The sequence below is a fragment of the Prauserella endophytica genome (genome assembly GCF_005146945.1).
Lineage (GTDB): Bacteria > Actinomycetota > Actinomycetes > Mycobacteriales > Pseudonocardiaceae > Prauserella_A > Prauserella_A endophytica.
In genome coordinates this window covers 1-51,828 of sequence record NZ_SWMS01000035.1, presented here as the reverse complement: position 1 = coordinate 51,828, position 51,828 = coordinate 1, and the positions used below count along the sequence as shown (strand labels likewise).

Below are 51,828 nucleotides of genomic sequence, written 5' to 3'. Positions count from 1 at the left end.
GTGACCGCTGGCCGGTGACCGAGACCTACTAATCGACACCGCCGGAAACACCGTTCGCGTTACGGACCCGACTGGCTCCGGTGCGGCTGTTGGTCATGTGGTGTGGGCTGTGGTCCGGTCGATGCGGGCTGCGAGTGTGGATTGGCCAGGGCCGGTGAGTTCCGGTGTCACGCCGCGGCGGCCTGCCATGGCCATGAGCAGTGCTTCGCCGGTACCGATAACTTCGGGACCTTGTCCGGTGGACCAGTCGAGGTCGGTGGCCCGCAGCCGCAAGCCGCGGATGCGTCGGCGGGCGCCGAGTCGGGGATTGGTCGGTACAGAGTCGAGGACTCGTTGTAGGCGTTCGGGTGGGATGTCGCGGGGTATGCCGAGTGGGCGGCGGATGTCCTGGTGGTGGATGGTCCCGTCGACCAGTGCGATCAGGCCGCCGAAGCCCGCGGTCAGGCCACGGGGCCGCAGGTGGTGGTTCAACAGGTCGAGGAGCTGTTCGGGGCCCAGAGGGCGGTATTCGTCGAGGCCGATTTCGTTGGCTCGGAAGAATCGGCCCTTGGCGAACCGCTTGATCAACCCGAACGTGGTGAGCTCTTCATAGCTGAGCATGTGCGCGACCACGTCCTTGACGGACCATCCCGTGCACAGCGTGGGCGCTTGCCATTGCTCGGGTGTCAGCGTCGCCAGAAACGTGGCGAGGTCCCGGCGTTCAGCTTGGGCCATGTCCATAAGGTTCATGCGGTCAGGCTTCGCTCTTCAGGAGTTCGGCGTAGCGCTGCAGGTACAGCGGCCAGCCGCCCTCGCTGTCGACACCGGCGTGGATGCCCTGCCAGCCGTCGCCGTGGCGTTCGATGTCACGGTGTTCGAGTTCGACCCTGGTGCGGTCGGCGCTTTCGGCGATGAACCGCACGTCGACCACGCTGGTCTTGTCATGATCGGTTTCCACCTGCCACTGGGTGTTGAGGTCCCAGCTGAACATGACCCGATGCGGGGGTTCGTAGGCCAGTACGCGGGCCCAACGGCATTCCGTGCCATCAATCGCGCGGTCGATGATGTGGCCACCGACGCGTGGTTCGAACACCGTCTCGGCGAGCTCGGCGGCGAGGATGTTGTGCTCGGCCGGTTTGAAGTCGCCGAAGCGCTCGGTGAACACCGTGAAAGCACGTTCGATCGGCGCCGATACGACGATCTGCTTACGCACCCTCGCTTGTTCCGATGTCGTGCTCACGGGATCTCCTGCCTTGTCGAGTTCGACGGACTGTTGGAAGGCCGCCAGCGTGTTCGTCCAGAAACTGTCCAGTTGGGCGCGCAGGGCGGCCACACCAGCCGGGTCGACCTGGTAGATGCGCCGGTTTCCTGCCGTTCGGTCCACCACCAGCCCGGCGTCCTTGAGCACTTTGAGGTGCTGGGACACCGCCGGGCGGCTGACCGAGAACCCCGCAGCGAGCTCACCCACCGACTGCGGACGGTCGGCGAGGCGCTCGAAGATCGTGCGACGTGTGCGATCACCGAGGACAGCCCAACCATCGAGTTCGTAAGTTTCCACTAACGGTCAGTTTCTACTTACCGAGATTGGGTGTCAAGCCCTGGAGTCCTAGCCGGATTCATTGAGAGCCCGCTCCCGTGAGCCCTGAGCACGCAAGGTGCTCCGAGACCGCCGCCGCTGCTGACCGACTTGGGAGACTTCTCGGCGTTCGGCGGACGCGCTGATGGCCAGTTCGCCAGCATGGCCGTGACGATCTCGGCGCCACCGCTGCTTCCGCGGCACTCCGTCGGACCCTGACTCGCCAAGCGCTCGCATACATGGGTCAGGCGTTCGGCTTCACTGATGCGCCTCTACAGGTCCGTCTAGGCCGTTTGGGGGTGCTGTCGGCGAGCTTCTCCAGGTCAGAGGTGCCATCGGCGTAGGGTCCACCGGGTGAAGAGCGTCGTCGGGAGCGCGTCCGAGGAGGACGGTTCAGAAGGTGACCACCCCGACATGACCGTCGCGCCGTTGACGAGCCCGGCCGAGGCTGCTCGACTGGCAGCTCAGCACGACAACCAGGTCAGCCGTCTCTTGGCAAGTGAGTCAAGAGGTCAGCATGCACCCGGAAGATGCGCATGGGATCTCGTGGCGATGGTCGGCTTCTCAGCCGACCGCCGCAGCGCAGTCGCGTGGATCATCGCAGAGGCGATCATGAAGTTTCGATGCGGAAACTCACGAGCGTTCGCTTGTTGGCGCGCAGCTGCCTTGTCCGCGAATGCTGTTACTGAAGACGATCGAGAGCTTGTCCTATCGTTTGTCATCTCCGTCTTTGGTCGACCTGGCGCTGTTGAATCCGACGACGCTAAGGCTAAGCAGGGCAAAAGCAATCATCTAGAGGGATTCGTCGCCGAGTGGCTGTGGCATCTCATCATGAAAGAACAGAAAGCCGCACATCGCGAGCGTAAATACCTCAGCGAACCGAGCTACTCCGTGACAGAGCAAGGCGAGGATGGGTTCGCAGTCTATGCACCACCAGGCGCGAATGTCTCACTCTTTTTCAGGCTGTGGGAAATAAAGAAGCACAACACAGAAAACTCGGTAGTCACCACGACTGTGCAACGTGCTTCTGACCAACTCAACACCAGGGGCCTGCAGTATCTGGCCAAGCTCACCAGTGCTCATCGCCAGACAGACGGTGATCTCGGAATTCTCTTTGCCGAGCTGGGTGATCTATGGATCAACGCAGACCCGCGAGCAGGAGCCGGGGTCGGAGTTGCCACCAGCACTGTCAGCCCTCCCGAGGCGTGCTTCTCCCCACTGGAAAGCACCCTCGGCCAGTTCACCAACGCAGGGCAACTGGAAGGGCTGCTCTGCGTTATCGAAAACTTCACTGAGTTCGCCGTCGAAGTCAGGAGGATGGTATGGAGCGCGCTCTGAACCTGCCAGACCTCGTCGAGGCGCTTGGTGTCCACGAACCGGGCGTCCTGCCCTCACCACAAGAGTTGGCGAGCCTGATCGCTGACGTCGAAATACGGGCCTTCCGCGGAGACTTCGCCGTTGACGAAACCCTCGAACGTGCCGCGTGGTACCTCCACGCCGTCGCATCGGCCTCCGAAGCCGCAGAGTTGTACACACCAGCACGACAGCGTCGGGCTTTCGCGGTAAGCGCTCACGTCTTCGACTTGACCTTGGCGGACCCCCGCCATGATGCACGCCAACGCCTGAACCTCGCTTTCGGTGCGCAAGTCGGCTACCGGCGGGCTGATCTTGATCCGAACGCGACAGCCGTATATCGCCGTGTCTCGGATCTATTGGTCGACAACACCCCACTTGTCGACCACGCTGAAACCTTGGCAGTCGAGGCTGGCGTCGCCTTCCTCGGTCTCGACACGAGGTTCCTGTTCCCTCTACTTCGCAGTTGGCGACGCCAGCTCACCGAACTTGCCGCGACGGTCGAACTCGATGATCTCCAGTCGACGATGTTCGGTCCAGCACAACAGATAGTACGCGCCGTGTGGTCGCTGCTTCGCTTCTTGGCGTTCGGTACCGGCCGCCAGCTGCCAGTAGCGCGAGCCGCTTTGCTGTCCGTTCTGGACGGTACCGCGGGAACTGGAGACCTCGACGCTCGCTGGGTAGCCGCGCACTTGTTGGCGATCGCCGATGGCCTCGAATCCGGCAGCCTCTACTCGATCCTTCCCCCTGGAACTCCGAATGCCGTGGCACAGGCGTTCTGTCTGGCTGACCCGCCAGTCCTAACCCTGTGGCCACCCCAAAGAGAACTGCTTGCGCGGCCAGGAATGAACCCTTTGGATCCAGCGACGCGCCGCTTGCTCTTGTCAGTACCCACCAGCGCCGGGAAAACGTTGCTCGCGCAGCTGATCATCTGCACGCACGTCGCGACACAGCCAGGTGGAGTCTGTTACGTCACCCCCTTGCGCAGTCTTGGGCGAGAGATGCGGAAGGCGCTGTCGGGGCGACTCCGAGTGCTCAACCGTGAGTTGAGTGAAGACAGCGACCTCTTCGACATACTGTCCTTCTCGCAAGACTCCACTGACGTTGAGGTCACGACACCCGAACGACTGATGCACCTGCTGCGTCACGACGCCGACGCTGTGATGCAACGCTTCTCCTTGTTCGTCATCGACGAAGCACACCTACTGGCGCAACCGGGCAGAGGATTCACCGTCGAAGGACTGCTTGCCTACCTCATGGCGGAGGCCGACAACCCGCGGATCGTGCTTCTCTCCGGTGTACTCGGGAATGCTGCCTCGCTCGCGTCCTGGCTCGACGCGGAGCGCCCGGAAGTACTGTTCACGTCCGCATGGCGGGGGCCGCGCCGTCTCCATGCCCTACTCAACACTCAGCCGGTCTGGGAAGCCGCAGTGCGGAGTCCTCGCAAGTCGGCGCAGTGGCCAACGCGAGTTACCGTGCCGCAGGTGGCACAGTTGCGACTACGTCCCGCCGAGGCGGGGCCAGTTACAAAACTGACGACGCGTCCTGAAGAGCCACTCGGAAATTTGGTCCTTAAGGAAGATTCCGGCGGCAAGCTCACCAAGGACAGCGGAGGCACGCCGGCTTACAAGATCTTCGCCGCCGCAGCGTCGATACTGACGCATGCGGGCAGTCTGTTGATGATCGTCTCGTCGCGGACTATGGCCCGTGACGCCGCCAAAGCATTGGCAGGCTACCTACCGCCACGTGAACCCACGCGCGAGCTTGTCGAGTTCCTTCGCGAGCGGCTGGGTGACCAGCATCCGCTCATTGCCTGCGCCGAGCACGGCGTCGCGTACCACCATGCCGGCCTGCCTGTAGACGTCCTTGACGCGATCGAGGAAGCAGTCCGGACTGAGATCGTGCTGGCGATCGTTTCTACAAGCACGCTGACCGACGGGGTAAACCTGCCGGTTCGAACGGTCGTGATCGCCGAAACCCGATTCGAAGGTCAGTACCCTGGAGCCCAACTCGGAGCCGCACGGCTCATGAACGCCATCGGGCGAGCTGGACGAGCCGGCCGTGAGTCCGAAGGCTGGATCGTGCTTGCGCTGCAAAAGCAGTCCGAGCTCAAGGACTTCGACGAGCTCCGCCCGAATGACGAGGCGCTCGAAGCCCGCTCCACTCTCTTGGCAGAGGAGTCGCTGACAGCTCTGGCTGACGCCGAAGAGCTCATCGCCACTACGGCTGACGCCGTCTTTCAGCTTGCGCCGGACACGGTCGTGTCTGACTTCGTGTCGTATACGTGGTTTGTCCTGACGACGCTGCAGCCATTGTGGACGCTCTTCGACGACCCCATACAGATGGACATCGTCCTCGGTAAACTACTTGCATTTCAGCAGATGGACCCGGCGCTTCGGCAACGTTGGCTGCGGCTGGCCGAGCAGGTTCGAGCCACCTATGAACGTACAAGCCCGGCACAGCGGCGGCGTTGGACAGCTGCCGGGACTTCGCTCGGTACAGCGGCACGGCTAGATGCGATTGCCGGTCAGGTAGTTGATGCCGTTGCCACGCGGGAAGGCGAGCTTCGCCAACTAGGTGCGGCTATCCCTGATGAAGCTTGGTACTGGCCGCTCAACGACACCATTCTTCTTCTAGCGGAACAACAAGTACTCGCGCGACTGCTGGCGCAACCGGAGGCCGACAACTGCTGGAAGTTCTGGTCGACGAGAGCTAAGGGAGACAAGAACCTAATCGACGTGTCCATTGTGGATGGATTGACAGGGTGGATAAACGGCCTTGACGTTCCCGCTCTTGCCGAACGGATTCTTCCCGGCCTGGCCGTCGAGTGGCAGTTGGAGCAGACTGTTGACGCCATCAGCTCAACATTTGAACATTACCTGGCTTGGACTGTCGGGGTGCTCATTGAGCAGGCCAACGCTGGCCTTGAGGAGGCTGGCCTCGTAAGCCGCCTTCGACCAGACACTGCGTGGTGTATCCGACACGGCGTCAACACGCCGCATGCCCTGGCGTTGCTCAATGAAGGAGTCCGTTCTCGTCGACTGGCACATGTCATTGGGAGCGAGGCGCAGCGCCAAGGTGTCGAGGTAGAAGATGTCCGGTCCTGGCTCGCAGGCATGCACATCCGAGGCTGGCGGAGCACATTTGACGCCGTGGCGCGCGAGGTGCTCGATCTCTTGCAGTTCATCCGAGCTCGCCGGAACAATGTGCTGCGATCTCTGCTGGAGACAGGACGCGCCCAGGTCACGCTTCGCAGTGAGCTTACAATTTCCCACCAGACGCCAGAGATCGTCTACATTTCGACAACGACTGACGCGCCCTCCGAACTACAGATCGTCAGCGAGTCTGGCCTAGCTGTCGCAGTTGTCGATGTCGATCTACATGCAGATGTCGACGCTGTCCTGGCAAGCGGGCTCGACATCGTCATAACCATGCAAGGCCACGACCTAAACTTTACGGCTCCTGAGATCGTCGCACCCGACTAGCGGGTGAGGAGGCCGATCGTTGACTCTCGCGTCGAACATCATCCCTGGCGGGGGACATCCGGCGTGTCACCCGCAAATTGGCTTGGGACGCTGGTCCGTTCGTGGCATCCTGACCGGCTCGCGTCTGACAGGTCCTCGGCGGGCAGGACGTGACGGGTTGGGATCAGGTTGATGCAGTCATGTCAGAGGCCGCCGGTTCGAGCGGCTGTGGCCTCAGTGCTTGTGGCCGCGCTCGGCGACCTCGCGGAACGCGACGGTGCCCCGAAGGTCGACAAGATGCCCGATCTTCGGAACTGGTGGCGCTACGGCCAAGAGTCCTTTGTCGCGTTACGACCCACTGCCTGGTACATGCCCGAGCGCGTCACCAAGGTCAACTGGTTGGACACGTTCGCTGAGATGGTCGCCGTCCGCGAAGCGATCGACGCTGACCCGATCCTGGGCACCCGCGTCGACACGATGGTCGGGGTTGAGTTCTCGCTCCAACAGCGCAGACTGGACTGGCTACTGATCGAGCACCTGCTCGAACCGATGATCGTCACCACTCGTACCTACGAGTTCGACGAGGCGGCATTCGATCTGCACTACAACCGGCTCGAAGCCGGCCTGCTGGCCGACACTGTCCGACTCGTCGAGTTCATCCCGCTCAACGGCTTTGTGTCGAGCATGGACGAAATCGCCCTGCCCGGCGGCGTGGTCCTGCGCCCGATGACTGACCGGCAGATGAGCCGGGCCATCCAGGTGCTCGCAGCGCCGGCCGAGTTCAGCGGCGGCCCCAACAGCGTGCAGGTCTCACGTTTCCACCAGTGGGCCGTGACCAGGGAACAGAGCTACCCGGTCACGTCGTACAAACAGGGGATGCCCGAACATCCGCGGCCCCCTGCCTTTCCCAGCCTGGAGGAGCCTGTTCAGAGGCTGGTCACCGCGCTGCATGTGGTGTGTGGAGGATCGGTGGTGGCCACGCGTCCGATCCTCCTGCAGCACGACGACGACTTCCCTCGGGACATCGAGGGCAGCGCTACTCTCCCCGCAGTCGGTCTCGCCGACGTCAACCGGCCGACCTTGCTCCTGACCGAGGAACACGTCGACGCTGTGCGCAGGGTGTACGAGGCGCTCGCAGCCCCAGCGGTCGCGCGGGATCGCTCGTTGCAGGTCTCCCTCCGGCGGTTCGTCTTCGCCGGCTCGAAGTCCCTGCCCGAGGATCGACTCATCGACCTCAACATCTGCTCCGAGGCACTGTTCATCAAGCGCGGCAAGATCAAAGGAGGACAGAAGGGAGCACCCGCGGCGGAGGCGGCCGGACAGCTGCTGGCCGGTGACCCGGTGCTCGGGGTCGAGCGAACGGAGATCGAGAGGTTCTTCAAGGAGGCGTACCGGTTGCGGAATGCGGAGATCCACGGTGACCACCCTGTCCAGAAGAGGATGACGCTCCTCGGCGGAGCGAAGAGCGAAGACCTCGCCCGCTTCATTGAGGACCTTGCTCGCCTGCTGGGCCGTGCGATTCAGCTCGTGCTCGCCGAGCTCACTCGGCCACAGCCAGACCGCAACATGCTGATCACGCCTCGGTAACTGACGGTAACAGTACGTGGTCTGCGGCGACACGTCTGTCAAATGACCATCGACGCTGATCGCCGATCTATCCTCGATGTTCGCCTTCGGTCAGCGGCCACCGAGGAGCGGATGCCTCAAGTTGCCGCGTCGGACGGAGCGGGCGATGTGGGCGGACAACGAAACCGAGGTTGATCTTCTCGGCTTCGACTTCCTGGTGGACACCCTGTTCGTGGCGCTCACCGAGCCGCGGCTGCTCCCACTGACGGTGGGCCTGCTCGGGGACTGGGGCTCCGGGAAGAGCAGCCTGATGCGGATCACCCGGCAGGAGCTGCTGAAGATCCGGGACGACGACGAGTCACCGTCACGGTACGTGTGCGTCGAGTTCAGCCCTTGGCAGTACGAGGACTACGACGACGTCAAGGTCGCGCTGATGACGACCGTGCTCGACGCGATCGGCGCACGAGCCGGTCGTGATCAGCAGGAACAGGTGACCAGGCTCCGCAGGTTCGCCCAGGGCCTCGGCCGATGGGGGCGCAGGGGCGGACGGGTCGCAGTGTCTACCGCCCAGGCCGCGGCACCTCTCGCGCTTCTGGCGATAGATCCGAGCATGGCTCCGCAGGTCCTGGACGTGACGAAGGCGGGGGTGAATGCGGCTGCGAGCGAGGCGAACAAGCTGCTGGAAGACCCCAAGGCCAAGCAGGCCGTCTCGGGCAACGGCACGGCTGAGGCAATCACGGACGCTGGGCGGTTCCGGGCGGAGTTCGCGAAGGTCGTCTCGACGTTGGAAGCCGTAGACGCCGTGGTGGTGTTCATCGACGACCTCGACCGGTGCCTGCCCGAGACCGTGGTGGACACCTTCGAGGCGATCCGGCTGTTCCTCAACACGCCCAAGACCGCCTACGTCCTGGCAGCCAACCAGGCGGTCGTGGAGTCCGCGATCGACTCGCGCTACCCGCAGCTGCGGCGCCCCGACGGCGCCGGGATCGGTGCCGACTACCTGGAGAAGATGCTGCAGCTCAAGGTAGCCATCCCGCCGCTGTCCGCGCCGGAGGCCGACACCTACGTCAACCTGCTGCTGGCTGAACTGCGCCTCGACGACGAGCAGTTCGCCAAGGTCCTCGCCGAGACCCGCCGTCGCCGCGAAGCGGGCAATCTGCAGGTGGCGTTCAACGTCGGTATGGCCGGAGCGGTCCTCGGCAACGTGCCGCCCGACCTGGTGCGCGACCTGAACTGGGCGGCGAGCATCGCCGAGGTACTCGGGGGCGGACTGCGCGGGAACCCGAGGCAGCTCAAGCGGTTCCTCAACAACCTGCTGCTCAAGCACCGCAGCGCGCTGCGCCGGAAGATCACCCTCGACCTGCCTGTGCTGGCCAAACTCATGGTCCTGGAGGAACAACACTTCAGCGACTTCCAGCGCCTGTTCGACTGGCAACTCACCGCGCCTGGCCCCATCTCGGAACTCGCGGCTGCGGAGTCTATCGCGCGGGGTGGATCGACCACCGCCGAACCGGACGGCGATGGGGACATATCGCGGCCAGATGAGGGCGAGACCGCCGACGAGTCTTCGGGTGCTCGCCGTTCACCCGCCTCCAAGCGGGGGCGGACGGCTGCCCAACAGCCGCAGGTAACCGAAGAGGTGCGGGCGTGGGTGGACAAACCGCACGTGCGTGCGTGGCTGCGGTTGGAGCCTCCGCTCGGCGAGGTAGACCTGGGGCCGTACTTCACCTACTCCCGTGACAAGCTCGCCTTCGGCGTCGCGGTCACGCGGCTGCCTCCGCACCTGCAGGAGCTGTTCACCAGGGCGCAGGCTGAGGTCGCTGGTGTGCGGCGGCTTGCGTGTGACGAGATCGGAAAGCTGCCTGGCGACGAGCGTGTCCAGCTCGTGGAGGCGTTGGTGGAAGTGCTGACGCGTCGACCGGGCGGCCCGGCCTTCCTCGCAGCGCTCGAACTCGCCGAACGAGCGCCCGACACCCTGTCAGCCATCTGCGACGCCTTGATGCGGATCCCACCCGAGGCCATCCCGCGGGGGCAGGCCGGGAACGCCGTCCGTCGCCTCCCTGCCGACAACCCGACGGTCTCCGCCCTGCTCGACCGGTGGGAAAACAGCGACGCCCCCGGCCTGAAGAGTGTGATCAACACCGCGCGTCAAGCTCAACGACGCAGCGGCCGGCACTGATGGGTACCTCGGCTGATCGAACCGCGGGCAGCGGCGGAGCGTGGACTCCGCTTAAACACGCGACCGCGTCCTATGTGCGCGGGCTTACCTCCGGATCTCCGAGCACCCGCACGTATGCCCAGCGGGTGCTCGCTCGCCACGTTCCCGTGTTGGGTGGAGCTGGCGGCGCTGCGGCCGGTGCCCGTGCCGGACGTAGCGGCGTCCAGCGCCTCGGCGCCTTGCTCGCTGGAGTCGGCGGAACCGGGCTTGAAAACACGCTGACCTCGCTGGGACTGGCTACTCTCGTCGGCCGGACCCGGTTCGACGTGCTCGACGAACTGATCACCTTCATCGCCGGAGACGGCGATGACCTGGACTCCCAAGCCGCCCGCGACGCCGCGTGCGACGTGCTGGACGAGGTCTTCGGCGACGCCGATACGTGGACCGAGTTGACCGACACCGCCGAGATGGCCGTCTCGCGGGAGAACCTGCCCACCCTGCTGGAAACGTTCCTCGCCCAGTACGTCTACAACAGGGTTCCCGTCATCGCCGAACGTCTCAGCCGCATCACCGACCCGCACGCCGTGCGCCAAGCCGACGAGGAAATGCGCCAAATCATCCAGGTCCTGGTCTCACTACGCATCCCCGACGACCCCTTCACGGTCGACTGGGCCGGCCCGGAGGGACGCCAGATCGCCGAGGACACCGTCCGCATGACCTACGAGGCCCTGCAGGGGCTGGACGGAGACGCACAGTGACCACCTACCTGGTGCGCACGGATCTCACCGCCCCGGTGACCGAACCCGACGACGTCCGGCTGCTGGATTGGGCTCCTGGGCGGATTGCGGCCACCATCCAAACTGGCGACGCTGGCCCCGAGTTCTTCACGGGCTGGCGACCACCGCGTGCCGCCGCCGACCTCCTGCTGCTGGGCGCGGCCGTGTACTGCGCCGACAAAACCACCCGACGACGCGGCACGCCGGACTCCTGGACCAGGGACATCACCCTCCGGCTCCCCGTCGAGGCCACCGCTGTCTGGCGAAACGCCGATTTCGACGCCGCCCTGCGGTTTCTGACCGGCGATCACTGGGAGACCCAGCCCTACAACTCCAGCCGGCATCCCCTCGCCGGTGTGGCCAGCGTCCCCCTCGCCGAGCGGCCGATCGGACTCGGCGTCGACGGCGTGTGCCTGTTCTCCGGCGGCCTCGACTCACTGTGCGGCGTCATCGATCTCCTCGAAGAGGACCCCGAACGACGGCTGTGCCTGCTGTCCCACCACGAAGGCGGACAAGCATCCACCGCGCAACAACTTCTGCTCGACGAACTCGGCGAACACTACGGCGCCGAACGCATCCGCTCCCGGCGCCTCTACCTACGTCCCGCACCCCCGAACAACCACCAGGCCCGACCTCTGCCCCGGCCACGCGAGAACACCACCCGGTCCCGATCCCTGCTCTTCCTGTCCGCTGCCTTGGCCCTCGCCGCCGCCGAAGGACCGGCCGTGCCGGTATATGTGCCCGAAAACGGCTTCATCGGGATCAACGTGCCGCTCACCCGAGCTCGTGTCGGCAGCGCGAGCACCCGCACGACACACCCACACTTCATGCACCTACTCGCCACGGCCAGCGCCGCAATCGGCGTATCGAACCGCGTGATCAACCCGTACCGCCTGCGCACCAAGGGCGAGATGCTCGCCGAATCCCGCAACGCCGCTCTCCTGCGGCGCCTAGCCCCGCTGAGCGTCTCCTGCTCCCACCCCGAGACCGCCCGCTACGTCGGCCGCAAGCAAGGCAACTGCGGATACTGCTTCCCCTGCCTGATCCGCCGCGCTTCGCTGGCACACGTCGGATGGGACGACGACGAGTACGCCTACAACGTGTTCGCCGAGGACGACTCCACGATCCTCCTCAACCGCCGCAGCCGCCGCGGAGCCGATCTGCGCGCCGTAATCGCCGGAGCGTTCGCGGATCGACCGGATCGCGACGTCCTACGCAACGGCCCGCTTCCACAAGGCGAACGCGCCGCCTTCACCGGGGTCTGGCGACGTGGACTCGCCGAGCTCCGTACCTGGCTCGCCAGCGGAGCCCGCGGCCCACTGGCCGAGCTGGTGGAGTCTCGATCGTGACCACCGCGGTGCTGACCGACACCCACTGCCATATCGACGCCTACGACAACCCGCTCGCCGTACTGGATGACGCCCGCGCCGCAGGCGTGCACGTGATCGCGGTGACCGAGGACCCCGGCAAGTACCGCCTGCTGCGCACCCGTCTCGGCCGACGCGACGGCGTCGATGTCGCACTGGGCTTCCACCCTCTTCGCGCAGGAGCAGCATCCCCTCACGATCTAGCCCGATTTCTCCGGCTCCTGCCGCAGGCCACGTGGATCGGCGAGATCGGACTCGACTTCTCTCGCGCCGGAGTCGCAACCCGCAAGCAACAGCTTCGCGTGTTCGAGGCCATCTTGGCGGACCCACAGGTGCGAACTCGACCTGTCACCGTCCACAGCCGGGGCGCCGAGCGGGAGACCATCGCCCGACTCGCGCAAGCGCACGTGCCAGCAATCCTGCACTGGTACACCGGACCACTGGCCGCCGTCGACGATGCACTCAATGCAGGGCTCTGGTTCTCGATCAACCCGGCGATGGTCCGGTCGAAGAAAGCCGTGCCGCTGCTCCAACGGCTTCCGCCGGAACGCGTACTGCTGGAAACCGACGGCCCCTTCGCCCGCTCCGGAAGCCGCCCAGCCGTTCCTTCCGATCTGCTCGGAACGCTCGATCACCTGGCACAGCTTTGGGCCATGACGACCGGTGAGGCGCGGAAGGCGGTCGCGAACAACGAACAGCGACTTCGCTGCACCGCCAGCGAGCCGCCGCCAGCCTGACTGACGACCTACTCACCGCCTGCAGCCGACGCCCAGGAGGCACCATCGCCATGACGAGCCGCATCACCGACGTCACCCGGCGACGCCTCATCGAGGGTCTCGCCACCACGGCCTGGTACGGCGTGCTCAACGAAGTCGAGTTCCTCGGGCGCCTCTACGACCTCGACACGCTGCCCACCACAGATTCCCGGTCCACGCAGTTCCCCACGGCGCGCGAGGACATCATCCAGCACTGCATCGCCAACCTGGACTGGCCCGACGACTGGATCTTTTACGACGAGCGGTTCGGCTTAGCGGACAACGACGATGCGCTCCTGCGATTCCTGGCCGAAATGCTGCACCCAGCGGTCCGGACGAACCTGACCGAAGTCGAGCAGCTACACGACTTCCTCAACCAGACACTGGTTCACGACGGCTACGAGATCGTCCAGATCGACGCCATCAGCGGTGCACCCGTCTTCGCCGGCCGCAGGATCGGCGCTGGTGTGCCCGGCTCGATGAAGAACCTGATCTTCGCCGCCGACGGTCCCAAACCGGAGATCGTGTTCACCGATGCGCTCAACAACGACGTCCTGGTGATCAAGAACGAACAGTTCTGCCTCATCTACGACCGGCCGCTGGCGGCGCATGGCCTCACCTGGGCCGACCTGACCAGCTGGTGGGCTGAGCACGAAGGGCTGACAGCGGAACCTGTACGGGAAGTCTCGCGCAGCCTGTACCGGCGGCTCGACCGCTCACTTGGCGACAACGACGCGGAGCGGCGGATCCTGCGCACGTACGCTGAGCGCTACGTCCGGCTTGGCGATGACATCCCGGCCCTGCTCCCACAGGTGTACCTCCACTACGACCCGTACACCCGAGCACACCACGTTCCAGGTGCGGCGCCCTTGCCCCGCCAGCGCATGGACTTCCTGCTGCTCCTGCCGCATCGAATCCGCATCGTGATCGAGTGCGACGGGCGGCAGCACTACGCCGACGAGGCTGGGCGCGCTGACTCCCAGCGGTACGCTGAGATGGTCGCCGAGGACCGTGAGCTACGACTGCGCGGCTACGAGGTCTACCGCTTCGGCGGCGCCGAGCTCATTGATGGCTCGGCCACGGACAAACGGCTTGCCGCGTTCTTCGACCGGCTCGCCGAGCGTTACTCCACCTGACACGTCCCTTTTGGCCGGGATGACAACCTCGCCGCACCGCCACGCGAGCCTCGGATGATGCCGTACAAGCCGTACGGCTTGTAGTCGCAATCCTTCGATCTTAGTCATCGCTCGCACAAGGTGGGGGCCCTGACTGAGTCGTGTCGTACGGGACGTGCATCCTGCCGTACGTGGGCATTCTGCTGCTGATCCTCACCTTGTCTGGAAGAGCCACCGGTCTAGCTCTTCCCGCAGCAGCTCCTTCAGGGCAGCGGGCTCGTCTGTGTGATGAGCACCGATTCGGATGGTATGCACGCCACAGCGATCCCAGTGCCTGTCACGGTCGGCGTCGTCGGCCTTCCGCGTGGTGCCGTAGTGGTGCGGTCCATCGACCTCGATCACTACAGCGCGGCCGTTGCCTAGAACGATGAAGTCCGGGGTGCGCACGCCGGCGTCGCGCAGCTTGGCCGCTGGCAGCGGCATCATGGCGATGGCTCGGTGCCGGGAGCACGCCCGTTGAAGTTCGACGAGCAACTCATAGACCACGATCTCGGCTCGACTACCGAACGTTAACCCGTCAGACACCGGGTAGCCGCCATTCGCTCGCTCCCGCCGGGCCTGGTTGCCTGGCAGCGCAACCGGTGGCTGCTCGGCTTGTGCCCGCCAATCAGCGGCCACCTCCGGCAGCGGCGGTACCGTCGGTTCAACGACGACTCCGAACACATCCTGTCGGCCGTGTTGTCGCAGCACTGGCTCCAGTTTGCTCCAGATACGGTCGACAATCTCGCTGGTGAACTCCGGAACCAACGACGGTGCCACTTCGAACACGGCCTCGTAGGTATCCGACCGCCAGTTGTCGCCGGGCGTCGGGTGGAAGTACCCGCCGTCACGACGCAGAGTCAGCTTGGCCCCCTGCACGAGGCGCTGTGCCAACTCGTCACCAGCCTCACCAAGTAGGTGATGCGTCTGCCCGAGCACCAGGTCGAGTTCCTCAACCGCGTCGTCATCAAGACTCACGCTCTTCAGCCTTTCACTCAGGCACGTCGACCGGAGACAGCAGGTCAGGATTGGCAGCCGCACCCGCAGCGCCGCAGCAGGCGTTGACGCCGCAGCGCACACGTCGGCCGCGTCGCTGTCCGCGGCAGCCGCGAGCCATTTCGGCACCGCCCTGACCTCGTTCAACGCCGCGACCGCTCACGATGTCGTAAACGTGTACGTCAGGCGGCAACAGGCTCCCCCGCTCTGCGTCTTGCGGAACGCTGCTCAGGCGCTGATCGCCCTCGATCCGCGCCTGAAACTCGGAACGCACGGCCTTGACCAGCCGCCGCGCCTGAGTCGCACCTATGCCCAACTGAACACGAAGCGTGTCCGCCGAAATTGGCTTCTGGTGCGCGGCACGATGCGCAGCGTCTGCTTCCCGAGCCAACGACAAGAGCTTCTCCGGCGAACGCTTCTGCCGCGTCAGGCCGGGCCCATCCCGGTCAGCTACCTCGTCCTCGTTGCTATCGCTGCCAGCCGGGCTGGCTCCAGGTTTCTCCCGCACGAGTACCTCCGGCTGCTCTTCAGCAACCGCACCGCGTGTGGCCGTCGAAGCACTGCATTCACCGATTGCCTGTAGGAAGCTCGGGCCTACTTCAGCCCAGCCGATCAAGAGGAGCGGCCCGACGGCGTCGAAGGCTGCTTTTCCGTACTCACCTGCCACTACTGGGTCGGCCACGTTCAACGCCAACGTGACCACGCTCGCGAAGATCAGGAGTCGACGAGCCGGCCGCAGTACCTCCGCCGACGCGCCAGCGAGTGCCAGATGCCGGGTACCCAGCAGCAGACCAAGGATCGACAGATCGACCGCGGGTGCGACGAGCGGCGCGACCCAGACTGGGACTCCGAGCCGGAGGGCGAGGTTGAGGACGTTGCCGAAGCCGAAGAGGAAGGTGAGACCGACGACGACGCCCATGATCACGGTGACGGCCTTCACGACGGTGGCCGCGTCCGAACCTGATCGAACTGACATAGCTGCGGGCCGGGTCATCGAAGATCACCTGCTTCGACGCGCGGACGTCCATGGCTGTCTCTCGTGGGGATGCCGCGTTCACGCAGCTTGTTCAGCACGGTGGTGTGGTTGACGCCCAGGTGTTCGCCGACTCGTGCCAGGGACCAGCCGAGGTTGTAGAGGTGGATGGCGTGGTCGACCTGGTCGGGGGACAGTCCGCGGCGGCGCATCGGTACGCCGTGCCGGTGGAGGATGTTGCTGACCGTTCGTCGTTCGATGCCGAACCGGTCACCGAGTTCGTACACTGTCGCGCCGGACTGATAGCCCGCGATCAACTCCACGACTTGATCGGCACCGAGTTGTCGGGCACGCCGGGGCCGATCGCGCTCGATCGACGGCGGCTCGGGCGTATCGAGGCTGGGAAGCTTCTCACGGAGCTCTTCCAGGGCTCTGACCTGGTCTTTTATGTTCGAGTAAGGTCCCCTAACCTCCACGCAGGTCAAAGGCCCTTTCCCGGGATGCTGGGAGGGGCCTTTTGCTTGAGTACAGCAGCAAAGTACAGCAGTAGGCATCCTTAGTCATGCAAACTGTCTCCCAGCCGCTTCAGTGCGTCCCGGGTCCGCCCAGAGGAAGCTTGCGCTTAGATCTCCATCACTGGGCCTGCCGCAGGATGCGCATGACCTGGCGCGGGTGGATGTCGAGATCGACCAGCAGCGTGGCGCACGTCCGGCGACCGTCGTGAACCGTGATCTTCCGGACCCCGGTTTTAGCGATACGAGCGTCCCAGGAACGGTTGAAGTTGCGGAGGTTCGAAGGGTGTGCCGAACTTCGTCGTAAACACCAGGCCGTCGCCTTGCCATGCTTCCCCAGCCTGATGGGCATCCGACTCCTGTTGCTTCTGCCGCGCCTGTAGAGCAGCGATACAGACATCCACCAGGGGCAACGTATCCTCGGACGCCTCAGTCTTGGTCTCGCGGTGCAGCAACTCCCGCTGTACACGTTGAAGCTGACGGCCAACCACAAGTTCGCCCGCGTCAGTGGTCACATCCTCCCAGGTCAACCCCAAGACCTCGCCCTTGCGCAGACCCAAGACCAAGATCAGGACATAGGCCGCGATCGACACTGCCGACCCGGTGATCTTCCTGGAGCCGAAGAAGTACTACTTCACGCCGGACGAGGTCGACCCGGACGCGCCCGTACCGCCGATCGGCCGCGCCGTCGTCCGCAGGCCCGGCCGGGACGCCACGCTGGTTACCTACGGTCCCGGCGTGCCGGTGGCCCTCGCCGCCGAGGTGGCCGCGGCCGAGGGACCGGACCTGGGTGTCGTGGACCTGCGGTCCATCGTGCCGTTCGACGCCGACACCGTGATGGCCGAGGTGCGCCGCACCGGCCGCGCGGTGGTGGTGGCGGAGGCGGCCGGGTTCGCCTCAGCCGCTGCGGAGATCGCCGCCCGGATAGGCGAGCAGTGCTTCCACTATCTGGCGGCGCCGGTGCGGCGGGTCACCGGGTTCGACATCCCGCATCGGCCGCCGAAACTCGAGCACCACCACCTGCCCTCGCCGGAGCGCGTCCTCGACGCGGTCGACGACCTTCAGTGGGACGAGTCACGAGCCGCCGCACGTTCACCCTGCCCGGCCTCGGCGAGGGCTCACCGAGGCCAAGCTGGTCCGCTGCCTCGTCGCCACCGGCGACCGGATCGGCGTCGACGCTCCGGTGGCCGAGGTGGAGACCGCCAAGACGATGGTCGAGGTGCCCTCACCCCATGCCGGTGTGGTCGCCGAGTTGCACGCGGCCGATGGCTCGGACGTCGCCGTCGGCGCGGCACTGATCACAGTGGACACCGGGGAGCGCACCGAGCGCGCCGACTCCGCCGCGTCGGCGTACGTCACGGAGGAGCGGGCGGGGTCCGGCAACGTGCTCGTCGGATACGGCACCGCGGCACCCGGCACCGGCAGGCGGTGGCGCCGGGGTCGCCCGCCCGGCGCCACCGCGCTCCGGCGCGACGCGGCCGCCGGGCTGCCCCGCCACCCGTGCTGAACTCCACAGTGGACACCGAGGCGGGCGAGATCCGGATCTTCGACGGGGTCCAACAACTACGGGTCCTTCGGCGTCGACGGCAGTGCGGCGATCATCAACCATCCGGAGGTCGCGATCCTCGGCATGGGCCGGATCCTGAAAGCCCCTGGGTGGTCGGCGAAAAGATCCGGCCGCGGCGGATCACGCAGCTGTCGCTGGTGTTCGATCACCGGGTCTGCGACGGCGGCACGGCGGCCGGGTTCCTGCGTTTCGTCGCCGACGCCATCGAGCGGCCCACGGCGGTCCTCGCCGACCTCTGACGGGACGGGACAGCGCCGATCTCGCCGATCGGCCCGGAGTGGCGGGATACTCGTGCGGTGAATCCGAGCAAGGTGCCCGGCCGCATCGGCCTCCGGGAGGTGGCCGCGTTCGCGCGTGGCTGCGCGGTGCTCGGCTGCGGCGGGGGCGGCGGTGTGACGCTGGCCGAACGACTGGCGCGGGACGCCGTGGCGCGTTTCGGCCCGGTGCGCGTGGTGGATTTCGACGACCTCGCCCCCGACGCGTTCGTGATGCCCTGCGGCATGCTCGGTTCCCCGTTGATCTTCGAGGAACGTTTGCCCACCGGGGACGAACCGGCCGAGCTGCTCGCGGCGGTGCAGGCGGCGCACGGACGGCGGGTCGACGCGTTGATGCCGTTCCAGCTCGCCGGCGCCAACGGGCTGGTCCCGCTCGCCTGGGCGGCCACCGTCGGGCTGCCGCTGGTCGACGCCGACGGCACCGGACGCCCGATGCCGAACATGGCGACCGTGATGGGCCTGTCGGGAGTGCCGCCGACACCCGCGTTCGTGGTCGACGGCGAGGGACAGCGCATCACCATCCGGGCCGCCACCCGGGATCGGTTCGTGACCACCGCGTTCGGGGTGCTGGCCGGGGTCGGTGGTCTCGGCGCGTTCGCGTTCGAGCTGATGGACGCGTCCGTCGGCAGGCGGGCGGCCATCCGGGGAACGGTGTCCCGGGCGCTGGCGATCGGCCGTGCCGTGCTCACCCGCCGCGGCGCGGTCGAGGCCGCGCTCCCCGGTGGTCGCGTGCTCGCCCGCGGCCGTATTCGCCACTTGCGGCACGACACGCCCGACCGGGGAAAGGGCGGGTCCCTGCTCGTCGAGGACACGGACGGGCACCGATTACTGCGCGTGGAGTTCCAGGACGAGTTCCTGCTCGCGCTCGACGGCGGCCGCGTGGTGGCCGCGACACCGGACACGATCGTGCTGTTCGACGCGGAAACCCGGCGGCCGCTGCTGATCGACGAGCTGCGCGAGGACCGGTTCGTGACGGTCGTCGCCGGGGACGGCCCCGCGGCGTGGCGGACACCGGAGGGGCTCGCCCTGGCGGGGCCCGCCGCGTTCGGGCTCGACCTGCCGGACGGCGTGGCGTGACGACCGAGGCGGTGCGGCTGGCCGTCGTCGCCGGGCATCGGCGGACCGAGGCAGCGGTGGTCCGCCCGGACGGGCATCCGATCGCGGCCGTCGAGTTCGCCTCGACGGGCTCGGCGGTGGCGGACGTCGATGCGGCCTTGACGCAGCTGCTGGACCGCCACCCGGCCGAGACCGCCGCCGCGCGGGCCGTCGTGGTCGCCTGCGGCTGGTCCGCCGCGGCCCTCCACCGGCTGCATGACCTGAACCCCGTGCTGGCCGTGCGGCTGGCGGCCACACCGCGATCGGCGGTGCCGCCGTTGAATGGATGGCCGTCGGCACTGCGGACCGCGGTGTCCGCGGGCGAGGTGGTGGTGTCCGGCGGCTGCGGGGTCGACGGCAGCGCGCCGGTACCGCTGGACCGCGCGGGGCTGCGTGCCGCACTGGCTCGCCTCGGCCCGTCGGCGTCGGCGGTCGCGGTCACCGGCACGTTCGCCGGGGTCTCACCCGACGACGAACGTGCCGCCGAGCGGATCGCCGAGACCGAACTCCCCGGCCGCCCGGTCGTGCTGAGCCACGACTTCGGGGTCCTGGGACTGCTGGAACGGGAGAACGCCGCGATCCTGAACGCCGCGCTGACCGGGGTGGGGCGCGCGGTGACGGACGCGCTGGTCGCCGCGCTCGCCGAGCACGGCCTGACCGCCCCGTGTTACGTGGTGCGCAACGACGGGACGCTCATGCTGGCCGAGCACGCCGCCCGGTTTCCGGTGCTGACCTACGCCGGACCGGAGGCGGCGTGGCTGCGCGGCGGTGCCGTGCTGGCCGGCCTGGACGACGCGCTCGTGTGCCGGGCGGAACACACGGAGGTGACGATCGGGGTGGCGCACGCGGGCCGGCCGCGGGTGGCGCCCGGGCGCCGGATGCTCGCCGGCGTGCCGACCACCGTCGGCCTGCCGCACCTCGCCACGGTGCGGCGCACCGCCCGCGGCGCCGATGCCGTCCGGGCCGGTTCCCGGTCGCACCTGTCCAGGACGATCGAGCGGATGCGCGACGGCGGCGCACCCGAGCAGGTGGTCCTGGTGGGCGCCGCCGGCGAGCTGCCCGGCGTCGCCGAGGTGCTGCGGCCCCGGCAGGCCCGGTTCGCCGCCGCGGTCGGCGCGGCGCTCGCCCCGGTCGGTGCGACGGCCGAGACGATCCTGCCGCGGAGCATGCCGGCGGATCGGCGGCGCGACCTGCTCGTCGAGCGGGCCGTCGAGCTCGCGGTACGGCACGGCGCCGATCTGGGCGCGATCTACGTCGCCGAGCTGACCGAACTGCCGTTGCCGTACCTGCCGGACAGCCCGGTCCACGCCCGGGCCCGCGTCGAGGGGCCGCCTCAGCTGCGGGCCCGGCCGTCCTGAAGCATCCGGACCCGGCAGGCCAGCTGGAGCATCATCCACTGGTCCGGGTCGTCGAGGTCGACGTTCAGCATCGCCAGGATCCGTTTGAGGCGGTACGCCAGCGAGTTGCGATGCAGGTGCAGGGCCTCGGCCGCGTGCAGCAGCGACCCGTGGTGGTCGAGGTAGGCCGCCAGGGTGCGCACCGCCGTCGCGCGCCGCTGCGGACCCAGCGCGTCCAACGGCGCCAGCAGGCCGCGGGTGATCTCGCTGCCGCTGGCCGAGGCCGACCATTCGGCCAGGAACCGGTTGGTGCCCAGCGAATCGAACGACACGACCGGGGCGTCGCGCGCGGCCAGCGCGCCGCGTGCCTCGGCGACCGAACGGCGCAGCCCGTCCGGGCCGGGATGGGCACTGCCCACCCCGGCGCGCGCGGCGACGCCCAATTCGGTCGCACGCGCCACGATGTCCCGCGCGACCGCGGTGGCGGCGGTGACCGCGTCCAGCCCGGGATCGGTGGGGTCGATCCGCACGACGAGCTGCGCCGCGCCGCTGCGGGCGCGCTGCCAGGTACCCCCGGCGTCGCGGGCGACCTCCAACGCGACGCGCCGGACCTCCACGGCGCGGTCGAAGCGGGCACCCTCGTCCAGGTCGTGGTCGTCCGGGTCGTCGGTCTGCAGCAGCAGGGCCGTGTGCCAGCCGTCGATGTCGATGCCGACGGCGCGGGCGCGGTCGAGCAGCCGTTCGGCGTGGTGCCGCTCCGCGGACAGCAGTTCGGTCAGCAGGTCGGCACGACGCTGTTCGGGCGCCTCCTCGGCGCGCCGGGTGCGCCGGATGGTCTCGCCGACGGCCGCGGCGCACAACGCGAGCACCAGCTCCGTGGCCATCACGTCGGCCCGGTCACCGTCACCGTCGGCGGCCAGCCTTCCCTCCTCCCGGCCGTCGACCAGCACCGGAGCCGTCGGCTCGCCCGGGCGCGGGGACCGGAACGCGACTGGGCCCACCACCGCCTCGGCCGCCGCGAGCAGCCGGCCGACCGGCGCGCCGTCCGCCAGCAACGCCGACAGCCGGGTCAGGCCACGGTGCGCCCGTTCCAATGCGGCGGCGGCACCGGCGGTGAGCGTGCGGTCCACCGCCACCACCAGCTCGGCGAGCGGGGTGCGGGCGTCGGCGTGCAGCACCGCGACCGGCCCGGACCGCGCTATCGCCTGTGCCGAGGGCTCGATCACCGGCGGCGGCTCGGCCGGCAGCACGAGCGCGGCGACGCCGTGCTCGACGGCCACGCGCAGCGCCACGTCGAGCCGGTAACCGGACAGGTCCGCCGACGCCCGCGCGGTCAGCACCACCACCGCGCCGGGTTCGGCGCGGGCGATCTCGGTGACGCTCTCGGCGACCAGCACCCCGCTGACGCGGGGACCCGCGAGGTCGCCGCCGGGAGCAAGCCGCGTCACCAACCCCGCGAGGGCGGGATCCCGCAGCAGCTCACCGATCGTCGTCATCGCTCCATCATGCCCGAGACGCACCGCGCGCAGCTGTGCGATGTGCACGAAAGCGCCGGGAATACCGTGCGTGCGAGCCGAAGACGGGCCGTTCCCGGCTTCCCATACTTGGCGAAACCTCAGACGAAGGGAGTCGCGATGCCCGCATCCGGCAAGACACCCCGAACCCGCGTGGCCGTCGACGTCGGCGGCACGTTCATCGATTTCGTGATGCTGGACGAGGCCAGCGGCGAGCTCGTGATCGAGAAGCAACCGTCGACCTCCGCCAAGCTGGTGGAGGAGTTCCTCGCGGGTCTCGGGCGGCTGCCCGTCGACATCGGCGAGATCGAGCGGATCTTCCACGGCACCACGGTCGCGATCAACACCATCCTGCAGGAGCGCGGGGTCGCCGTCGGCCTGATCACCACCGACGGCTTCCGCGACGTTCTCGCGCTGGCGCGGGGCGGACGCCCGGAGATCTACAACCTGTTCTACGAGCCGGTGCGGTCGCTGGTGCCCCGGGAGATGCGCGCCGAGGTTCGCGAGCGGGTGGCCGGGGACGGCACCGTGGTGGAGCCGCTGGACGAAGCCGGTGTGCTGGCCGCCGCCGACCTGCTCGTGCGGCGCGGCGCGGAGGCGATCGCGATCGGCTTTCTCCATTCCTACGCCAACCAGGCGCACGAGCAGCGCGCGGCCGAGCTGGTGCGCGCGGCGCACCCGGGCATCGCGGTCACCGCGTCGAGCGAGCTGATCACCGAGTGGCGGGAGTACGAGCGCACCTCCACGACGGTGCTCAACACGTATGTCCAACCGGGATTCCAGCGCTACATCGGTGACCTCGTCCGGAATCTCCGCGCGCACGGCTACGACCGGCCGGTCGCGCTCATGCAGTCCAACGGCGGCGTGATCGCCGAGCACGCCGCCGCGCGCAAGCCGATCAGGACCCTGGAGTCCGGTCCCGCCGGTGGGGTGATCGGCGCGGCGGCGCTGGCCGCGCGGCTCGGGCACCCCGACGTGATCTGCGCGGACGTCGGGGGCACCAGCTACGACGTCGCGCTGATCGAGGGCGGGCAGATCCTCGAGCGGTCCGAAACCGCGGTCGCCGGTCGGCCGATCCTCGGCCCGACCATCGACATCGTGTCGATCGGCGCCGGTGGCGGCTCCATCGCGTGGATCGACCACCGCGGTGTGCTGCAGGTGGGGCCGCGCAGCGCCGGGGCGCATCCGGGACCGGCCGCCTTCGGGCTGGGCGGCGCCGAACCCACCGTCACCGACGCCCACCTGCTGCTCGGCAGGCTCGACCCGCAGCGCTTCCTCGGATCCCGCATGCAGCTCTCGCTGGACGCCGCCGCCGCGGCGATGCGGTCCAGGATCGCCGAGCCGCTCGGCCTGTCGGTGGAGGAGGCCGCGGCGGGAACGCTCGCCATCGCGGAGACGAGCATGACCTACGCCATCCGCGCCGTCACCGTCGAACGCGGACTGGACCCGCGTGACTTCGTGATGTACTCCTACGGCGGGGGTGGTGGCCTGTTCGCCGCGGCGGTCGCCGGACACTGCGAGGTCGGCAAGGTCGTCATTCCCCGGGCGCCGGCGAACTTCTCGGCCTGGGGCATCCTCAGCTCCGACTACCGCGAGGACGCGGTGCTGACGCGGGTGATGGCGCTGGAGGAGTCTCGGCGCGCGGAGATCGTCACGATCCTCACCTCGCTCGCCGGCCAGGCCGCCGACCAGGTGGCCCAGTACGGCTTCACCGGTGATTCGCTGATCACCACCTATCAGCTCGACGTGCGCTACGCGGGTCAGGACGCCACCATCCCGGTGCCGGTCGAGCCGGGCTGGCTGGACTCGGGTGCGGGCCTGCTGTCGCGCGTCCGCGAGGGGTTCGTGCATGCCCACCGGCAGCTCTACGGACACGGCGCGATGGACGCGGATCTCGAACTCGTGCACTGCCGGGCGCGGTTGGTGGGTCCGGTGACCGCACCGGACTGGCCACTGTGGACCAACGAGGTGACGGCGCAACCGCGAGAGATCCGCAAGGTCTACTTCGGACAAGGTCCGGTCGACACCGCGATCTACGAACGGGACGCGCTCGCCGTCGGGCAGAGCGTGCCGGGGCCGGCCGTCGTCGAGGAATGGACCACCACTACCGTCGTGCCGCCCGGATGGCTGCTGGAGGTCGACGAGCTCGGCAACATGATCATCACGCGATCGGAGGAGCAGCCGTGAACGGGCCGGACAAGATCGATGTCGTGACCGCTGAGATCGTCCGCAACGGGATGACGTCGGCGGCGCTGGAGATGGCGCGCACCCTGCGCCTGACCGCGTACAACCCGCTGCTGTTTGAATCGCAGGACTTCGGACTCGGCATCGTCTCCCCGGGTGGCGAGATGTGGGGTGAGGCACCCGGGGTCGCGGCCTTCATCGGCTGCCTCGGGGACACGATCCGCACCGGTGTCGCCGAACTCGGCCTCGAGGCGTTCCACGAGGACGACGTGCTGATCGTCAACGATCCCTATCTCAGCGGAACCCACATTTCCGACACCACCATCTACCGCCCCATCTTCCACGCCGGACGGCTCGTCGCGTTCTCCTCGGCCACCGCCCACTGGGCCGACATCGGCGGCAAGGAACCCGGTGGATGGTGCCGCGACTCGACGAGCATCTACCAGGAAGGCGTCTGTTTCAACCACCTGAAGCTGGTGTCGCGCGGCGAACGCAACACCGAGCTGTTCAAGCTGATCGCCGCCAACGTCCGGTTCCCCGGCCTGGTCATGGGGGACCTGGAGGCCAAGCTCGCCTCGACCCGTCAGGGCGTGCTGCGCGTCCAGGCGCTGTGCGCGAAGTACGGTGCCGACGTGGCCGCCGCATCGATGGCGTTCGTCATCGAGCGCACCGACGCGGCGGTGCGCCGCAAGATCGCGGAGATCCCGGACGGCAGCTACGGGGCGGCCATGTCGCTGGACTCCGACGGCGTTGTGGAGAACGACCCGGTCCGGCTGGCCGTGACCCTGCGGGTGGACGGCGACCGGATGACCGCGTCGTTCGACGGCACCAGCCCGAGCCGGACCGGTCCGATCAACCTCAACCCCATCGTCGCCGCGAGCTCGGTGCGGATCGCGCTCAAGGCCTTGACCATGCCGACCGATCCGACGAACGCGGGCCATTTCCGCGCCCTCGACTTCGACATCACCCCGGGCACGGCGCTGACCGCGCAGCGGCCCGCGCCCTGCGACTCCTACGGGTACTCGGTGGTCACCGTCGTCGAGTTGTGCGTGCAGGCGCTGGCGAAGGCGGTGCCGGACTGGTGCCCGGCGGGCGGGTCGCAGCTCACCGGCATCGTTCTGTCGCGTTCGGACCCCCGGGACGGCACGCCGTTCATCTTCAGCGACCCGGTCGACTGCGGCACGGGCGGCCGGCCCCACGGGGACGGGGCCGTGCTGAACGTCATGGGCAACGGCGACGTGCCGACCACCCCGGTGGAGATCGTCGAGACGCGGTACCCGGTGCGGATCGAGCGGTTCGAGTACGCCCCGCACGTCGCGGGTGCCGGGCGGTACCGGGGCGGCGCGGGGGTGCGCCGCGACTATCGCATCCTCGAAGAAGGCCTGAACCTCAACGTGATGGTCGAGAACACCGTGGACGTGATGGGCCGTGGTGCGCACGGCGGGCGGCCAGGAAAGCCGGCACGCGTGGTAGTGCACCCTGGCACCGACCGCGAGATCGTCGTGACCCGGCACAACAGCGCTCACCGATTGCGGGCCGGGGATGCGTTCACCGCCACCACGTCCGGCGGCGGCGGGCTGGGTGACCCGTTCGAGCGGGATCCCACGGACGTGCTGCGCGACGTCCGCGGCGAACTGCTCAGCGCCGAGGATGCGGAGACCACGTACGGGGTGCGGGTGCGGCGTGACGCCGAGGCCTGGTTCGTCGACGAGGAGAGCACGACGGCGCTGCGCGCCGCTGATGCCCGATGACCCGGTTCGCCGACGCGCACAACGATCTGCTCTACGAGGTCGCCTATCGGGCGCACGTGGAGAACCCGTTCGGCAGGTACTGGCTCGGCCAGCTGCGCCGGGGCAACGTGGCGTTGACGGTCTGCCCGATCAGTGCCGGGCTCGAGCAGCTGCCCGAAGGCGGGCTGCGGGTGGCGCTCACCCAGTGCGGCGGATTCCACCGCGCCCTGCGGGAGAACCCGGACGACCTGGTCTGGGCGCGCGGCGCCGGTGACCTTGCCGAGGCCGAACGCAGCGGCCGGATCGCCTTGCTGCTGAGCATGGAGGGAACCGAGCCGTTCGGTTACACACCGGCGTTGCTGGAACCGTTCGTCGCGCTCGGCGTGCGGATGGTCGGGCTGACCTGGAACCGCCGCAACCCGTTCGCCGACGGGCTGGGAGAGGGCGAGAGCGACGGCGGGCTGAGCGGACTCGGCCGGACCCTGGTCGACGCGCTGGTCGACCGGCACATCGCCATCGACCTGGCCCATGCCAGCCCGCGCACCGTCGACCAGGTGCTGGGGCGGGCCGTGGACGGGCACGTGCTGGTCAGCCACGCCGCGTGCCGTGCGGTGTACGACAGCCCGCGCAACCTCGGAGACACGCAGCTCACCGCGGTGGCCGACGCGGGCGGGCTGATCGGCATCATGCCGCATCCGGTGACCCTCGGCGTCGACGGTGGCGCGGCGACCCTGGACAAGGCGGTCGACCACCTCGATCACGCCCGCGAGGTTGTCGGCGTGGAACACCTGGCGATCGGGTCGGACTTCTCCCGACAGATCGTCCGGTCCGGCGCGCTGCACGTCCCACCGGACGTGATCATGCCGGACGGGATGACGTTCGATGCGGCGGTCGAAGAGTTCGAGGGCCCCGCGGACTTTCCCCATCTCGCGGCCCGGATGCGGGCCCGTGGCTGGACCGCCGCGGAATGCGACGCGGTGCTGTACGACAACCTGCGGGCTTTCCTCGACCGCGTGCTCGACCACCACGAACCCAGCACCCGGCCGGCCGGCGCCGGCCACGACCACGGAATGGGAGTCCACCATGCGCACCGACATTGACCTCGGCACCGCGAAAGGCGCCTACACACCGCTCGTCGTCGCGGGCGACTTCCTATACGTCTCCGGGCAGGGCGGGTTCGATCAGGACTTCGCCATCGTCCCGGGCGGTATCGAGGCGGAGACGGTCACCGCGCTGGGCAATCTGGAACGCGTGCTCGCCGCGGCCGACGCCACGCTCGACGATCTCGTCGCCGTGACGTGCTACCTGGCCGACATCGGCGACTGGGCGGCGATGGATGCCGCCTACCGGCGATACTTCGGCGACCGCAGGCTGCCGACCCGCACCACCGTCGCGGTCGCCGCGCTGCCGTTCGGTCTCCGTCTCGAAATCACCGCGACCGCCTACCGTCCCCGGCCGGGCACGCGCTGATCGGTGCCCGCCGCCGAACTACGCGGTGCCCGCCTCGCCCGGTGATCGGGCGGCCAGGGCGGCCGCGGTGCGCATTGCCAGTTCGGCGGCGGGTGTCCGGTGGCTCTTTCTGCTCACGGCCGCGACATGGAGGCGGCGGTCGGGAAAGATCGGGCGGGCGGTGGCGCCTGCCTGCCGGACCGCGGGCACCCAGGCCGACGGGAGAATCGTGTCGCCCAGTCCGGCCAGGACCAGGGGCAGCACCGACGATCGGTGCGCGACCTCGGCCACGATCCGGGCACCGGCCCGGTCGACGACCTCGTCGATGAGCGACCGCATCAAGGACGCGTCCCGGGGTGCGATCAGCCGGGCCCCGGCCAGTTCGGCCAGATCGACGTCGCCGGGGCCCGCGGTGCGCGGGTCGGACATGGTGACGAGGACGAAATGCTGTTCGCTCAGGGCCTGGACGGCGAGGTCGGTGGCCGAGATCGGCGCGGGCGCGCCGAGCAACCCGATTTCGCTCTCGCCACCGCGCACCGCGGCGAGCACCTCGTCCGGGGTGAACGCCGGGGCGACGTTGTAGGTGATGGCCGGGAATCGCCGGTGCACGGCCCGGAGAAGGGACGCGAGCGGTTCGATGCCCGGGGACGGCATCGTGATCAGGTCGAGCCGTCCGGCGCGGCCGTCGGTGAGATCCCGGACGCTGAGCCGGGCCTCCTCGACATCGCGGAGCACCTGCCGGGCCGGCCCGATCAGGCGGCGGCCGGCATCGGTCAGCACCAGCCGCCGCCCGATCCGATGGAACAGCGGCGTGCCGAGGCTCCGTTCGAACGTGGCGATCGTCTGCGACAGCGACGGCTGGGCCAGGTGCAGCGCGTCGGCGGCCGCGCTGATGCTCCCGGCGTCGACCACGGCCAGGAAACACCGCAGCTGACGGACGTCCATACGCGCAACCCTTCATAGGCTCAGCCTATTTACCGGATCGGAAATTAGTCGTTGACTATAGAACAGGGTTGACGTGTGATGAGTCAAATCCGTTCGTGACTTCGACTACCCCACGGAGATCCCATGTCCTTGCCGACGAAGAAATTCCGGATCGCGGCCATTCCCGGCGATGGTGTCGGCGGTGAGGTGCTGGCCGCCGGACGGCAGGTTCTCGACCACGTCGCAGCCCAGTCCGGTGCGTTTTCCTTCGAATGGACCGAATTCGACTGGGGCTCGGCGTACTTCGGCCGGACCGGATTGATGATGCCGGCCGACGGGTTGGAGATTCTGCGCGACTTCGACGCGATCTACTTTGGTGCCGTCGGCTGGCCCGGCGTGCCCGACCACGTCAGCCTGTGGGGACTGCGCCTGAACATCACCCAGAACTTCGACCAATGGGCGAACGTGCGGCCGGTCACCTTCCTGCCCGGTGTCCGCTCCCCGCTACGGAAGGCCGACGAGCATGCGCTGGACTGGGTCGTGGTGCGGGAGAACAGTGAGGGCGAGTACGCCGGGCTCGGTGGCCGGAATCTGTCCGGCCGGGGACCCGGCAACGAGGTCGCCGTGCAGACCGCGCTGTTCACCGAGCACGGCTGCGAGCGAATCATCCGCTTCGCCTTCGATTTCGCCCGCACGCGACCGGTGAAGCGGGTCGCCAGCGTGACGAAATCGAACGCACAGCAGTACGGAATGGTGCTCTGGGACGAGGTTTTCCAGCGGGTCGCCCAGGAATACCCGGATGTGGACAGTGAGTCGGTTCTGGTCGACGCGATGAGCGCCCGGTTCGTGCTGCGGCCCGAGGACCTTTCCGTGGTCGTCGCGTCGAATCTGAACGCCGATATCCTGTCGGATCTGGGATCGGCCCTGGCCGGCAGCCTCGGCCTGGCGCCGAGTGCGAACCTCAATCCCGAGCGCCGGTTTCCGAGCATGTTCGAGCCGGTTCACGGTTCGGCGCCGGACATCGCCGGCCGCGGCATCTGCAATCCGATCGGGGCCATTGCCAGCGGCGCGCTGATGCTGGACCACCTCGGCCGGTCGACCGAGGCCCGGCAGATCACCCGCGCCATCGAGCAGACGACGGCAGCCGGTGTCCTGACCCCCGACCTCGGTGGCACCGCCACCACGGACCAGGTGGCCAAGGCCGTCCTCGATGCCCTCGGCAGCGTCGTCCCGGCCGGCCGGTGATGCGCCGCTCCACTCGCCGGGCGCCTGCCGTGCTCGTCGCCCCGGACAAGTACAAGGGCTGCCTCACCGCCGCCGACGTCGGCCGTCATCTCGCCGATGGGCTCGCCGCCGGGGGCATGCGGCCGCGCGTGCTGCCGCTGGCCGACGGCGGCGACGGCAGCGTCGACGCGGCCCTGTCGGCCGGGTTCCGGCTACGGCGGGTCGCCGTCCGTGGCCACGACGGCCCGGACCACGCCGCGCCGGTGGCCTTCGACGGGCGGACCGCGGTCATCGAGGTCGCCGCCACATGCGGCATGCGGACTCTGCCGCCGGGCGTCAGCGCCCCCTTGGAGTCGTCCACGTACGCGGTCGGGCAGGCGATTCTGGCTACCCTCGGCTGGGGCGTGCAGCGGATCGTGCTCGCCCTCGGCGGCAGCGCGAGCACCGACGGGGGAGCCGGAATGCTGGCCGCGCTCGGCGCTGTGTTCACCGACGACCGGGGCCGCCGGATCGACCCGTGCGGCGGCACGGTGGGCGACATCGCCCACGTCGACCTGTCCGCATCCGCCGACCTGTCCCACCTCGACCTGCTGGCCGCGACCGATGTCACCCACGTGCTCACCGGGGCCCAGGGTGCCGCCGCCGTCTACGGTCCGCAGAAAGGCGCGACCGAGCGCGAGGTCCGGTTGCTCGACGCCGGGCTGGAGAACCTCGTGACCGTCCTAGACCGCGCGGGTCTCGATGCCCGGCGGGCGGCGGCAACGCCGGGCGCGGGCAGCGCCGGGGGTCTCGGGTTCGCCGCCCTGCTGATCGGTGCCGATCCGGTGCCGGGCGCAGATTTCTTCCTGGACCTCCTGCGCTTCGACGAGCAGGTGATCGGCGCCTCGCTGGTGGTCACTGGCGAAGGCCGCCTCGACACCCAGACGTTCGCCGGAAAACTGCCTACCGCGATCTCGCGCCGGTCGGCGCCGGTGCCGGTGGTCGCGGTCGTGGGAGCCCGTGACCTCACCGATACCGATCTCGCCGCGTCCGGCTTCCGCGCCGTGTACGCGCTCACCGATCTGTCCGATCAGGACACCCGGTCGGACCCCGTGCTCGCCGGTCGGCTGCTGGAGCACGTGGGACGGCACATCGCACATCAGAGTTGATGGAGGACACCGTGTTGACCTGGCTTGACATGGAGCACCTGATCGGGCTCGTGATACTGGCCCTCGTCTTCCTCGCGGGGACGATCCGGCCCATCAGCATGGGCGCCCTCGCGCTGGGTGCGGCCTTCCTGGTTGGCCTGACGCTCTACGGCGTGGACGCCGACGGCATCGCCGGCGGTTTCCCGGCGTCCATGCTGGTGGTGCTGGTCGGGGTGACCTATCTGTTCGCGATCGCCACCCACAACGGCACGATCGGCTGGTTGGTGGACGCGGCGGTGCGCCTGGTGAACGGCCGCATCGCGATCATTCCGTGGATCATGTTCCTCGTTCCGTGCGCCCTTACCGCGATCGGTTCGGCCACCCCCGCCGCCGTCGCCGTGATCGTGCCCATCGCACTCAGCTTCGCGCGCCAGTACCGGATCAGCGAGGCAATGATGAGCGTGCTGGTCATCCAGGGCGCGACGGCAGGCGGATTCTCCCCGATCGGCATATACGGGATCATCGTCAACGGGCTGGTCCAGGCCGCCGGACTGCAGGTGTCCTCGCTCGCGTTGTTCGGCGGCACCTTCGCCGCCTGCCTGCTCGTCGCTGTGGCCGCCTTCCTGTGGCTCGGCGGCCTCTCGATCGTCCGGAAGGGCACGACCGGCACCGACGCGGCCGCCGGCGGGCCCGCCGGTGGTGCGCCGCCGGCCGGAGGCAGGCCCGCGCCGACGGCGACCTTGACCGTGCCCGCGCCGGTGAAGACCGCGGCACCGGCGAAGCCGAAGGGCACCGTACGCCTGGTCCTGACGCTCGCGGGAATCCTCACCCTCGTGCTGGCCACGCTCGTCGCCGACCTGGACGTCGGGTTCACGGCGATCACCGTCGCCGTGGTGCTGAGCCTGATCTACCCGGCGGACGGCAAAGCGGCGGCCGGTGACATCGCGTGGGGAACGGTGCTGCTCATCTGCGGCATCGTCACCTACATCGCCCTACTCCAGAAGATGGGCGCCATCGACTGGCTCGGGGCCAAGATCGCGAACGTCAACGCTCCGCTGCTGGCCGCGTTCTTGATCTGCCTGATCGGTGCCGTGGTGTCGGCCTTTGCCTCGACCACCGCGTTCCTGGGCGCGGTCATTCCGATCGCCACCCCGTTCCTGGTCGCCGGTCAGGTCAGCACGACCGGCCTCGTGATCGCGGCCGCCATCGCCACGTCCGTCGTGGACTGTTCGCCGTACTCCACCATGGGCGCGCTGTCGGTGGCCAACGCGGGCGAGGCGGCGAAGGAGGAGGTCTTCCGATCCCTGATGCGCTGGGGGATGGGCCTGGTGGTGCTGGCACCCGTGGTGGCCTGGAGTGTGTTCGTCGTCGTCCCGAGGATGTGGTGAGTACCGTGACAACTGAACGCCCGACGCAGTGGCGAGCCTTGTTCTTCGACGTCCAAGGCACCCTGACCGACTTCCGCTCGACGCTCATCGAGCACGGAGCGCGGATCCTCGGTGATCGTCTCGATTTGTCCACCTGGGAAGAGCTGGTGGATCGCTGGCGTGGCCACTACCGCGACGAGCTGGCCGCGTTGGTGGCGCAGGGACGGTGGCGGTCGGTCCGGGCCGTCTACCGGGACGCGCTGGTCGCGCTCCTGAACGACCTTCCCACGCGGATCGAGGTGACACCGGCGGAGATCGACGCGCTGACGATGGGCTGGGAACGCCTGCGGCCCTGGCCGGACGCGCCCGCGGGACTTCGCCGGCTGCGCGAGCGGCATGTTGTCGTCGCGCTGTCCAATGCCGACCACGCCGCCGTGGTGAACGTCGCCCGGCACGCGGGGTTCCAGTGGGACACCGTCCTGTCGGCGCAGCTTTTCGGCGCCTACAAACCTGACTCGGCGACGTACGAGGGCGCCCTCGCCTTGCTGGGGGTGGAACCGGCGGAGGCGATGATGGTCGCCTCCCATGCCTACGACCTGGATGCGGCGGCGGCGGTCGGCATGGCCACGGCCTACATCCGGCGGCCATGGGAATTCGGGCCCGGCAGCCCGGTCGAGCAGGTGCCGGACGGCCGCTACGACTTCGTGGTGGACGACCTCGGCGCGCTCGCCACGGCACTCGGGTAGCGCGTCACCCGTGGGCAGTGCCGTCGATCGGTCAGCGGGGTGCGGTGTCGTAGAGGTAGGGGCCGCGGCCGATCGTCACCCACACCGCCCTGGCCTCGGTGTCGCCGATGTTGGAGATCCGGGTGCGGTGTCATCGAGTCGAACGACAGCGAATCGCCCGCGTGCAAGGTGTGTTCGTGGTAGCCGAGTAGTAGCCGTCCTCGTCCCGGCGAGGCATGCGGAAAGCCACGAAACCGGAGACCGCGTAGGCGGGCTGTTCAGTAGTCGACTGTTCCGCGGCCGGGAGTGTTCCGGCCGGGACGCACGATGGCTCTGGCGAGCGGAGCGAGCGAAACGTGCAGCAATTCTGACCCGGACGGCCGGCTCTACATCGACGGCGGCACGCCGTTGCGCGTCGTCGACCTCAATTAGCCGCAGCGGCCAAGGCCGGGGAAGTTTGGCGGCCACGGCATCGAGGACCCAGTCCAGTCCGATGGCGAAGGACTCCTCGGCGTCCACATCCGTGCCGTCGTACACGGCCTTGGCCAGCGCCGGGAATCGGACCGTGGCCAACATCCTCGTCAGGTGCGGGCCGTGTGCGCGCTGCCAGTCGCGTTCGGACAGATTCGTGGCGCGCTCGGCCCGCAGGTTCGCGATCTCGCGCCTGATCGCGCTGATGACGTATGCTCCACCTTGGAGGTACTACTAGAACATGGGCCCTGAGTTCAGGTGCCGGAGTAGTACCGTGACGCCAGAAGGCGAGGGATGGCCACCCGCATAGTGGGTGGCCTTTTTGCTGTATAGGGGCGCCTGAGGCGGTGCTTGGGTGTGCGTTCTTCCCGTGCGTCGCGTCCGGTGAATGGCATGGAGTTGCGCGAACGGCTCGCTGAGGTTGTGGTCAGTGATCGCTTCGTCTTCGATGTAGATCTTGTGGAAGATTGCTTGGTTGAGAAGCCGCCGCTGCTGTTCGTTGTATCGCCCCGTACAGCTCTTCGGGTCTTTCGAGTAGCTTCAGGCTCACATCGGTCAGGCGCGCGGCCTCGGTGAGGTCCGCGGACGCAGTATCGAGGCGCTGAGTGAGGCTGGCGGCGCGGTCCCGGCGGGTCGCCGCCGTGCTGGCGGACAAGGGCATCGGCCGCGGTGACGCCGTGGGCGTGCTGATGGGCAAGTCGGCCGACCTGCCCGCCGTCCTGCTGGGCATCTGGCGGCTCGGCGCCGTGCACGTCCCGCTGTTCACCGCAAACCGGGGCGGCCGGCCGGCACGTGATCCAGGTCGGTGGCGAGCGGCCGTCGACGCCGGGATGGGAGCGGTGCAGCTCGTCAAGCGCGAGTTCGCCGCGCATGCCTGCCCGCGCCGCGTGCACATCGTGGCCGATCTGCCCAAGACGCCGAGCGGCAAGATCCAGCGGTTCAAGCGCCGCGAGGCCCGCGCGCAGTCCGCCGGGCAGTGAGAGGTCGGCTTGCGCGCGCCGGCCACGTCGGCAGGCCGGGCCGCGCGCGATACCCGCCGCACCCGCCCGGCCTGCCGTGGTCACGCCTGGCGGTAGCGGTCCCGCACCACACGCCGCAGCACCTTGCCGATCGGTGTCTTCGGCAGTTCATCGACGAACCGGACACCGGTGATCTTCTTGACCGAGCCGAGTCGCTCCCTTGTCCACTCGATCAGCTCCTCCTCGGTGACGTCACCGTCGTAGTGCTTGTCCAGCACGATCTCGGCCCGGGGCGTCTCCACCCACTTCGGGTGCGGGACGCCGACCACGACCGCCTCGGACACACCCGGGTGCTCGGTCAGCGCGTTCTCGAGCTCGGCAGGCCAGATGTTGAACCCGCCCGAAATGATCAGGTCTTCCTTGCGGTCGGCGAGGTACAGGAAGCCGTCCTCGTCGAAATAGCCCATGTCCCGGGTGCGCACCCAGCCGTCGCTGGTGATGCGCGCCGCTGTGGCCTCGGGATCGCGCCAGATCTCCGCCATGCGGTTCGGCCCGACCGCCACGATCTCGCCCACCTCGCCCGGAGGCAGCTCGTTGTCGTTGTCGTCCACGATCCGGATGCGCGCGTTGACGGTCGGTTTCCCGGCCGACCGCAGGCGGCGACGCTGTTCCGGCGTGCCGTCCACGACGTGGTGTTCCGGGAGCAACTCGGCGACCGGCGCCACTTCGCTCTGGCCGAACTGCTGATGCATGATGTTGCCCCAGACGCCGATCGCGCCGACGAGGATGGACTCCGGGATCGGCGACGCGCCGTAGAACACCACGCGCAGGCTGGACAGGTCCCGCACCGTTGCGTCCTGGTGCTGGGTGACCATCTGCACCATGGTCGCCACCAGCACCGTCATGGTCACGTGTTCGGTTTCCACCAGCTTGAGGAACTCGGCCGGGTCGAACGCCGTCATGGCCACGATCGAGCCGCCCGCATCGAGCAACGGCCAGATCGGCATGCTTGCCGCGTGGGTCAGCGGTCCCGCCGCGAGATACCGGTCCGTATTCGACAGTCCGGGACGGACGGAGGTGAACATCTCCTCGCCGACGGCCATCCAGCCCCGCACCGTATGCAGGATTCCCTTGGGGAGTCCGGTGGTGCCCGCGGAGAACCGGATCTGGAAGGGATCGTCGGGCCGCACGGTGACCGGGGGCGGGCTGGACGAAGCCTCGACGAGCATCGCCTCGTACTGGCGAACGTCGTCGTCGGGCGGCTCACCGACGACGATCACCAGCCGCAGCTTCGCGCACTCGCCGAGGACCGGGGCGATCGCCGGATAGTGCTTGTCCTGGACGATCAAGGCCGCGGACTCGGTCAGGTCCAGGAGATAGCGATGCCGCTGCGCGCTGTCGTGGGCGTAGAGCGGGCAGCGCACATAGCCGCCGAGCGTCAGCCCCCCGACGAGTTCCAGTGCCTCGAAGCAGTTGTCGGCCAGCAGGGCGACCCGCTCGCCTTGTTCGATCCCGGCGGCGCGCAACGCGTTGGCCAGCCGACAGGACCGCTCGTACAGTTCGCCGTGGGTTTGCTGACGTCCGCCGCAGAGCAAGACGACCTTCTCGCCGTTGCGCTCGGCGTTGCGGCGCAGGACTTCCACCGGATCCATGTGTTTGCCCTTCTACGTCGGTGTGTTCGATCCGGTCATGCCTTCGGTGCGGGTACGTCCACCCGCGTCGTGATCAGCTCAGCGGTGCCTTCCACGCCCGCGAGCGCTTCGAAGATCCCTTCCGAGGCGGCGATGAGCAGCTGGTGGCCGTCCGGACCACCGATGGCGCAGGTGTAGGTGTTGGTGCCCTTCGGGTGAGCGATTTCGTCGACGATCTGCCCGGTGGGGGACACGCGCACCACGCGCCGCTGCGCCGCGTCGGCGGCCCAGATGTGGTCCTCGGCGTCGACGGTAAGGCCGTCCGGGGTCACCTTCATGGCGGCCAGCATCTCCTGCGCGCTGCCGGGAGCGGGCGGCTCGCCGAACTGCGCCAGGGTGCGGCGGTTGCTCAGTGAGCCGTCGCTGTTGATGGTGAACGCCGTGAGCCGTGCGGCGAACGACTCCGCCACGACGAGTGTGCTACCGCCGTCGGTGAGGACGATCCCGTTTGGACACCAGAGGTCGCGGGCCGCGACGGCCACGGTGCCGTCCGGATCGACCCGGAACAGCTCGCCGGGCCGGGGGTCCTGCCCCTGGTCGATCGCGAAGCCGATGGTCCCGATCCAGGCACGGCCCTCGGTGTCGACCCACATGTCGTTGATCCAGTAGGGCGCGACGTCGGACAGGTCCGCATGGGTGCTCACCGCGCCGTCGGGCGACCTGCGCAGCAGGCAACGGTCCTTCATCGACACGACGAGCAGCGATCCGTCCGGCAGCCAGCCGAGGCCGGAGCACAGCGCGTCCACGCGCATCAGGTCTTCGCGTTCCCCGGATGGTTCGAAGGCACAGACGATGCCGGCCAGGGCGTCGGATGCGTACCAGCGGCCCTCGTGCCAGCGGGTGCCCTCGAAATAGCGCCCGCCGTCGACGACGGTGTCGAATGACCTGCTCATGATCTGTCTCCTCTTCGAGAATCCTCGATGTTGCCTTGCCGATGAGGTTCGCCGGACTAGAACTGAACCAACCAGTAAGTATTCAATAGCAGCCGTCATCGATTTGCGGCAAGTCCGTGCCGCGGGCAATGGTTCGAGCCCTGAGCCGGACGCCGGGCGCGCCGAAAGGGCAGCCTTCGAGTCACGGGGGCGGGTTTGTCGAATTGACACGGGTTCGCCTGGGGTTGCCAGTGGGACTCGTGGGCTACTCGACGCGTGCCGGCCCCGCAATAGTCGTAGTGCGACCGGCTGTACTTGACCATCAAGTACATATTTTCGGCTTCCCGCACGCCTCCGCGTCCGGGAAGCCGGCGGCGCTTTCCGGTTTGCTCGGGAGCGGCCTTACTCGCCGAGGAACGTGGGTTCACGTCGTTCGGTGAAGGCGCGCAGGCCTTCCTTGAAATCCGCGCTCGCGGAATACTCCTCGCAGGCCGCGAGCTCCGCGGCGAGCGCGTCGCCCAGTGGCTTGTCGATGCTCTCGTCCACCACCCGTTTGATGCCGGCCAAGCCCAGCGGGCTGCGCCGGCCGATGGTGTCCGCCAGTTCGCGGGTATGGTCGGCGAGCGCGTCGTCCGCGACGACCTCGTTGACCAATCCGGCTTCGCGCATGCGTTCCGAGCTCCACGATTCCGCGGTGAACAGGAGCTGTTTGGCTCGGTTGGCGCCGATGCGCCGGGGCAGCCGTGTCGCCCCGCCCGCGGCGGGGAACAGTCCATACCGGGTGTGCCCGTCGCTGAACGTCGCCGACTCGGCGGCCACCACCAGGTCACAGGCGAGGACGAGTTCCAGGCCGCCCGCGACGACATGCCCTTGCACGGCGGCGATGACCGGATGCGGATGGCGGGCGACCTCCTCGAACACCTCGGCTGCTCGGCGCAGGAACCTGCCCGGTCCTTCGTCGTGCAGTGAACCCAGCACCATCTTCAGATCCGCACCGGCACAGAAGACGCTGCCGCTGGCCGCCATTACGACCGCCCGTACCGAGGAGTCCTCCGCGGCTCGGGCGAGCGATGCCGAGATCCCGTCGAGCACCTCGAAGGACAACGCGTTGCGCGCTTCCGGGCGGTTGAGCGTCAGCCACGCCGTACTGCCCTCGGTCCGGTAACCGACGACGGACGAGCTACTGGTCATGATGAGAAACCTCCATTGTCGTGCTGCGCGGGCCGGCCGGAGACGACACCGGGGCCCGGATTCCGCGGGCGAAGCTGCTACGTCGCCGATCCGTCGGCAGGTTCGCCGGGAGACGTCCGCAGTTCCCGCGCCTCGGCCCGGATGATCTCGGGTCCCGCCGGATCGATGAGCGTTCCGTGACGCTCTCTGTTGTGCGAGTGCGCGAGGTGATGGGTGTCGAAGGTCGATTCCACGGCCGCGCGCATGCCCTGGAGATCGAGCGCACGGTTGACGGCACGCTTCGCCAGTCTGATGCCGAACGTCGGACGTGCCGCGATACGTTGAGCGAGCTCCAGTGTGGTCGCCGCCAGCTCGTCCCTCGGTACGACGCGGTTGACCATGCCGAGTGCCCGCGCCTCCTGCGCGTTGATCGGCTCGCCGGTGAACAGCATCTCCTTCGCGCGACGATGGCCCAGTTCCCAGGGATGGACGAAGTACTCGGCCGCGGCCGCGCCGAAGGCGCTCGTCGGGTCCAGGAAGACCGTGTCGTCGGCGGCGACGATGAGGTCACAGGGCCAGATCAGCTCGAGTCCGCCACCGATGACGCGCCCGTGCACCTGAGCGATCACCGGACGCGGTATGTCCCGCCAGCGGAGGCATAGCCCGAGGAACATCTCCTCCTCCACCGCGTACCAGCCTTCGGCGCCGGCGGCGTCGAAGCCACCGGTGAGCGTGCGTGGCTGGACGCCGTCCATGGCGAAGGCGCGCTCGATGTTCAAGTCGTGACCGGACGAGAAGTCCTCGCCGTCGGCTGCCAGGATGATCACTCTGGCTTCCCGCACCGCGCGCTGGTAGGCGTCGTCCAGTTCGTGGAGCATCCGCCGGTCCTGGGCGTTCAGCTTGTCCGGCCGGGCCAGGACCACACGAGCGACACCGTCGGCGGGACGCTCGTACCGGACGCGGGGGGAATCGTCGTCGGCGCAGCTCATAGTCCGTACGACCTTCCGATGATGTCCCGCTGGATCTCGCTCGTCCCGGCGTACACGGTCGAGACGATCGACTCGCGCAGATGCCGTTCCATGTCGTGTTCGAGCGTGTAGCCGGCGCCGCCGAAGAGCTGCATTCCCTCGACGGCCATTCGCTTGGCCGTTTCGGTGACCTTCAACTTGACCATCGAGGCTTCCCGGGGAACGCACCGGCCGGGATCGGCGTCGAGCTTGGCCGCCGAGGAGTAGACCAGGAGACGGCAGCATTCGAGTTCGGTGGCGAGGTCGGCGATACGGTGGCGAATGGCCTGGAAGCTGCCGATCGGGCGGCCGAACTGCTCGCGGGTGCTCACGTATTCCAGCGCGTCGTCGAAGGTCCGGCGAGCCCGTCCGAGGAACACCGCACCGCACATCAACCGGTCGGTGTTGAGCGTGCGCATGATCTGGTGCCATGCCCTGCCTGGCTCACCGATAACCCGGTCGGCCCCCACCGTGACATCGGTGAAGAAGACGTCGTTCACCTCGTCACCGCCCATCGTGCGGATGGGTCGCACCTCGAGTCCTTCCGCATCGGCGGGGACGTCGATCATGGTGATCCCGTCGTGCTTCGCGCCGCTGGAGTCGGTCCGGCACAGCACCTGGATCCGTGAGGCGATGTGCGCGCACGAGATCCAGGTCTTCTGCCCGTTGATGACGTAGGTGTCGCCGCGGCGTTCCGCACGGCAGATCATCGAGCCGGGATCGGAACCCGCGCCCGGCTCACTGATCGCCGTCGCGAGCACCTCCCCGCGGCACACCCCGCCCAGGATGTCGCGCTTCTGCTCCTCGGTGCCGAAGCGTTCCACCACCGTGGAACTGACCAGGGAGACTGCGAGGCCGAACAGCGGAGCCAAGCTGTAGGCCGCCTCCTCCACGACGTGACAGGCATCAGTGGCACTGCCGCCCCCGCCGCCGTACTCCGTGGGAATCGCGCAGCCGAGCCAGCCCAGGTCGGCAAGCTTGGCGTACAGCTCCTGGTTGTGCGTGACCGATCCGTCCGAACTCAGCGCCCGCCGCTGCTCCCTGGTCCCGCATTCGCGCTTGAAGAAATCGCGCAGGGAATGCACGAGATCCTGCCTGTCGACAACTTCGGTCATCACCGCCACCTTCGTCAGCTTTCCGCCACCCTCACAGCTGGGTGGTCGCACCGTTGTCCAGTACGTACATATGTCCGGTCGTGAATGCGGCCTCGGCCGAGGCCAGGTGCACCGCCACGGCGGCGACCTCCGCGGGTTCTCCCCAGCGGCCCTGGTGTTTGGCCACGTACTCGGCCAGCTCCATCCCGACGGCCTGGCCGAGGAACTCAGAGTTGCCCTGGGCGGCACCGGTCCGGATCATGCCCGGAACGATGGCGTTGACCCGGATTCCGTCCTCTCGCAGCTCCAGGGCGGCGCAGCGAGTCAGCGCCTCGACACTCGCTTTCGCCGCCGAGTACGCGGCCATTCCACGCGCCGCGCGCCGACCCGCCGCCGACGAGATGTTGACGAATGCTCCGCCACCGCGTTCGCGCATGACCGGAGTCGCGTGGCGAATGGTGTGGAACACGCCGCCGACGCCGATCGCGAAGGCCCGCTCCCATTCCTTCTGGCGCATGTCGACGAGCATCGACGATGATCCGGTGGCCGCGTTGTTCACGACGACATCCAGCCCGCCGAAGGTCTCGACGGTGAACTTCACCGTGGCCAGCACGTCGTCGCCGGACGAGACATCACAGTGGACCGGAGCGGCCTGAGGGCCCAGTTCGCCGGCGAGCGTGCCGAGCGCGGCATCCGCGATGTCCGCGAGGGCCACGTGTGCACCTTCGGCGACGAAGCTTCGCGCGATGGCGGCGCCGATGCCGTGAGCCGCTCCGGTCACGATCGCGACCTTGCCGGACAGCCGTGATGATGCCAAACCGTCCTCCAAAACATACTTACCAGTTAAGTTAACTGCCTAGCAGTGTCCGCGAATGGCTGTCAAGCATTGGGTTGCCGCAGTCGGTCGGCATGCGCCTGATGTTGGATCAGCGTGCCGAGTCATTCGGTGAGTCGTCGGCTCGGTTGACGGGAAGCCGGTCGCCCGGATCCGCGACGCCGGTTGACTGTTGAGCGGTATGAAACAATACTGTCTGGTAAAGTTACCATACGGTGAGGTGGACATGCGCGAGGTTGTGGTTGCCGGAGTCGGCATGACGCCGTTCGGGAAATGGCGGGAGCGCTCCACGGGCTCGCTCGTTGCCGAGGCGGTGGCCGAGGCGCTCGAGGACGCGCGCATCGAGAAGACGGCCGAGTGGCGCGCGTCGTGTACTACAGCAGGGCCAGGAATCCTCGCGCGGGCAGCACGCCGTGCGGGACGCCGGTCTGTCCGGGATCCCGTTGATCAATGTGGAGAACGCCTGCGCGTCGGGTTCGACCGCACTCGATCAGGCGTGGCTTTCCGTCGCGTCGGGTCAGGTGGAGATCGCGATCGCGGTCGGCGCCGAGAAGTTGACGACCGCAGACAAGGCCAAGTCGCTGGGCGCGCTGGGTACAGCCATCGACCAGGAGCGGCTCGAGGAAACTGCCACGGAACTCGGCAGTGCGGGAACCGGCTCGGTCTTCATGGACAGCTACGCCAGGTTCGCCCGGTGGTACATGGACCGTACTGATGCGACGCCGGAGGACTTCGCCCGCGTGACCGTCAAGAACGCCGAGCATGGCGCCGCCAACCCGAAAGCACAGTACGGCCGCATGACGACGGTGGCCGAGGTGCTGGCCGCGCGGCCCGTTAGCGGTCCCCTGACAGTGCCGATGTGTGCGCCGATGAGCGACGGCGCGGCAGCCACGGTGGTGACCACACTTGAGACGGCGCGGCGGCTCGGCGCGCGGCCGGTGCGACTCCTGGGCAAGCTCGTCTATCGCGGCGAACCCGCCGACCTCGAGGCGTTCCAGCACGTGGTGAACGTCAACCTGTGCGGCACGTTTTAACGTCATGCGGGTGGCGGTGGCCGCGATGCTGCGCAACGGTCCGGAAGGCGGCGAGCGGGGCGTCGTGGTGAACACCGCGTCGGGTGCGGTGTTCGACGGGCAGACCGGGCAGGCGGCCTACAGTGCCAGCAAGGCGGGGGTCGTCGGCATGACGCTGCCGGTCGCGCGCGATCTGGCCGGCAAGGGAGTGCGGGTGAACACCATCGCGCCCGGGTTGTTCGACACGTCGATGGCCGCGGGGTTGCCTGAGCCCGTTCGAGAGGGCCTGGTGGCCACCGTGGAGGAACCCTCGCAGGCTCGGCAGGCCCGAGGAATTCGCCCACCTCGTGCGCGGCATCGTGCAGAATTCCTACCTCAGCGCCGCATGCATCAAGCTGACGCGGCGACCCGGCCGCCCGCCCGGGTCAGTTAACCTTAACCGGTTAGACTTGGCCCGGGGAGCCGTCGAGCCGGTACGGGGTGAGGGGAAAGCATGGCACGCCAGCGTGCGACCAGCGTGCAGCAGCTTGTTGATGCGGCCGCACGGGTTTTCGAGCGCAAGGGCTTCGTCGAGGCGACGATCAGCGATATCGCCGCCGAGGCCGGGGTGAGCAAGCCGACCGTGTACCAGTACGTGAACTCCAAGCGCTGGCTGCTCGAAACGATCGTGGAACAGCTCATCTATCCCTTGCGGGACGGTATAGACCGGATCGTGTCCAGTGATCTCTCGGCGCGGGAGAAGCTGGAGGCCTACCTGCGCATGCACATCGAGAACGCGATCAAGTACCAGACTTACTATCTGGTACTGACCGCCGACCAGCATCAGCTGTCCACACAGGCCTTGCGCAACTTCCGGTCGTGGGCTCGCGACGTGAACCACGCGGCGGAGGGTCTGCTCAGCGACTGCGCGAAGGCTGGTGTCGTGCGGTCCGATTTGGACGTCGGCACCGTGGTTAACCTGGTCAACGGGATGCTGCTGTCGGTCACACGGTGGTACCGGCCCTCCGGGCGGATGGGTGCCGAGCAGCTTTACCAGCAGGTTTACGGCCTGCTGTCCGGCTATATCCGCCCCGACGACGAGAGCTGACTCCGCTCGCCGTCGGCGCCGGGGGGGGGCTGCCGGGCTGTTCCGGCGGCGCGGGTCCTCGTTGACCGGCGGCAGCGGGCATGCCACGATAAAAAACTTCCTGGCCAGTCTTGATTTCGCCTCGGGTCCGGTCGAGGGCCGACCGATTTGGGGGTGCTGAACATGCCGGGACCGCTGACCGGAGTCCGGGTCGTCGAACTGGCTGCCATGGGGCCGACTCCGTTTGCCGGCATGTTGCTGGCGGACCTGGGTGCGCAGGTTGTCCGGCTGGAACGGCGCGACGGTGACAGCCTGGGCGCGGGGTCGTGGAACCACTTGCATCGCGGGCGCCCTTCCGTCGAGTGCGACCTCGGCACCGAGCGCGGCCGTGCGCTCGTGTGCCGACTGGTCGAATCGGCCGACGCCCTGATCGAGGGCTTCCGGCCGGGCGTGCTGGAACGGCACGGGCTCGGACCGGACACCTTGCTGCAACGGAATCCGCGGCTCGTCTACGGCAGAGCGACCGGGTACGGCCAGACGGGCCCGCTTGCCGACCGGCCCGGGCACGACATCAACTACATATCCGTGGCGGGAGCCTTGGGCTCGATCGCGCGCAAGGGTGAGAAGCCGCTGTTCCCGCTGAGTCTGCTCGGTGACTTCGGTGGTGGCGGTATGTTGCTCGCCTTCGGTGTGGTGTGCGCTGTCCTGGAGGCGCGCCATTCGGGCCGCGGTCAGGTCGTGGACGCTGCGATGGTGGACGGAACGGCCTTGCTCACCACGGTGTTCCACGCCCTGCGGAACGCAGGAATGGCTGGCGACGAGCCTGGTACCAACTTCTTCGACAGCGGTGCGCACTTCTACAACGTCTACACCACATCGGACGGTGGTCATGTGGCTGTGGGTGCTGCGGAGCCCCGCTTCTACGCGGAGTTGCTGCGGTTGCTCGGTCTCGACCCCGTCGACTTCCCCCAATGGGACCGAGCGCGCTGGCCCGAACTCACCCAACGTTTCGCCGGCGTCTTCCGGCGTCGAAGCCGGGACGAGTGGGCGGCGATCCTCGAGCCGGCGGACGCCTGCGCGACGGCGGTCTACCGGCTCGGCGAGGCGCCGGAACATCCGCACAACATCGCGCGTGGCACCTTTCTCCGTGTCGCGGGTGACGTGCAGCCCGCTCCCGCACCCCGATTCAGCCGGACGGTGCCCGACGCGCCAGGCCCCGCGCCCGAACCGGGATCCGGCACCCGGGCCGCCCTCCTCGCCTGGGGCCTGAGCGGCTCGGAGCTGGCCGAGCTCGTCGACTGACCGGCCGCGGGCCTCCGACGACTGCCGCGCCGATGTCTGTGCCGTGTGGACACCGTGGCTGGCGACCCGGCAGCACCTGACCGCACGGCCGGCAATCACTTGACCAGTGGGGCGGGAAGGCGCACGGCACAATGAAGTGGCATGCGCATCGCAAGGGTGGGAGGGTCCGGCGGCTGGTGACGGTCGCGGCGGCCATGGCTCTCGCCATGACAGGGGCGTCCGCGGCGGCACACGCGGAGGCCGAGCGGGAATGGCTGGACATCGACGTCTTCGCCGAAGTACCGCAGCCAGGGCACCCCGAAGGCATCACGGTCGCCGACGACGGACCGTCTACGTCGGAACCCAGCAGTGGGTTCTGGAGCCGCGGAAGGGGCCATCCAAGATCTTCGCCTACAGCAGTGAGGGCGAGCTGCTGAGGGAATACCCCATCGAGGGGCAGGACCCCACCCGTGGAGCCGGCATCGTCGGGCGCACCCAGGACGGCGACGGCATCATCTACGCCCTGGACCGGTATCCGCGGCGAGTGATCGCCCTGGACCCGAAGACGGGCGAACAGTGGACGTACGCGACCTTCCACCAGGTCAAGCGCCTCTGTGTGGATGCTCCCGGCCTGGTGCTCGTCACGCAGTGCGCCATCGGCGACGGCGTGACGTTCGGCAAGGACGGCAGCATGTACATCACCGATGTGGCGCAGGCGCTGATCTGGCGAGTGCCACCGGGCGGTGGTGAGGCCGAGGTGTGGTTCAGCGATCCGCGGATCGAAAGCGTCTTCGGGCCCAACGGCATCGAGTTCCTCGACGAGGACACGATCATGTTCGCGCAGTCGCTGACCGGGCCGCTGCACGGCTTCCCGCCGCGCCCGGACACCAGCCGCCTCCTCACGCTGGAGATCGAGCCGGACGGTAGTGCGGGCGAGCTGAACACCTTCTGGGAAAGCAAGCCCGGAGACGGCATCGACGGCTTCGCGATCGCGGAGTCGGGCAACATCTACGCCGCGCTCGCACTGTCCAGGGCGGTCGTCGTCGTGTCGCCGGAAGGCAAGGAGCTCAAGCGGAACCCGCCGAACCTCCTGGCGAACTTCCTGCTCGACGTGCCCATGGACGACCCGGCGAGTGTCGCGTTCCTCGACGACCGGGTGCTGGTCACCAACCACACCCTCTTCCTCGGCAATCCGAAGTCGTACGTCGTCTACGACGTCTACGCCGGGGAGCGCGGGAAGAAGCCCTATCGGCCGCACGTCAGGTGACCGCGTCGCGTCTTCCCCGGCGGGCCCGAATGGGACGGTCACCGAGTCGGCGTGAGTCGGTGACCGTCCCATTCGACTCCGGAGGAAAGCCCGGCCGGAAGGAGAGGCGGAATGGCACGGCAACGCGCCACCAGCGTGCAGGAACTCGTCGATGCAGCGGCACGGGTCTTCGAACGCAAGGGGTTCGTCGACGCCTGGGCCTGGTTGCCGGTGAGTTGGCGTGCCCGCTTCGATGGTTGCCGTCGGGCGGGTTCTGGGGCGGGTGTATCGAGCTGGGGGAGTTTCTTCCGAAAGGTTTCGAGGGCTGTGACCTTGTCTTTCGGGTTGTAATCAGCTCCCCCCAGCTCCACCAAATGGAACGTGCTGCGGTTGGAGGCGGCGCGGGAGTCGCGTTGTGAGTGGTGTGGCGACCACCATCAGCGCTGCGGTCGGGACCACCAGCAGCGCGGGGGTGCAGCCCAACCCGTAGCCAGCCTGGGGCGGCTTGCGCGGACTGCGGGACCAAGGTGACGGCGGCGATGCCGATGCTGATGACAACGGTCGCGATGTTCGTTCCGGCCGATGCGGGCCCGACCAGCAACCCCGGATTGATGATCGGAACGGCTGCCCGGGACTCGACCAAGGCGAACGCCACACCGAGCACACGCCGCGACGACGCCGGTCAGCAGCCAGACGAGCTTGTGTAAGTCCGTGTGCGTGCACTCACATTGCGCAGCGTATAATCTAATATAGATTAAGCGCGAGAGGAGGGTGTCATGGACCGTGAACGCCTTGCAGATGCCCTGGTTGTGGCCAATCTGCCGACGGTGCTGATGGTGCTGCACCACTTGACCGGGGACGAGAAGTGGCTCCGCGAGCCCTACCGTCCACGGCGCAGTCCGGGCATGGACGACCTCGACTCGGGCGGCTTCTCCGAGCAGGTCCAGCGGGAAATCCGCTCGGCTGCCGTCGACGTTATCGGCGCCTGGGCTGACGGAGCGGCGGTGGCCATAGCCCGCCCTGACCTCGAGCGGCTGCACGCGATGACCGAGGCATGCATGGGTGAACCGGTGCCCGTGGAGTTCGCCGAGATGATCGGCGAGCAGGCCGGACTCGGTGGCGCAGGCCAGGTGCACACGCGGATCGACGCGCAGGGGCCTTCGCGTGAGGTTCGCGTCGGCATCGTCGGCGCCGGCGTCTCCGGGATGCTCATGGCGCGCCAGCTCCGCGACCGCGGGATCGAGTGCGTCGTCTTCGAGCGCAATCCCGAGGTCGGGGGCAGCTGGTTCGACAATCGCTATCCCGGCTGCGGCGTCGACACCCCGAGCTACCTCTACTCCTTCTCCTTCTTTCAGCGCGAGTGGTCGACCTACTTCGGTAAGCGCGACGAGGTGCTGACGTACATGAAGGACTTCGCGACGGCCTTCGACCTGCGACACCTCATCCGGTTCGGGCATGAGGTCCAACGATTGAAGTGGTCACAGGAGCGCGGTACGTGGACGGTGGGGTTCCGGACCGGCGGGGTCGAAGGTGAGGAAGAGTTCGATCTCGTCGTCTCGGCGGTCGGTCAGCTCAACGTGCCGTCGGTGCCGGACTTCCCAGGTGTCGAGGAGTTCTGCGGCGAGGTGTTCCACTCGGCCCGCTGGCCCGAGTCAGTCGACCTCGCCGGCAAGCGTGTCGCCGTCGTCGGCAGCGGGGCCAGCGCCATGCAGATCGTGCCGGCCATCGTGGAGGACGTCCACTCGTTGACGATCTTCCAGCGCTCGAAGCAGTGGGTGGCACCGAACGCCGACTACTTCCGGGCCATGGATCATCGCATCCACTGGCTGATGCGCGAGGTGCCCTTCTATCAGCCCTGGTTCCGAGCACGGCTCGCGTGGATCCACAACGACCGGGTGCACGAGTCGTTGCAGGTCGACCCCGAATGGGACGGGCAGGGGCGTTCCATCAACGCGATCAACGACGGCCATCGCCGGTACTTCACCGACTACCTGCAACGTGAGCTCGAGGGGCGGCCCGACCTGATCGAGAAGGCCCTGCCCGACTACCCGCCGTTCGGCAAGCGGATGCTGCTCGACAACGGCTGGTTCCGGACCCTGCGTCGCGCTGACGTGGAGCTCGTGACCTCTGGCGTCGAACGATTCACCCAGTGCGGAGTGGTGGACCGGAACGGTGATGAGCACACCGTCGACGTCGTGATCCTCGCGACCGGCTTCAAGGCGCGGGACTTTCTCGTCGAGATCGACGTCGAGGGACCCGTGGGCTCACTCCGCGATGCCTGGGCTCACGAGGATGCGAGGGCCTACCTCGGTATGACGGTGCCGAGCTTTCCGAACCTGCTGGTCATGTACGGCCCGAACGCCAACCTGGGGCACGGGGGCAGCTACATCACGATCGCGGAGTGCCAGGCGCACTACCTCGGACAGCTGATCGGGCACGTGGCACAGCTCGGGCTCGAGCGGATCGAGGTGAAGCAGGAGGTGTGCGACGCCTACAACGCCCAGGTCGACGCCGCCCACGCGAAGATGATCTGGAATGTCGACGGGCTGAACACGTGGTACCGCAACTCCCGTGGGCGCGTCGTCACGAACTCCCCGTGGCGGGTCATGGACTACTGGAAGATGACGCGCTCGGTCAACCTGGACGACTACCGCCTCACTCAGACCGCCTCTGTCGGAACCGCCTGAGTCACCGCGATTCCCGCCTGCGGGTGAAGGACGCCTGCGGCTACCTTCATCCGCGGGCGCATCAGGAACCGACCCGGCTGCCGATGCGGGAGCTAGGGTCGAGCGATCAGTCCGTCGGTCAGGGCGATCGCCGCAGCCACCACATCGTCGATATCGGCAACGCGCGTGCTCCACCACTCCGGAGACCAGTTGAGTGCCCCGATGATCAGCAGACGGGCGGCGGTGACGTCGACATCGCCCCGGATCTCGCCGTTGGACTGCGCTTCCTCGAAGAGTCTCTGCCAGAGCTCGCCGTAGCTCTTGTGATCGGAACGGATCTGCTTGCGCATGGCCTCGGGTAGCTGACCCATGTTGCGGATCGCCGCAGTCGTGAAGTCAGACAGGTTCAGCACCACGCGAAGGTGCTCCTCAACGGCGCACCGGATGCGCTCGAGGAACGGCGTGCCGTCCGGCAGTTGGGCCAGTGCGTTCTCCACGTGCGCCTGCGCGGACTGCTGTCCGCGCCGCACGACGTCCTCGATGAGAGCCTCGCGCGAATCGTAGTAGTAGTAGATCGCCGGGGCCTGGAGCTCGGCGCGCTTGGCGATATCCCCCAGCCGGGTGCCGGAGTAGCCCTTCTCCGTGAGGATTGCTGCGGCTGCCTCCAGCAGCCGCTCGCGTGTCTGCTGGCCCTTGGACCCGTCGGTGGTGTCGGTGCGTTTGCGTGGGGAGTCTGCCACGCTCCGAGGATAGGACGTGGTCCGCCGGTCGGGTCGCACCCGCGGTGGGGTCACAGGGCGTACCCGCCGTCGACATTGATCAGCTGGCCGCTGATCCAATCCGCTCGCGGGGAGGGGGAGAACCGTGTGGCGTGGGGGATGTCCTCGGCGGTCCCCAAGCGCTGGTGCCACAGTCCACTGTCGACCACCCCCACGCCGAACCGGCCCTCCTCTGAGGCGATGCCGCGCGTGATGGCCTCGACGGCTGCCTTGGGCGCGACCGACAGCATGTCCTTCTTCGCGTACCGGTCCGTGGCCGCGGACGCGCCCGCGGGCTCGGCAAGCACGTTGCCAAGCCCATGGTCGCGCAGGCCGGTGATGACGGTTCGCACGCTCCGCGAGTTGTTCGCCAGCTGGCCGATGACCGCTGCATTCATGGCTCACAGAGTAGTCTAATTTAATCTAGTTTTGGGCTCGGGGCTCGGGGCTCGGGGCTCGGGGCTCGATGGCCCATCTTCGCAACGGCGCCCGTGAGACGAGGAACTCGGATGGCTCGGGTTCGGCAAGATTCGAAGGGAACCCCGGTCACGCGCACGGCGGCTTCCCGGCACTCGTGCTGGATCAGCGGATGACCCGCGCCAACCGGCTTGCGGGCGCAGCTGGTGTCGCTCTGACCATGGAGGTCGCCGGACACGAGGGGGCTCGCGAAAATCGCCGATCGCGAGGTGCCACCGGCGAGTGCCCGGCCTTGTTTCTGCAGCTGCCGGCGGGGAGGCTCCGGGAACTCTTCGATGGACGAGCGTCTTGATACCGGCTTATTTTATGATAGATTAAAAAGATGACGCAGGCACTGCCCGGCTCCCACCCCGGGCTCACGGCCCGCCGGGCGGCAATCGAGTCGCGGTACCCGCACTGGCAGCCCCGAGCACTGCACGAGCACCTCGACGCACTGCTGCCCGACTACGGCGAGCGCCCGTACATCGTCACCGACGAGCTCGAGCTCACCTATGCGGACGTCGCGGAACTCTCGCGCCGTTACGCGGAGGGGTTGCGGCGTCTGGGGGTCCGGCCTGGCGACCGTGTCGGCATCCTCCTGGCGAACTACCCGGAACTTCCGGCGCTCAAGTACGCGCTCTCGCGGCTGGGCGCCGTGGCGGTTGGATTCAACTTCCAGCTCCGCTCCGACGAGCTCGCCTACGTACTCGGACACTCTGGCTGCTCTGTGCTGATCACCATGTCCAGCCACGACGGCATCGACTACCTCCAGACGCTCGAGGCCATCGAACCCGGCTGGCGAACGGGAGCGCGGAACAAGCTCACGTCGTTGCGAGAGGTGGTCGTGCTGCCGTGCGAAGACGACCACGTGGAGGGGTCGCGGCTGTTCGACGAGGTCGCCGCGAGCGACCCGATGGACGAGTCGGTCGCCGTCGACCCCTTTGGGCCCTCGGACATCCTCTACACCTCGGGCACCACTGGAGTCCCGAAGGCGGTTGTCCTCAGCCATGACAGCCTCCTCCGGAACTCCTTCGCATCGGCACTCTCGCGCGGGTTCGACGATGGGTGGCGCGTCCTGTTCTCGCTTCCGCTCTACCACGTGTTCGGCTACGCCGAAGGTCTGCTCGCCACGACATGGGTCGGCGGGGCCGTCATGCCGCGCCTCCGCTTCTCGGCGACCGACTACCTGCGGGGCGTGGAGCGTCACCGCGCGAACGACATCCTCTGCGTGCCGACGATGACGATCGCGATCCTCGAAGAACCCGACATCGCGACCTACGACCTCGACTCGCTGCGAGCGATGTTCTCCGCCGCGGCGCCATCCCCGGAATGGGTCTGGACGGCTGCGGCGGAGCGGCTCGGGCTGAGCGAGATGGTCACCGGGTATGGCATGACCGAGCTGTGCGGAGCCATCGTCGTGACGCTGCCCGAGGACCCCATTGGGCAGCTGACCGAGGTGGTCGGCCGGATGAAGTTCGGGGGCCCCGCGGGGCTCGGCAGCGCGTCAGGGGGCGTGTGCGAGTTCCGGGTGGTCGACCAGGAATCCGGCGAAGAGCTGGGACCCGGCCAGTCGGGCGAGCTCACCTGGCGTGGTCCGGTGGTGACCATGGGGTTCTGGGACGGCACAGCCGTGATACCGGTCTCCGAGGACGGCTGGCTCCGATCCGGAGACCTGGGCTACGTCGACGAGCGGGGCTACTTCCGGCTCACCGGCCGCAGCAAGGACGTCTACAAGAGCGGCGGTGAGCTCGTGCTGCCGGTCGAGGTAGAGACGTTCATCGGACGGATCGAAGGCGTCGCGCAGTGCTACGTCGTGGGGGTGCCCGACGACCGGTGGGGCGAGGTGGGTTGGGCCTACGTCGTTCCCTCACCAGGGCACACGCTGAACGCCGAGGACATCATCGCGGCCTGCAAAGCGTCACTCGCACGATTCAAGGTGCCCAAGGAGGTCGTGATCATCGACGCCGAGGCGCTCCCGAAGACGGCGACCGGGAAGGTCCAGAAGTTCAGGCTGACCGAGGTGATCTCATGACACCCCTTGTGTCAACCTCAAGATCAAAGTCAGGCTGCGGTCGGCTGTTTCATCCGGTGTTGGG

General features: G+C 68.0%; 44 protein-coding genes and 3 pseudogenes. 30 read left to right on the top strand and 17 right to left on the bottom strand.

Going from position 1 to position 51,828, the window contains the following annotated elements:
- Positions 1 to 93: 93 nt before the first annotated feature.
- The gene (locus FCN18_RS35070; RefSeq protein WP_228714279.1) at positions 94 to 720 is read right to left on the bottom strand and encodes a maleylpyruvate isomerase family mycothiol-dependent enzyme; all 627 of its coding nucleotides are present in this window, start codon (positions 718 to 720) and stop codon (positions 94 to 96) included.
- Positions 721 to 733: 13 nt separating this feature from the next.
- Positions 734 to 1,537 carry a metalloregulator ArsR/SmtB family transcription factor gene (locus tag FCN18_RS40770; protein WP_076153557.1) on the bottom strand — a complete coding sequence of 268 codons (804 nt, stop codon included), beginning with the start codon at positions 1,535 to 1,537 and terminating at the stop codon, positions 734 to 736.
- Between the two features lie 372 nt (positions 1,538 to 1,909).
- On the opposite strand from FCN18_RS40770, the gene FCN18_RS35060 reads away from it, so the two are divergent.
- From FCN18_RS35060 to FCN18_RS35025, 8 genes are all read left to right on the top strand, one after another.
- On the top strand, positions 1,910 to 2,893 hold the full coding sequence (locus tag FCN18_RS35060) for a hypothetical protein (protein WP_137097222.1): 984 nt from the start codon (positions 1,910 to 1,912) through the stop codon (positions 2,891 to 2,893).
- Positions 2,878 to 6,393: a DEAD/DEAH box helicase gene (locus FCN18_RS35055; RefSeq protein WP_063697641.1), complete on the top strand. Its 3,516-nt coding sequence runs from the start codon at positions 2,878 to 2,880 to the stop codon at positions 6,391 to 6,393. Before FCN18_RS35060 ends, FCN18_RS35055 begins: the two co-directional genes overlap by 16 nt.
- A 207-nt stretch (positions 6,394 to 6,600) precedes the next feature.
- Entirely contained in the window at positions 6,601 to 7,959 is a 1,359-nt protein-coding gene (locus tag FCN18_RS35050) for a hypothetical protein (RefSeq protein WP_137097221.1), read from the top strand.
- 145 nt (positions 7,960 to 8,104) lie between these two features.
- Complete coding sequence (locus tag FCN18_RS35045; RefSeq protein ID WP_072029908.1) at positions 8,105 to 10,117, top strand: KAP family P-loop NTPase fold protein; 2,013 nt, start codon at positions 8,105 to 8,107, stop codon at positions 10,115 to 10,117.
- Positions 10,118 to 10,242: 125 nt separating this feature from the next.
- Positions 10,243 to 10,854, top strand: a complete 612-nt coding sequence (locus tag FCN18_RS35040) for a hypothetical protein (protein ID WP_206078057.1) — start codon at positions 10,243 to 10,245, stop codon at positions 10,852 to 10,854.
- The gene (gene qatC, locus FCN18_RS35035; protein WP_043832456.1) at positions 10,851 to 12,221 is read left to right on the top strand and encodes a Qat anti-phage system QueC-like protein QatC; all 1,371 of its coding nucleotides are present in this window, start codon (positions 10,851 to 10,853) and stop codon (positions 12,219 to 12,221) included. Before FCN18_RS35040 ends, qatC begins: the two co-directional genes overlap by 4 nt.
- Positions 12,218 to 12,976, top strand: a complete 759-nt coding sequence (locus FCN18_RS35030) for a TatD family hydrolase (protein WP_043832458.1) — start codon at positions 12,218 to 12,220, stop codon at positions 12,974 to 12,976. The genes qatC and FCN18_RS35030 overlap by 4 nt, the downstream gene beginning before the upstream one ends.
- A 50-nt stretch (positions 12,977 to 13,026) precedes the next feature.
- Positions 13,027 to 14,130, top strand: a complete 1,104-nt coding sequence (locus FCN18_RS35025) for an AbiJ-related protein (RefSeq protein ID WP_043832460.1) — start codon at positions 13,027 to 13,029, stop codon at positions 14,128 to 14,130.
- Between the two features lie 192 nt (positions 14,131 to 14,322).
- Here the strand turns inward: FCN18_RS35025 and FCN18_RS35020 are convergent, their stop codons facing one another.
- From FCN18_RS35020 to FCN18_RS35005, 4 genes and pseudogenes are all read right to left on the bottom strand, one after another.
- Complete coding sequence (locus FCN18_RS35020) at positions 14,323 to 15,126, bottom strand: PDDEXK family nuclease (protein ID WP_081684852.1); 804 nt, start codon at positions 15,124 to 15,126, stop codon at positions 14,323 to 14,325.
- A 280-nt stretch (positions 15,127 to 15,406) separates the two neighbouring features.
- Positions 15,407 to 16,120 (bottom strand): annotated as a pseudogene (locus FCN18_RS35015) (hypothetical protein); the annotation flags it as partial.
- Between the two features lie 14 nt (positions 16,121 to 16,134).
- The gene (locus FCN18_RS35010) at positions 16,135 to 16,593 is read right to left on the bottom strand and encodes a helix-turn-helix domain-containing protein (protein WP_043832466.1); all 459 of its coding nucleotides are present in this window, start codon (positions 16,591 to 16,593) and stop codon (positions 16,135 to 16,137) included.
- 272 nt (positions 16,594 to 16,865) lie between these two features.
- On the bottom strand, positions 16,866 to 17,222 hold the full coding sequence (locus FCN18_RS35005; RefSeq protein ID WP_206078056.1) for a site-specific integrase: 357 nt from the start codon (positions 17,220 to 17,222) through the stop codon (positions 16,866 to 16,868).
- Between the two features lie 10 nt (positions 17,223 to 17,232).
- Here FCN18_RS35005 and FCN18_RS39890 point away from each other — a divergent pair.
- From FCN18_RS39890 to FCN18_RS34985, 5 genes and pseudogenes are all read left to right on the top strand, one after another.
- Positions 17,233 to 17,658: pseudogene (locus FCN18_RS39890) on the top strand (transketolase C-terminal domain-containing protein); the annotation flags it as partial.
- A gap of 154 nt (positions 17,659 to 17,812) precedes the next feature.
- Positions 17,813 to 18,136, top strand: coding sequence for a biotin/lipoyl-containing protein (locus FCN18_RS40765; protein ID WP_323808398.1), 324 nt, complete (start codon positions 17,813 to 17,815; stop codon positions 18,134 to 18,136).
- Between the two features lie 90 nt (positions 18,137 to 18,226).
- A pseudogene (locus tag FCN18_RS40760) lies at positions 18,227 to 18,435 on the top strand (2-oxo acid dehydrogenase subunit E2).
- 57 nt (positions 18,436 to 18,492) lie between these two features.
- Positions 18,493 to 19,548 carry a DUF917 domain-containing protein gene (locus tag FCN18_RS34990; RefSeq protein WP_158303246.1) on the top strand — a complete coding sequence of 352 codons (1,056 nt, stop codon included), beginning with the start codon at positions 18,493 to 18,495 and terminating at the stop codon, positions 19,546 to 19,548.
- Complete coding sequence (locus tag FCN18_RS34985) at positions 19,545 to 20,924, top strand: hydantoinase/oxoprolinase N-terminal domain-containing protein (protein WP_137097219.1); 1,380 nt, start codon at positions 19,545 to 19,547, stop codon at positions 20,922 to 20,924. The genes FCN18_RS34990 and FCN18_RS34985 overlap by 4 nt, the downstream gene beginning before the upstream one ends.
- Here FCN18_RS34985 and FCN18_RS39345 read toward each other — a convergent pair.
- Complete coding sequence (locus FCN18_RS39345) at positions 20,900 to 22,399, bottom strand: PucR family transcriptional regulator (RefSeq protein ID WP_158303245.1); 1,500 nt, start codon at positions 22,397 to 22,399, stop codon at positions 20,900 to 20,902. The two genes, FCN18_RS34985 and FCN18_RS39345, sit on opposite strands and share 25 nt — an antisense overlap.
- Positions 22,400 to 22,537: 138 nt before the next feature.
- On the opposite strand from FCN18_RS39345, the gene FCN18_RS39340 reads away from it, so the two are divergent.
- From FCN18_RS39340 to FCN18_RS34965, 4 genes are read left to right on the top strand one after another with little or no spacing between them, the layout of a single operon-like run.
- Entirely contained in the window at positions 22,538 to 24,604 is a 2,067-nt protein-coding gene (locus FCN18_RS39340) for a hydantoinase/oxoprolinase family protein (RefSeq protein WP_158303244.1), read from the top strand.
- The gene (locus FCN18_RS34975) at positions 24,601 to 26,352 is read left to right on the top strand and encodes a hydantoinase B/oxoprolinase family protein (protein WP_158303243.1); all 1,752 of its coding nucleotides are present in this window, start codon (positions 24,601 to 24,603) and stop codon (positions 26,350 to 26,352) included. Before FCN18_RS39340 ends, FCN18_RS34975 begins: the two co-directional genes overlap by 4 nt.
- Positions 26,349 to 27,431, top strand: coding sequence for a dipeptidase (locus tag FCN18_RS34970; RefSeq protein ID WP_137097216.1), 1,083 nt, complete (start codon positions 26,349 to 26,351; stop codon positions 27,429 to 27,431). Before FCN18_RS34975 ends, FCN18_RS34970 begins: the two co-directional genes overlap by 4 nt.
- Positions 27,415 to 27,801: a RidA family protein gene (locus FCN18_RS34965; protein WP_158303242.1), complete on the top strand. Its 387-nt coding sequence runs from the start codon at positions 27,415 to 27,417 to the stop codon at positions 27,799 to 27,801. Before FCN18_RS34970 ends, FCN18_RS34965 begins: the two co-directional genes overlap by 17 nt.
- A gap of 18 nt (positions 27,802 to 27,819) precedes the next feature.
- Here FCN18_RS34965 and FCN18_RS34960 read toward each other — a convergent pair whose 3' ends face one another.
- Positions 27,820 to 28,725 carry a LysR family transcriptional regulator gene (locus FCN18_RS34960; RefSeq protein ID WP_112276335.1) on the bottom strand — a complete coding sequence of 302 codons (906 nt, stop codon included), beginning with the start codon at positions 28,723 to 28,725 and terminating at the stop codon, positions 27,820 to 27,822.
- A 123-nt stretch (positions 28,726 to 28,848) separates the two neighbouring features.
- Here FCN18_RS34960 and FCN18_RS34955 point away from each other — a divergent pair, with 123 nt between their 5' ends.
- The 4 genes from FCN18_RS34955 to FCN18_RS39335 are packed head-to-tail and all read left to right on the top strand — an operon-like array spanning position 28,849 to position 33,168.
- Positions 28,849 to 29,949, top strand: a complete 1,101-nt coding sequence (locus FCN18_RS34955) for a tartrate dehydrogenase (protein ID WP_137097214.1) — start codon at positions 28,849 to 28,851, stop codon at positions 29,947 to 29,949.
- Between the two features lie 29 nt (positions 29,950 to 29,978).
- On the top strand, positions 29,979 to 31,076 hold the full coding sequence (locus tag FCN18_RS34950; protein WP_206078055.1) for a glycerate kinase: 1,098 nt from the start codon (positions 29,979 to 29,981) through the stop codon (positions 31,074 to 31,076).
- 11 nt (positions 31,077 to 31,087) lie between these two features.
- A complete protein-coding gene (locus FCN18_RS34945; protein ID WP_323808397.1) occupies positions 31,088 to 32,443 on the top strand; it encodes an SLC13 family permease in 1,356 nt (451 codons plus the stop codon).
- Between the two features lie 5 nt (positions 32,444 to 32,448).
- Positions 32,449 to 33,168 carry a haloacid dehalogenase type II gene (locus FCN18_RS39335; RefSeq protein ID WP_158303241.1) on the top strand — a complete coding sequence of 240 codons (720 nt, stop codon included), beginning with the start codon at positions 32,449 to 32,451 and terminating at the stop codon, positions 33,166 to 33,168.
- A 75-nt stretch (positions 33,169 to 33,243) separates the two neighbouring features.
- Here the strand turns inward: FCN18_RS39335 and FCN18_RS40940 are convergent, their stop codons facing one another.
- Positions 33,244 to 33,795, bottom strand: coding sequence for a TetR/AcrR family transcriptional regulator C-terminal domain-containing protein (locus FCN18_RS40940; protein ID WP_407675808.1), 552 nt, complete (start codon positions 33,793 to 33,795; stop codon positions 33,244 to 33,246).
- Between the two features lie 428 nt (positions 33,796 to 34,223).
- Here FCN18_RS40940 and FCN18_RS34925 point away from each other — a divergent pair, with 428 nt between their 5' ends.
- Positions 34,224 to 34,598 carry an AMP-binding protein gene (locus FCN18_RS34925; RefSeq protein ID WP_137097211.1) on the top strand — a complete coding sequence of 125 codons (375 nt, stop codon included), beginning with the start codon at positions 34,224 to 34,226 and terminating at the stop codon, positions 34,596 to 34,598.
- A gap of 80 nt (positions 34,599 to 34,678) precedes the next feature.
- Here FCN18_RS34925 and FCN18_RS34920 read toward each other — a convergent pair whose 3' ends face one another.
- The 6 genes from FCN18_RS34920 to FCN18_RS34895 all read right to left on the bottom strand — a co-directional run bounded on the left by FCN18_RS34920 (position 34,679) and on the right by FCN18_RS34895 (position 41,192).
- Positions 34,679 to 36,229, bottom strand: coding sequence for a class I adenylate-forming enzyme family protein (locus tag FCN18_RS34920; RefSeq protein ID WP_137097210.1), 1,551 nt, complete (start codon positions 36,227 to 36,229; stop codon positions 34,679 to 34,681).
- 35 nt (positions 36,230 to 36,264) lie between these two features.
- Positions 36,265 to 37,161, bottom strand: coding sequence for an SMP-30/gluconolactonase/LRE family protein (locus FCN18_RS34915; protein WP_158303240.1), 897 nt, complete (start codon positions 37,159 to 37,161; stop codon positions 36,265 to 36,267).
- A gap of 381 nt (positions 37,162 to 37,542) precedes the next feature.
- Positions 37,543 to 38,331 (bottom strand): enoyl-CoA hydratase/isomerase family protein, encoded by a 789-nt coding sequence (locus FCN18_RS34910; protein ID WP_112276324.1) that lies wholly within the window; start codon positions 38,329 to 38,331, stop codon positions 37,543 to 37,545.
- Between the two features lie 77 nt (positions 38,332 to 38,408).
- The gene (locus tag FCN18_RS34905) at positions 38,409 to 39,299 is read right to left on the bottom strand and encodes an enoyl-CoA hydratase (protein WP_137097208.1); all 891 of its coding nucleotides are present in this window, start codon (positions 39,297 to 39,299) and stop codon (positions 38,409 to 38,411) included.
- Positions 39,296 to 40,432, bottom strand: coding sequence for an acyl-CoA dehydrogenase family protein (locus tag FCN18_RS34900; protein ID WP_113645059.1), 1,137 nt, complete (start codon positions 40,430 to 40,432; stop codon positions 39,296 to 39,298). The genes FCN18_RS34905 and FCN18_RS34900 overlap by 4 nt, the downstream gene beginning before the upstream one ends.
- Before the next feature lie 31 nt (positions 40,433 to 40,463).
- The gene (locus FCN18_RS34895; RefSeq protein WP_158303239.1) at positions 40,464 to 41,192 is read right to left on the bottom strand and encodes an SDR family NAD(P)-dependent oxidoreductase; all 729 of its coding nucleotides are present in this window, start codon (positions 41,190 to 41,192) and stop codon (positions 40,464 to 40,466) included.
- 356 nt (positions 41,193 to 41,548) lie between these two features.
- Here FCN18_RS34895 and FCN18_RS40400 point away from each other — a divergent pair, with 356 nt between their 5' ends.
- The 7 genes from FCN18_RS40400 to FCN18_RS34865 all read left to right on the top strand — a co-directional run bounded on the left by FCN18_RS40400 (position 41,549) and on the right by FCN18_RS34865 (position 48,539).
- The gene (locus tag FCN18_RS40400; RefSeq protein WP_137097207.1) at positions 41,549 to 42,280 is read left to right on the top strand and encodes a thiolase family protein; all 732 of its coding nucleotides are present in this window, start codon (positions 41,549 to 41,551) and stop codon (positions 42,278 to 42,280) included.
- A gap of 10 nt (positions 42,281 to 42,290) precedes the next feature.
- Positions 42,291 to 42,692: an SDR family NAD(P)-dependent oxidoreductase gene (locus tag FCN18_RS40395; protein WP_233520441.1), complete on the top strand. Its 402-nt coding sequence runs from the start codon at positions 42,291 to 42,293 to the stop codon at positions 42,690 to 42,692.
- Positions 42,693 to 42,752: 60 nt separating this feature from the next.
- A complete protein-coding gene (locus FCN18_RS34880) occupies positions 42,753 to 43,346 on the top strand; it encodes a TetR/AcrR family transcriptional regulator (RefSeq protein ID WP_112276314.1) in 594 nt (197 codons plus the stop codon).
- A gap of 162 nt (positions 43,347 to 43,508) precedes the next feature.
- Positions 43,509 to 44,627 (top strand): CaiB/BaiF CoA transferase family protein, encoded by a 1,119-nt coding sequence (locus FCN18_RS34875; RefSeq protein ID WP_112276369.1) that lies wholly within the window; start codon positions 43,509 to 43,511, stop codon positions 44,625 to 44,627.
- Positions 44,628 to 44,877: 250 nt separating this feature from the next.
- Positions 44,878 to 45,873: an SMP-30/gluconolactonase/LRE family protein gene (locus tag FCN18_RS34870; RefSeq protein ID WP_137097206.1), complete on the top strand. Its 996-nt coding sequence runs from the start codon at positions 44,878 to 44,880 to the stop codon at positions 45,871 to 45,873.
- A 518-nt stretch (positions 45,874 to 46,391) separates the two neighbouring features.
- Positions 46,392 to 46,559: a hypothetical protein gene (locus FCN18_RS39330; protein ID WP_158303238.1), complete on the top strand. Its 168-nt coding sequence runs from the start codon at positions 46,392 to 46,394 to the stop codon at positions 46,557 to 46,559.
- Positions 46,560 to 46,628: 69 nt separating this feature from the next.
- Positions 46,629 to 48,539 carry a flavin-containing monooxygenase gene (locus tag FCN18_RS34865; protein ID WP_137097205.1) on the top strand — a complete coding sequence of 637 codons (1,911 nt, stop codon included), beginning with the start codon at positions 46,629 to 46,631 and terminating at the stop codon, positions 48,537 to 48,539.
- A 92-nt stretch (positions 48,540 to 48,631) separates the two neighbouring features.
- Here FCN18_RS34865 and FCN18_RS34860 read toward each other — a convergent pair whose 3' ends face one another.
- Together FCN18_RS34860 and FCN18_RS34855 are read right to left on the bottom strand one after the other, a co-directional pair.
- Positions 48,632 to 49,258, bottom strand: coding sequence for a TetR/AcrR family transcriptional regulator (locus FCN18_RS34860; protein WP_112276308.1), 627 nt, complete (start codon positions 49,256 to 49,258; stop codon positions 48,632 to 48,634).
- Between the two features lie 50 nt (positions 49,259 to 49,308).
- Complete coding sequence (locus FCN18_RS34855) at positions 49,309 to 49,674, bottom strand: Rossmann-fold NAD(P)-binding domain-containing protein (RefSeq protein WP_137097204.1); 366 nt, start codon at positions 49,672 to 49,674, stop codon at positions 49,309 to 49,311.
- 401 nt (positions 49,675 to 50,075) lie between these two features.
- Between FCN18_RS34855 and FCN18_RS34850 the strand changes: the two genes are divergently transcribed.
- Positions 50,076 to 51,764, top strand: a complete 1,689-nt coding sequence (locus FCN18_RS34850) for a class I adenylate-forming enzyme family protein (RefSeq protein ID WP_137097203.1) — start codon at positions 50,076 to 50,078, stop codon at positions 51,762 to 51,764.
- Positions 51,765 to 51,828 lie beyond the last annotated feature (64 nt).

Bases quoted from the DNA above. Each gene is read 5' to 3' on its own strand.
- FCN18_RS35070 (WP_228714279.1), bottom strand. From the start codon at position 720: ATGGACATGGCCCAAGCTGAACGCCGGGACCTCGCCACGTTTCTGGCG.
- FCN18_RS35055 (WP_063697641.1), top strand. From the start codon at position 2,878: ATGGAGCGCGCTCTGAACCTGCCAGACCTCGTCGAGGCGCTTGGTGTC.
- FCN18_RS35045 (WP_072029908.1), top strand. From the start codon at position 8,105: ATGTGGGCGGACAACGAAACCGAGGTTGATCTTCTCGGCTTCGACTTC.
- FCN18_RS35025 (WP_043832460.1), top strand. From the start codon at position 13,027: ATGACGAGCCGCATCACCGACGTCACCCGGCGACGCCTCATCGAGGGT.
- FCN18_RS39345 (WP_158303245.1), bottom strand. From the start codon at position 22,399: ATGACGACGATCGGTGAGCTGCTGCGGGATCCCGCCCTCGCGGGGTTG.
- FCN18_RS39340 (WP_158303244.1), top strand. From the start codon at position 22,538: ATGCCCGCATCCGGCAAGACACCCCGAACCCGCGTGGCCGTCGACGTC.
- FCN18_RS34970 (WP_137097216.1), top strand. From the start codon at position 26,349: ATGACCCGGTTCGCCGACGCGCACAACGATCTGCTCTACGAGGTCGCC.
- FCN18_RS34965 (WP_158303242.1), top strand. From the start codon at position 27,415: ATGCGCACCGACATTGACCTCGGCACCGCGAAAGGCGCCTACACACCG.
- FCN18_RS34960 (WP_112276335.1), bottom strand. From the start codon at position 28,725: ATGGACGTCCGTCAGCTGCGGTGTTTCCTGGCCGTGGTCGACGCCGGG.
- FCN18_RS34955 (WP_137097214.1), top strand. From the start codon at position 28,849: ATGTCCTTGCCGACGAAGAAATTCCGGATCGCGGCCATTCCCGGCGAT.
- FCN18_RS34920 (WP_137097210.1), bottom strand. From the start codon at position 36,229: ATGGATCCGGTGGAAGTCCTGCGCCGCAACGCCGAGCGCAACGGCGAG.
- FCN18_RS34915 (WP_158303240.1), bottom strand. From the start codon at position 37,161: ATGAGCAGGTCATTCGACACCGTCGTCGACGGCGGGCGCTATTTCGAG.
- FCN18_RS34910 (WP_112276324.1), bottom strand. From the start codon at position 38,331: ATGACCAGTAGCTCGTCCGTCGTCGGTTACCGGACCGAGGGCAGTACG.
- FCN18_RS34905 (WP_137097208.1), bottom strand. From the start codon at position 39,299: ATGAGCTGCGCCGACGACGATTCCCCCCGCGTCCGGTACGAGCGTCCC.
- FCN18_RS34900 (WP_113645059.1), bottom strand. From the start codon at position 40,432: ATGACCGAAGTTGTCGACAGGCAGGATCTCGTGCATTCCCTGCGCGAT.
- FCN18_RS34880 (WP_112276314.1), top strand. From the start codon at position 42,753: ATGGCACGCCAGCGTGCGACCAGCGTGCAGCAGCTTGTTGATGCGGCC.
- FCN18_RS34875 (WP_112276369.1), top strand. From the start codon at position 43,509: ATGCCGGGACCGCTGACCGGAGTCCGGGTCGTCGAACTGGCTGCCATG.
- FCN18_RS34870 (WP_137097206.1), top strand. From the start codon at position 44,878: ATGGCTGGACATCGACGTCTTCGCCGAAGTACCGCAGCCAGGGCACCC.
- FCN18_RS39330 (WP_158303238.1), top strand. From the start codon at position 46,392: ATGCCGATGCTGATGACAACGGTCGCGATGTTCGTTCCGGCCGATGCG.
- FCN18_RS34865 (WP_137097205.1), top strand. From the start codon at position 46,629: ATGGACCGTGAACGCCTTGCAGATGCCCTGGTTGTGGCCAATCTGCCG.
- FCN18_RS34855 (WP_137097204.1), bottom strand. From the start codon at position 49,674: ATGAATGCAGCGGTCATCGGCCAGCTGGCGAACAACTCGCGGAGCGTG.
- FCN18_RS34850 (WP_137097203.1), top strand. From the start codon at position 50,076: ATGACGCAGGCACTGCCCGGCTCCCACCCCGGGCTCACGGCCCGCCGG.